The sequence below is a fragment of the Amycolatopsis sp. NPDC005003 genome, assembly GCF_053600695.1.
Window position 1 is genome coordinate 1 of the sequence record NZ_JBSGAI010000038.1, and the last position, 55,696, is coordinate 55,696.

Genomic DNA, 55,696 nt, shown 5'->3' on the forward strand with positions numbered 1-55,696 from the left:
AAGAATGGTTTACTTTTTTGTAATTTCGTTTTAGAACCCTAATTACCACTCACGACAGGTTGCGGCAGGGTGCTCAGTCTGGCTGAGGGGTTTCCCAGGACTTGTCCTCGACCGTCTGGACCATCGTCCGCAGGCCGTTGGTGATCGTGGTCAGCTTGCCGCCGCTGATCCGGGCGACCACCTCGGCCTCGGCCGCGTTGAACCGCGGGTAGAGGTCCTCCATCAGGGCCAGGCCCTCGTCGGTGAGCACCAGGTGCACCAGCCGCCGGTCGGCGGCGTCCACCTCGCGGCGCAGCAGCCCGCGGCCCTCCAGGGTCTTGGCGACGCCGGTCAGCGTGCCCTTGGAGATCGCCGCGACGGTCGCCGCGTGGCGGGTTTCGAGGCCGTCGAAGATCCACACGCACCACAGCACCACGAAGCCCGTCCAGCTCAGGTCGTGTTCGCGCAGCACCGCGTTGGTCAGGTGGTTGCGGACCGCGTTGGCCGCGCGGTACAGGCTGGACAGCGCCGCCGCGGCGGGCAGGTCGAGCGCCAGCTTGGCGATGTGCGCGGACATCGCCTTTTCGGTTTCCGCGAGGCTGTATCCGTCCGGCATGGGCCGATCGTACGGCCTCAAACGGATGGCAGCTCGGCCAGCCGCCGCCCGCCGTCCCAGGTCACGCCCACCTGGCGGTAGTAGCCGCCGAGGATCTCGTGGACCTCGAGCCGGGCGAGTTCCTCGGTGGGGGCGTCGAACAACCGCAGCTCGACGTCGCCGCGCCAGGCCTGGCCGCCCTCGAACGCACGGGCGCCGGATTCGATCAGCTCCGCGTGCGCGTCACCCTCGCCCCGGCCGATGCCGGGCAGGACGCGGTGGTGCGCCATCGGGTGCCCGTTCACGAACCCGTTCGTCGGCGACTCCCCGGTGAGGGTCAGGACGGCTTCGGCGAGCCGCCGGTCGCCGGCGGCCAGGGTCGCGCCGAACGCCGCGCCGGGGCCCAGCCGCGGCGCCGGGCCGAAGGGGTGCGGCCGGGTCTGCCAGATCGAGCCGAGCTTCTTCGGGTAGCCCTGGTGGATGCCCCGGGCGATCGCGAAGTCCTTGTCCACCCAGATGTAGACGCACCGCGAGTACGTCCGGCCCTCGAAGGCGCACCGGACCACCACGAACGCCTCCTTGTACTGGGCGCGCACCGGGTCCAGCAGCTCCTCCCGCGAGGCCGAGCACGACTGCCAGTCGGCCCAGATCAGCGCGACCGCGCCCGGGTCCTCGTCGGCGAGCGAGAGCGGTGCCGGCAGCAGCTCGGCGACGTGGGCGGGGTCGGTCCGGTACTCGACCGTGAGCAGGTCGCCCGAGTAGAACCAGGGCGGCGCGGGGATCAGCGACGCCTGCCCGCTCGCCGTGCGGGGGTAGAAGAAGCCGGCCACGTGCCCTCCTTGTTCGTTTGGATCCGCACGATACAACGTCGACTGACCGGGGGAAAGTCTTGTCAGCCGGCCGTGCCGGGGCTATCGTTCGGACTCAAACGAACCGGGAGGTGTCGTGGGTCACTTCGACGAGGACGCCCTGGCGGCCGCGGCCGCCACGCTGACCGAACGCGGCATCGACGTCGTCCGGCTGGGCTATCCCGACTTCATCGGCACCGAGCGCGGCCGCGACGTGCTGGTCGCGAACTTCGCCAGGACGCTCGGCGACGGCGTCGCGTTCTGCCGGACGGTGTACGGCACCAGCCCGATGGGGGACGTCGTCGAGCTCGGCGAGGGCGGCCTCGCCGACGGCCTGCCCGACGTCGTCGCGTTCCCCGACCTGGCCACCCTGGCGGACGTGCCCTGGGAGCCCGGTGTCGCGCACTGCCTCGCCGACGTCTTCAATCCGGACGGGACGCCGTCGCCGGAGAGCCCGCGGCAGGTGCTCAAGCAGGTCCTGGCCCGGTTCGCCGAGCTCGGCATGCGCCCGGTGGTCGGCCCCGAGCTGGAGTTCTACGTGCTGGAGCCGGATCCGGCCGGTGGCTGGCGCCGGTACGGCGAGGCCACCGGCAACGTCTACGTCTCCGGCAGCAAGGGCGACCCGGAGAACCTGCTGCTGCGCTCGCTGCGGTCCCTGGCGGGCTACGGGCTGGACGTGGTGACGGCCAACCACGAGTTCTGCAGCGGCCAGTTCGAGATCAACCTCTGGCACTCCGAGGCCCTCGACGCCGCCGACCGGGCCTTCCGGTTCAAGACCGCGGTCAAGGAGCTGGCCCGCCGCGAGGGCAAGCTGGCGACGTTCATGGCCAAGCCGTTCAACGACGAAGGCGGCTCGGGCTTCCACCTGCACTTCTCCACGGTGGACGCCGACGGCCGGCCGCTGTTCGACGACCCGGCGGGCGAGTACGGCCTCTCGAAGGTCGCCCACGCGGCCGTCGCCGGGATCCTCGCGCACGCACCCGCGCTGTCCGCGCTCGCCAACCCGACGGTCAACTCCGCCAAGCGGTTCGGCCCGGACACCCTCGCGCCGTGGCTGATCGACTGGGGCCTGGACAACCGCAGCGCGATGATCCGGATCCCGCCGGAACGCGGCCGGGCCGCCCGGCTGGAGCTGCGCCAAGGCGACGCCACGGCCAACCCGTACCTGGTGACCGCGGGGCTGCTCGCCGCCGCGTACCTGGGCATCCAGGACGGCCTGGCCGCGCCGGCACCCCTGGAGGGCTACGGCTACGACCCGGCGAAGGCCCCGAAGCTGCCCGCGGACCTCGGCGCGTCGCTCGACGCCATCGAGGCCGACACGGCGTTCGCGGAACTGCTCGGTCCCCGGTTCGTCACGGCCTTCCTCGCCTACAAGCGCAACGAGCTCGAGCGGTTCTCCCGGTACGTCACCGACTGGGAGTTCCGCGAGTACGCCTACCACCTGTAGAGGAGGGCCATGACCACCGCGCACCCCCTGACCGCCGCCCAGGTCGACCTCACCGACCTCGGCGTCTTCGAGCGCAACGAGGCCTGGCGCAGGTTCGACGTGCTCCGCCGGGAAGCGCCGGTCCACTGGAACCCGGAACCGGCACCGAACTCCGGGTTCTGGTCGCTCACCCGGCACGAGGACATCGTCGCCGTCGACCGGGACGCCGAGACGTTCACCTCCACCGGGTACGTCAACCTCGAAGAGGTCCGCGACGACGACCTGGCCGAGCTCCGGCGGTCCATGCTCGAATCCGACGGCGTCCGCCACCGCGCGCTGCGCAAGCTGCTGCAACGCGACTTCGGCGGCCAGACGCTGAAGAAGTACGAGGAGTTCCTGCGCGGGCTGACCGAGGCCACAGTGGACGCCGCGCTGCGCCGCGGCGAGTTCGACTTCGTCAAGGAGGTCAGCGCGGACTTCCCGATCCAGGTGCTGGCCCGGATGCTCGACGTGCCCGCGCGCGACACCGGGCGGCTGATCGCCTGGGGCAACCGGATCATCGGCAACACCGACCCCGACTACGCCGACGTCCTGCTGGGCGACGCCGAAAGCGACCGCTACAAGCACCTGCCGTTCCGCTCGCCCGCGTCGCTGGAGGTCTTCGAGTACGGGCGCGAGCTGGCCCGGCAGCGCCGCGGCGGCGACGGCGAGGACCTGGTCAGCAGCCTGGTCAACCGCACCCCGGTCGACGGCGAGCCGCTGACCGCCACGGAGTTCGACAACTACTTCCTGCTGCTGGTGGTCGCGGGCAACGAGACCACCCGGCACGCGATCAGCCACTCCATGCTGGCGCTGCTGGACAATCCCGACCAGCTGGCGCTGCTGCAGGCGGAGCCCGAGCGGATCCCGGTGGCGGTGGAGGAGATGCTGCGCTGGGCGAGCCCGGTCTACCACTTCCGCCGCACCGCGACCCGCGACGTCGAACTGCGTGGCCGGCACATCAAGGCGGGGGAGAAGGTGGTGATGTGGTTCGCCTCGGGCAACCGGGACGAGGACGTGTTCGCCGATCCCTACACCTTCGACGTCACGCGCAAGCCCAACGACCACGTCACCTTCGGCAAGGGCAGCCCGCACTTCTGCCTGGGCAACAACCTGGCCCGGATGGAGATCCGGCTGATGTTCGAGACCCTGCTGCCGCGCCTGCGCCGCATCGAGCGGGCCGGTGACGTCCGGCGGGTGCGCAGCAACTTCGTCAACGGCATCAAGCAGTTCCCCGTGCGGGTCGAGACCACCTGATGCGCGCGCTGTGCGTCTGCCACGACGCGCTGTCGGATCCCGGGTACGTCGGTGGCGCGCTGCGCGAACTCGGCTGGCAGGTCGACGAACTCGTCGTCGTGCCCGAGGACCGCCACCAGGCGCCGGACGTCGAACCGTCCTTTCCGGACAGTGCGGGCTACGACCTCCTGGTGCCGCTCGGCGCGCCGTGGAGTGCCGGGGTGGACGACACGCGGATCGGCCGCTGGCTCGCGCCGGAGCTGCGCTGGCTGGCCGACGCGGTGGCGGGCGGCGGCGCGGTGTTCGGCATCTGTTTCGGGGCGCAGGCGCTGGCCCGCGCCCTGGGCGGCACGGTCACGCGGTCGCCGTCGCCGGAGATCGGCTGGGTGGACGTCGAGTCCGACCGGCCGGACCTGGTGCCGTCCGGACCGTGGTTCCAGTGGCACTTCGACCGGTTCACCGTGCCGCCCGGGGCGGTCGAGGTCGCCCGCAACGCCGCGGCCCCGCAGGCCTACCGGATCGGGCGCAGCCTCGGCGTGCAGTTCCACCCCGAGGTGACCCCGGCCGGCATCCGGCGCTGGATCGCAGGCGGCGGCGCGGCCCAGGCGCGGCGGCTCGGGCGGCACCCGGCGGACCTCGCCGCGGACGCCGACCGGCTCGCCGCGGACGCGCGGCGCCGCGCCACGGCACTGGTTTCGGGCTACCTGGACGAAATCTTCGTCAGCTGACTGTTGCGATCCAAACGTTTGAACCCGTACGATTCCCGCGCCGGGGGCCGAGTCGAGGAGACACCCATGGTCGACCACGTCGTTTCGGAAAAACCGGCCACCGGCCACCGGCTCGGTGGTTCCCTCAAACTGGTGGACGCGATCGCCCAGTCCGTGGGCGTGATCGGGCCGGTGTTCTCGATCGCCTTCCTGGTGCCGCTGCTGGTCGGGCTGAACGCCTCCGGCAGCGGCGCGGGCGCCGCCGCGCCCCTCTCGGTGGCGATCGCCGCGGTCGGCGTGCTGGGCCTCGGCTGGATCGTTTCCGAGTACACGAAACGCATCCAGGCCGCCGGCTCCCTCTACGACTACGTCACCGACGGGCTCGGCAAGCGCGTCGGCGCCGCGGCCGGATTCCTCTACTACGCGGGCATTCTCGCGCTCGGTGCCGGGATCCTGGTGATGATCGGCGGCACGATCCACGACACCCTGCGGGCCGAGTTCGGCATCACGCCGCTGCCCGAAGCGGGCTGGGACCTGCTCCTGCTGATCGGCCTCTCGGTCGTGCTGTACCTCGGGGTCGCCCTGTCGACGCGGGCGCAGCTGGTCCTGGCGCTGGTTTCCTTCGCCGTCGTGCTCGTCTTCTTCGTCGTGGTGATCGCGAAGGTCGGCGGCGGCAACGACGTCGCCACCGCGTTCACGCCGAGCACGTCACCACAGGGCTTCGGCGGGGTGCTCTTCGGCGTCCTGTACGGCGTGCTGCTCTTCACCGGCTTCGAGACCGCGGCCAACCTCGGCGAAGAGACGGCGCACCCGAAGCGGGACATCCCGCGCGCGGTGCTCATCTCGGTCCTCACCGTGGCCGTCTTCTACGTCATCGGGTCCTACAGCCAGGTCGCCGGCTACCACTTCGACCTGGAGACGCTCGGCAAGAACGCGGGCGCGCCGCTGTTCGGGCTGGCCGGGCCGGTCGCCGACGGCGGGTTCGGGTCGGTGGTCGTCCGGCGGCTGCTGGAGCTGGTCGTCGTGCTCGACATGCTCGCGGTGCTGATCGGCTGCGCCGTGGCGGCGTCTCGCGGCATGTTCGCGCTCGCCCGCGACCGGCGGCTGCCCGCGGCACTGGGCAAGGTGAGCCACCGCGGCACCCCACTGGCCGCGGCCGTCGTCGTGGTGGCCGTGCACGCGGTGGTCCTCGTTCTCACCGCCGCCTGGGCCGGCCTGTTCGCCCAGGACGGGATGCCGCACTACGTGGCGATGTTCAGCTGGGGCTCGACCTTCGGCGGGTTCTCCCTCGCCGTGATCTACCTGCTGATGTCGGCGGGCGCGCTGCGGGGCCTGCGCGATCACCCGCGGCGGTGGGCGGTGTACCTCGCGGGCACGGTCGGCATCGTCGTCACCGGAGCCGCGATCTTCGGCGCGGTCTACAAGGTCGGCACGCCGATCATCTACGCGCCCTACGCGGCGGCCGTGGTTTTCGCCCTCGGACTGGTGGCGGCCTTCCGGCACCGGGCGGCGCGCGCATGACCACGCCCCGGATGCTGCTGATCCTCAGCGAGAACTGGACCCTGACCGCGGGCCGGGACCTGCCGACGCTGGTGCGGTGGGCCCGCGAGGCCGAGGACGCCGGCTTCGACGCGGTGATGATCAGCGAACACGTCGTGCTCGGGCCGGACGCCGCCGACCGCGGTGTCATGGGCAACCCGCGCGAGTACGCCCTGCCGGGCAACCAGGACCCCTTCACGCCGTGGCCGCATTCGCTGTCGCTGCTGTCCTCGATCGCCTCGGTGACTTCGCGGATCCGGCTGGTCGCCGGGGCGATCCTGGCGCCGCTGCGGCACCCGCTGCTGCTCGCGCGGGAGCTGGGCACCCTCGACCTGCTGAGCGAAGGGCGCCTGGTGGTGCAGCCGACGGTGAGCTGGAGCCGGGAGGAGTACGCCGCCCTCGGCGTGCCGTTCGGCCGGCGCGGCCGGATCCTCGACGAGCAGCTCGAGATCCTGGACCTGCTGTGGCGTTCGTCTCCGGCGTCGTACACGGGGGAGTTCTTCTCCTTCAAGGACGTCTACTTCGAGCCGAAGGCGTACCGGCCGGACGGCCCGCGGATGTGGTTCGGCGGCCGGCACCTGCACGACCGCCTCCTGGACCGGCTGGTGCGCTACGGGCACGGCTTCCACCCGCTCGGAGTACCGTCCACAGAGGACCTCTCCCGGCTGCGGGCGGCGTGCGGCGCGGACCTCGAGCTCGTCGGCGGGACGCGGGCGGTGTTCCCGGACGACGATTCGTGCGCCGACCTCGGCCGGGCGATGGCAGCCCTGCCCGAGCAGATCGAGCTGGGGTTCACGACGTTCTGCCTGAAGCCGTCCCAGTTCACCGACGACCCGGCCGCGGTCGGCCGGCTGTGCCGGGAGGTGGTGCGCCGGGCCGAGGCGATGGCCTGACGGCCCGTGCGCCGGCGGCGTCGTGCGACCATGCTGTGGTGGACAACCTGGCAGGCGCAAATCGACCGCGTGCGCCTGATCGCCGGGAACACGGGCCCCGGCTCCTGGCGCACGGTGGCCGAGTTCGCGCTCTAGCTCGACCGCATCAGGATGAAGTCGCCGTGACCGCCGTAGCCGAGGACGTCTTCCGCGTACTGTGTCCCGTCGAACGTCGGCAGCCACCAGCGGTTGCCGATCTTCACCAGCATCGGGTGCGGGATGTTGGTGCCGTACGGGGCGTTCAGCGTCCCCAGCTTGCGCAAGCCCAGGTCGTACACCGGGTATTCGCGGGCGTCGCCGTCGCTGGCGAACAGGTACCAGCGGCCGCCCACGCGCTGCAGGATCGTTCCCTCCGTCTGCTTCACCGACGTGTCGGCGCCCAGCAGCGTCAGCCCCTCGTCGTAGTCCGCGCCGCGCGGGGCCGCCGCCAGGGCCGGGTGGAACACGAACGCCGGTTGCTGGGCCGGGCTTTCGACGAACGCGATGTGCCAGCGGCCGTCGATCTTCGTCAGGGCCGGGTCCCACGAACTCACCGTCGTGGGCAGCGGGAGTGGCGTGGTCGGCAGGACGTGCACGCCCGAAAGCACGTCGGTGCGGGTGACCGCGTGGCGCACGTGGACGCCGTTGAACGAGAAGTCGCCCCAGGAGCTCATCAGCAGGATGAACCGGTCGCCGTCGAGGACGATCTGGCCCGCGTGGTCGCCGAGCACGACGCCGTCGCGCTCGAAGAACAGCGTTGCCACCTGCTCCAGCTTCGTCGGGTCCGCCAGGTCGAGGGTCCAGACCGCCCAGTGCGCCTGCTGGAAGAACCCCAGGCCGGCGTTGGTCATGGTCAGGTAGAGCTTGCCGTGGCGGATGTACGGCCGGCCGTCGGCGTACTGCACGACGTGCGGGTCGCGGACGCCCGCTTGGCCGTAGTACCCGGCCCGGACCCGGCCGAGCCGCGCCGGGCCGCGGCTGCCGTAGGCGTAGCCCAGCCGGGCCAGCACCGCCGGGTCGCGCAGGTCGATCCGGGCCCGGACCTGGTCGCGCTCGGTCAGCAGCGGCCGCCAGCCGTCGCCCCGGTCGGCCAGCACCGTGACCGCGTTTTCGTTGACCACCACGGCGAAGCCGAACGGCGCCCGCAGGTCCGCCGGCGCGGTCTTGACCACGGCGGTGCCCGCGGCCGTGGTGATCTCGATGCCCACCCGGCCCGCGGCGGCGTCGTAGGTGCCCAGCACCGAGACGCCGGCGCCGGCCAGCCCGGCGACGACGGGCGCGCGGTCGTCGAGCACCTGCACGGTCACCGTCCCGTACGGCGCCTTCGGCCGGATGCCGGTCTTGACGAGCGCGCCGGGCCGGGCGCGCGTGTCGAGCTGGACGAAGTTCGGCGCGATCAGGTCGAACGGCCGGAACTTTTCGGCGACGGAGAACTGCAGGTCCAGCGGGCTGGTGCCGCTGGCTTGGGCCGTACCGCCGAACAGGCTCGCGGTCACGCCGGTCACCCCCAGCGCGGTGAGGGCGCGCAGCACGTCACGTCGATCGAAGCCGGTCACCTTTGACCTCCGGGGTGGGGAGCGGGGACCCCAGTTTGCAACGTGGCATGCAACGTGGCAACCGTCGTGGGGTCATTCCTCGACGAGGGATTCGAGGAGGCCGCCCGCCAGTTCCTCGGCCGGGCGCGCCCAGTCGTGACGCAGGGTGCGGAACAGCGCCGCGGCGCGCGTGCCCGGCCAGTCGGCAGGCAGCAGCGCCGGCGGCAGCACCGGGTCGCGGCGGATCAGCAGGAGCCATTCCGCGCCCAGCCGGATCCGCCGGGACAGCTCGTCGCCGGGCTCACCCGGCGCGCCGCCGCTCCACCGGCGGAGGAACTGCTCGTAGCCGGCCGCGATCCGTGGCAGGTCCCAGGCTTCACGGGCGATGCGCGCCGGATCGGTCCACATGAACGGTTCCGCGCGGAACACCTCGGCGTGGTCGAGGAGGTCGAGTTCGGCCAGCGCCGGCGCGATGTCGGCCGCCGACGCCGAGACCCACAGCCCGCTGCGCAGCGGGCCGAACCCGAACCAGCCCAGCCGGGTGCGCAGCGCGTACCGGTCCGCGCGGCGGGTTTCCGGCACCGAGAACGTCAGCAGCGTCCACCGGCCGTCCCAGTGCCGCTCGACGACGTCGCCGTCGAGCTTGCGCTGGCCGTCGCGCAGCACCGCGGTGCCGTGCTCGGTGAGGCGCAGGAACGCCTGCCGGCCCCGGCGGACCGTGCGGAGCAGTTCCCGGCGGCTCATCCGGCTCAGCGTCGCCCGCGTGGCGTGCTCGCCGACGCCGAGACCGTCGAGCACGGCGATGACGCCGCCGGTCGACACGGCGATCCCGCGGTCCAGCACGTGGTCGCCGAACAGCGTCAGCAACAGGGCTTCCGGCCGCACGCCGGGCGCGCCTTCGTCCTCCGCCGAGCCGGCCGCTTCGAGCATGCGCCACCTCCTGCCCGCCGGATTCTTCGCCGTTTCCGCAGCGATCATCAATCGTTTGTCCGGCATTTCGAGCCTATCACCGAGTTCGAAAGTTTCGGTATCCCGGAATAGTCGATGAATTGTTGACGGTCGTCGTGGATCTGCCTAACCTCGTGCCCGAGGGGGATCGCCGACCGGAGGTCACCGATGAGTGGATTCAGAACGGCGTTCGTGACCATCGCCAGTGCGGTGCTGATGGCTGTCACCACGGCGGTGGTGCCCGCCCCGGCGTCGGCCGCGTCACTGGTGGAAGTGACCGGCTTCGGGAACAACCCGGGCGGGATGCGCATGCACATCTACGTGCCGGACACGCGGCCGGCCAATCCCGCGATCGTGGTCGCGATGCACGGGTGCGGCGGTTCGGGGCCCGGTTTCTACTCGGGGAGCGAATTCGCCTCGCTGGCCAACCGCTACGGGTTCCTCGTCATCTACCCGAGCGCCCAGCAGCAGGCCGGGTTCGGGAACTGCTTCGACACCTGGTCCGACGCGGCGAAGCGCCGGGGCGGCGGCAGCGACCCGGTTTCGATCGTGTCGATGGTGACCTACGCGCAGCAGCGTTACGGCGGCGACCCGAACCGCGTCTTCGCCACCGGCTCGTCGTCCGGCGGCATGATGACCAACGAAATGCTCGCCCTCTACCCGGACGTGTTCAAAGCCGGTGCGGCGTTCATGGGCGTCCCCTTCAACTGCTTCGCGAACGCCGCGGACTTCCCGCCGTGGTCGAGCAGGTGCACCGGCAGCGGCGGCGCGAACCGCACACCCCAGCAGTGGGGTGACGCGGTCCGCCAGGCCTACCCCGGCTACACCGGCGCCCGCCCGCGCGTCCAGCTGTGGCACGGCACCGCCGACACGCTCGTGCCGTACGCGCTGCTGCAGGAGGAAATCGAGCAGTGGACCAACGTGTTCGGCCTGAGCCAGACGCCGACGTCGTCGGACACCCCGCAGGGCGGCTGGAACCGCCGCCGCTACGGCGACAAGGTCGAGGCCTACAGCATCCAGGGTGCCGGGCACAGCCTGCCCTCGGCCGGGATGGCCGCCGCCGCGATCGCCTTCTTCGGGTTGAGCTGACCACGGTGGTCGATGCGCCGGCGAGGGTTCCTCGATCCTCGCCGGCGCCGACCGGACCGGCTCATCCGGGCCGTTCGGCGGACGGGAGCCGGACGACGACGTCCAGCCCGCCGGCCGGGCGGGCGGCGATGGTGAGCTCACCCCGGTGCGCGGCGACGATCGCGTCCACGATGGACAGTCCGAGGCCGGTGCCGCGGCCGGTGTGGATCCGGGTGCCGTCGCCGCGGACGAACGGCTCCCGGAGCTGGCCGACGGCCTCCGGCGCGATCGGCGCACCGCTGTTCCCGATGCGCAGGAACACCCGCCCGTCCCGGCTGCCCGTGGCGACCTCGACGTGGCCCCCGGAACGGTTGTGGCGGACCGCGTTGTCGACCAGGTTGCCGCACAGGCGTTCCAGCAGCACCGGCTCACCGCGGACCGGTGCGGGCCGCAGGTCGGCTCGCACGGTGAGGTCCACCCCGTCGAGGCTGTTCGCCACGACCTCGGCGAGGTCGACGCGGTGCCGGACGCCGACGCCCGCCTGGCTGCGGGCCAGCGCCAGCAGCCCGTCGAGGGTGCGCCGGCTCTGCTCGACGGCGGTCCGGATGTCGGCGGTCATCGCCAGCAGTTCTTCGGTGCCGGGCCGGCTGTCGAGGGTGACGTCGATGGCGGTGCGCATGGTGGTCAGCGGGGTGCGCAGCTCGTGGGCGGCGTTGGCGGTGAACATGCGCTGGCTCGCGAGCACCCGGTCGCGTTCGGCGACGCCGTCGCAGATGCGGTCCAGCATCCCGTTGACGGTCCTGGCCAGGGTGGCGAGTTCATCGGCGGGCTCGGCGACCGGCACCCGCTCGGACAGGTTCTCCGCCGAAAGGCGTCGTGCGGTGGCGGAGATCGTGCGGATGGGACGCAGGACCCGCCCGGCAACCAGCCACCCCACGACCGCCGCGAGCGCCGTCACCACCGCCAGCGCGATCGCGGCCTGGGTGACGAAGTCGGTGAGGGTGATCGCCTGGATCGAGGGCGGCAACGGCGGTATCGGCCCCGGCCCCGGCGCCGGGCCGAGCGTGAGGACCGAGACCCGGTGTCCGCCGGTCCCGCGCAGCAGCAGGTAGGTGAGCGTGGTCAGCAGGGCGCCGGCGGCGAGGACCAGCGCGGCGTAGAGGATCGTGAGCCGGCCGCGGGCGGTCACGGGACGATCCGGTAGCCGGCACTCGGCACGGTGACGATGGGCGAAGGGTCGCCGAGCTTGCGCCGCAACGTGCCGACGGTGATCCGGACCGCGTTGGTGAACGGGTCGGCGTGCTCGTCCCACACCTTGTCCAGCAACGTTTCCGCGCTCACCACCGTGCCGCCGGCGGCGAGCAGGTGCTCGAGCACGCCGAACTCCTTGGGCGTCAGGTGCAGGAACCGGCCGGCGCGCTCCGCGGTGCGCCGTGCGGGATCGAGCACCACCTCGCCGGCGCGCAGGACCGGCGGCGTCGCGGGCGCGCTGCGGCGGGACAGCGCCCGCACCCTGGCGACGAGTTCGGAAAACGCGAACGGCTTGCCGAGGTAGTCGTCGGCCCCGAGCGTCAGCCCCGCGACCCGGTCCTCGACCGTGCCGGACGCCGTCAGCATCAGGATCCGCGCCGCGCCGTGCCCGGCGAGCTCGCGGCACACCGTGTCCCCGTGCACGACGGGCAGATCCCGGTCCAGGACGACGACGTCGTAGGGCGTGGCCACACACTTGTCCAGCGCGGTGCGCCCGTCGAACGCGACGTCGACGGCGAACCCCTGCCTCCGCAGCCCGGCCGCGACGTACTTGGCCAACGGTTGCTCGTCCTCGACCAGCAGCACCCGCACCCGGGCAGTGTCCCGCGCGCGACATATGGATCACGTATGGGCCGGCGATCGGTCCTCGAGCGGCCGTGCCCGGTAGACCTCCGGCCATGACCACGACACGACGATCCGTACTGGGCATGCTCGGCGCGTCCGGTGCGTTGCTCGCCACCGGCGCCGTCGCCGGAGCGACTACCGGAGCCGGTGCCGGCCCCACCTCCGTGGACGTGCGCGCGTTCGACCGGTTCGTGCAGGAACAGGCGGCCATGGACGCGTTCTCCGGCAGCCTGCTGCTGGTCCACCGGGGACGGCCGGTGCTGGCCAGGTCCTACGGCCGGGCCAACGACGCCGCTGCCAACGGCCCGGACACCCTGTTCGCCATGGCCTCGGTGACGAAACTGTTCACAGCGGTGGCCATCGCCCAGCTCGTGCAGGCCGGCAAGCTCGGGTACACCAGCACGCTGGGCACTTTCCTGAGCGGGTTCCCCGCCGAGATCGCCGGCACGGTGGAAGTCCGCCACCTCCTCACCCACACCTCCGGCCTCGGCGACACCTTCACGATGCCCGGGTACCTGGCGGAAGCGCTCACCTGGACCGACGTCGACCAGGTGATGAACGGCACGACGGACTACATCCGGCGGACCTCGCCGGAGTTCGCACCGGGTGCGGGATCCCGCTACAGCAACGCCGGCTACCACCTGCTCGGCGCGATCGTGGCCCAGGTGTCCGGGAAGTCCTACTACGACTACGTGCGTGAGCACGTGTTCCGCCCGGCCGGCATGACCACCACGGAGTTCTGCACCAGGCCGCAGTGGCACACGGATCCCCGCATCGCCCACCCCTACGCGAGACAGCCGTCCGGCGGACGCGCCGACACGATCGACCAGCGGCTGTACGTCGGTACCCCCGCCGGTGACGCCTTCACGACGTGCGCCGACATGGCGCGCTTCGCCTCCGCGCTGCAGGGTGCGAAGCTGCTCGACCGCGCCTTCACGGGTATCACGCTGAGTGGCAAGGTGCCCCCTCCGTCGCAGCCCGGGCCGCCGCCCGGTGGGACGCCCGGGGTGCCGCCCGTCGCCTTCCAGTGCTACGGCCCGATGACGCTGCTGGTCGGCAACCAGTGGGTGACCGGCCACGGTGGCGGGGCCCCGGGCACGTCGACCGACTTCCAGATGTACCCCGACACCGAGTGGGTGACGGTGATCCTGAGCAACTACGACTACGAGGGCGGGCCCCCGCCGGTCGTGAAGAAAGCGCGCGACATCATCACCGCGCGACCCGTCATGAGGTGAGCACCTTCAGCGCGGCGGCGTGCACGCCGGGCGCGGCGGCGAGGTAACCGGTGCTCGTCAGGTCCCACGGGCCGCCGTCGAGGTCCGTGACGACGCCGCCGGCCTCCTGGACCAGCAGGACGCCGGCGGCGTGGGCCCGGACGTTGTCGAACTGCCAGTGCAGGTCCATCCGGCCCGCGGCGACCTGGGCGAGCTGGTGGGTCACCGGAACGGAGATCCGCACGTACAGCGCGGCCTCCGACATCGCGGCGAACGACCTGCCCATCTCCTCGAGGAACCGGTGGCCGGGCTGGGCCTGTCCGGTACCCGCGAGCGCGCCGTCCAGCGATGTCTTGGCGGAGACCCGCAGCGGCTCGCCGTCGAGGTGGGCGCCACCGCCTTCGGTGGCGGTGAACAGCTCGCCGAGCACCGGGAAGTACAGCACCGCCAGCACCGGACGGCCGTCGCGGACGAGGCTCACGCCGATGTTCCAGTCCGGCATGCCGTGCACGGCGTTGACGTTGCCGCCCATCGGGTCGACGAGCCACCACTCGCCCGCGGGCAGCGGCCCGGACCCGTGTTCGTCGTCGAGCCAGCGGGCCTCCGGCCGGATCGCGGCCAACGCCGGCCGGAGGACCTCGGCGACGGCGCAGTCGTTGTCGTGCAGGCTCTCGAGCAGTGCGGGCAGGCCGGGCTGCCGGGACGCGGGGGAGTAGCGCGTCAGCATCCGGGCCCCGGCGGCGCGGACGGCGGCGGTGGTGGCGGCGAGCAGGTCCTGGCTCATTGAGACTCCTGTGGTTGTCTTGCGTTCGTGCAACTCGACTTGAACTTGCTCACGGTGCTCGACGCGCTGCTCGAGGAGGGCAGCGTGATGGGCGCGGCCGAGCGGCTGCACCTGTCCTCACCCGCGGTCAGCCGCACCCTCGGCCGGCTCCGCGCGGTGACCGGCGACGACATCCTGGTCCGCGCCGGCCACACGATGGTGCCGACGCCGTACGCGGTGGCGATCCGCGAGGACGTGCACCGGCTGGTCCGGCGGGCCCGGGAGGTCCTGCAGCCGGCCCGGGAGCTCGACCTCGGCGAGCTGGACCGCACCTTCACGCTCCAGTGCCACGACGCGCTCGCCGCGTCGGTGGTGCCGGTGCTGGCCGTCCGGCTGCAGGAACGGGCGCCCGGCGTGCAGCTGCGGGTGCTGGCCGAGCACTCCGCCGACACCGACGACCTGCGGCACGGCCGCGTCGACGTCGAGCTGGGTGGGGCCCGGCCGCAGCAGCCCGAGTTCCGCTCCGAGGTGCTCGGCCACGACCACCTGGTGGTGGCGATGCGTCCCGGCCACCCGGCGGCCGGGGGGCTCGACCTGCGGGAGTTCGCCGCGCACCCGCACGTCCTGGTCTCCCGCCGCGGCCGCCTCACCGCGCCGATCGACGACGTGCTGGCCGCGGAAGGCCTGCGCCGCCGGGTGCTCGCCTCGGTGGCGACCCTGGCGACGGCACTGCAGCTGGCGGTGCGAACCGACGCGCTGGTCAGCTGCGCGGCGGTGCTCGGCCGGCCGCTGATCGACGCGTTCGGGCTGATCACCCGCCCGCTCCCGGCGGCGGCGTCGTCGACGGCGGCGGAGATCTGCTGCACGTGGCACCAGCGCTACGACTCCGACCCGGCCCACGCCTGGCTCCGCAGCCAGATCCGGACGGCCCTGGAGGAGATCACCACCGCCGGCTGACCCCGGCCCCGCTCGAGGCGCGGGGCGCTCACTCGGGGAGCGGCAGGGCGATCGTGCCCGGGAAGCGCGGTGTCTCGGCCTCGTCGAGCATCGCCGCGGCGACCGTGGCCCGGGTGATCACCGCCTTGAAGTCCAGCGGTGGCCCCGATTCCAGGCCGACCGTGCGGCGCCGCGGGCTTTCGGGGCCGTCGGTGAGCAGGCCCGCGTGGAAGACCGTGCCGCCGGCCGCCAGGATCGTCGCGTCGGCCTCGACCTTGTCGCCGAGCCGGTCGCCCAGCAGCTTCGCCAGCGCCCCGGCCGCTTCGCCGGCCACCCCGGCCGACTCGCCCGTGCCATACGCCCCGAGCCAGATGATCCGCGACGGCCCGGCCGCGACCACCGCCTTCGCGCCCGCCAGCAGCACCCCCGCCCGGTCCGTGCCGAGTCCGGAAAGGACGGTCGAGCCGGCGACCGCGAGGCTCGCCGGCTCCTCGACGTCGCCCGCCACCTTGTGCAGGCGGGCCGACGGGGGAACGTCGATGCGGCCGGGATCCCGGGCGATCGCGGTGACGGTGTGCCCGCGCCGCAAGGCTTCCCGGGTGAGTGCGAGTCCGGTGCGGCCGGACGCCGCGAGGACGGTGAGGTTCATACCGACCACGCTAGGGACGCCGCGAGTTAACTACAAATGCAAGTTAGGCAAGTGATGATTTACCGCGACGCAAGGGGCGGCCGCCGAGGAGTGCGGCCGCCCCCTGCCTCAGCGGCGGTCCGAGCCGGTGAGCGGCGCCGGCGTGTAGCGGAGGTAACGTCCCGGCGCACCGAGCTCGGCCGCGGCCGCGTTGAGGCGCTCCGGCCGGAGGTCGGGCCAGCGGCCGGTGTCGATGCGGGATTCCAGGGCGTGCAACGCCGCCAGGGTCTCCGTCGGCCGGAACGCGCAGTGCCCGGCCGCGCCGACGTAGGCCTGACGCAGCAACGGTTCCCGCCCCGCCGCGCGGACCCGCTGGGCGTACCAGTTCTCCTGCTCGACCGGGACCAGGTGGTCCGCCGTGGTGTGGATGGCCAGCGAGGGGACGCGCAGCCGCCCGGTCACGGTGGACGTGCGGGCGAGCGTGCCGACCGCCTGCCGGTCGGGCGTGACGTCCGCGTGGCGGGTCAGCTCGGCCAGGTCGGCGTCGAGGTCGAGGCCCGCGGTGCGGTACAGCGCCCGGACCTGCCGCGAGAGCGGGCTGCCGGAGAGCAGTGCGCGGTAGTCGACGCCGCGGTTGAACGCGCTGTTCCCGCCGGCCGCCAGTTCGACCTGGTAGCGGCCGGACACCACGAACCCGAGCACGAACTGCGCCAGGGCCTGCTGCTGTTGCTCTTCCTGGCCCGCGTAGTCGGCGGGCCCGGGCGGGGCGTCGCCGGTCAGCCACGGCGGCGTGTTCATCAACGCGGCGCCGAGGGCGATCCGCGCCCGGCCGGCCGCGGTGCCCTGCGCGTCGGTGACGATCTTCGTCAGCGCCGCACCCGCCGCGCTCGCTTCCTCGGCGCTCGCGTAGCGGACGAGCTTCACCGGCTGGGCCGGGGCCAGCAGGCGGGACAACGCGTATTCGCCGTCGAGCTGGTAGTTGTTCAGGTTCAGCGCACCCGCCACCAGGCCGCACGTGGTCAGCGCGCCGTCGAGCCGGCGGTTGCCGGACTCGGCTTCCAGGGCGCTGACCAGCCCGCCCATCGACGTGCCCCACGCGATGGTGCGGCGGGGCTCGCCGATCTTCCGCACGAGCTCGTCGAGCGAGGCGAACTGGTCGCGCGGGGCGGAGGCGAGCGCCCACCACGACGGTCCGCTGTAGGACGAGCCGATCAGCGCGTAGCCGGCCGCGAGCAGGGCCTGCCCGGTCGGCTCGTCCGGCGCGTTGCGTGCTTCCAGGGGGCCGAAGCCGTGGCTGTAGAGGATGACCGTTCCGTTCCAGGCGGACGGCACGTCCGCCACCCAGCTCGCGCCGTCGGGCAGCTGCCCGGTGTAGTGCGCGGGGGTGGCGGCCTGTGCCGTGCTGCCGGTGGTGAGGCCGAACGCGGTCAGTGTCGTCGCGAGGAGGGCGCCGACCCGGCGGAGCCACCGGTTCATCCGCGGTTTCCTTCGCGCTGGGCGACGGTGGCCGGGACGTCCGGCTCGGGGGCGAGGTCGCGGCGGTGGGTCTCCCGCAGCGCCAGCACGCAGACGGCGGACAGCAGGCAGAACGCGGCGATGGTCCACGACACCGGTGTGGTCGAACCGCCGCCGTTGGCGCGCTGGAGCTCGGCGAAGATCAGCGGGGCGAACCCGGCGCCGAGCCCGGCCAGCTGGTAGCCCAGCGACGCGCCGGTGTACCGGCTTTCGGTGTCGAAGAGCTCGGAGTACAGGGCGGCCAGCGGCCCGTACATCATCGGGTGGATCACGCCCTGGCCGATCACGAGCGCCAGCACCAGCAGGAACCCGCTGCCGCTGCGGACCATCGGGAAGAGCAGGAACCCGAACACCGCCATGGCGGCCGCCCCGGCCAGGACGACCGGGCGGCGCCCGATCCGGTCCGAAAGGGCCGACCACAACAGGATCCCGGCCACCGCGCAGGCCGAGGACAGGGTGAGCGCGTTGAGCACGTCCGGCCGCGCGTGCCCGTGCTGGACGCTGTAGGCGAGCACGAAGGTGGTCAGCGTGGCCTGGACGACGAACGCGGCGAGCCCGACGCCGACGCTCAAGGCCAGCACTCGCGGGTGGTCCCGCAGCACGGCGACGAGCGGCAGCCGGCGCCGTTCTTCCTTGCGGGCGGCCAGGAACGCGGGTGTCTCGTCGACGCGGGAGCGGACGAACAGGCCGATCGCGAGCAGCACGATGCTGAGCAGGAACGGGATCCGCCAGCCCCAGGCGAGGAAGTCGGCCTCGGAGGTGAGCCCGGCGGTGGCGGACATGACGAGCGTCGACACGACCATGCCGCTCGGCGCGCCGGCGTTGGTGAAGCCGGCCCACAGCCCGCGGCGCGTCTTCGCGTGCTCGGCGGACATCAGCACGGCGCCGCCCCACTCGCCGCCGACCGCGATGCCCTGGACGACGCGGAGCAGGACCAGGCCGATCGGGGCGGCCGGCCCGATCTGGGCGTAGCCGGGCAGCAGGCCGATGAGGAAGCTCGCGACCCCCATCAGGGTCATGGTCAGCACGAGCATCCGCTTGCGGCCCAACCGGTCCCCGAAGTGGCCGAAGATCAGGCCGCCGAGCGGGCGGGCGAGGTAGCCGGTGGTGAACGTGCCGAAGCTGGCCACCGTGGCCAGTGCCGGATCCAGGTCGGCGAAGAAGACCTTGCCGAAGACCACCGCGCTCGCCGTGGCGTAGAGGAGGAAGTCGTAGTACTCGATGAGGCTGCCGAGGAAGCTCGACGCGACCGCTCTGCGGAGCTGAGTGCTCATGGGGTTCACCCTCGTCGTCGGGGGCGGGGCACTGCGGAGGGCAGGTTCGTCCGGGTTCGGACGACGGGGGAGCGGGCCCCAACGTTAGTCAGGCGCATGACGGCCGTCAACATTCTGCACAACATCAAGTGCCGGGTGGCCGGGTTACGCTGGCGCCTGTGACGTCATCCGCCGAGACCGGCTCGGGGCCCCGCCCGAAGTCCGTCATGCTCACGTTCCTGGGCATCCACCTGCTCGGCCGGGCGAGCGCGATCTACTCGGGCAGCGTGATCGACGTGTTCGGCCGGGTCGGCGTCTCGGAGGAGGCGGTCCGCTCGACGCTGACCCGGATGGCGGGCACCGGGTTGCTGACCCGCCACCGCCACGGCCGGAAGGTCTACTTCGGACTCAGTGAGCGGCTCGCCGCGGTCCTCGAGGACGGCAGGCGGCGGATCTGGGAGACCGGCGCGGTCAACCGCGCCGAGGACGGCGGCTGGACCCTGGTCGGCTTTTCGCTCCCGGACACCCGCCGCGGCGACCGCCACGACCTGCGCCGCCAGCTGACCTGGGCGGGTTTCGGCCTGCTGCAGAACGGGTTGTGGGTCGCCCCGGGCGCCCGGGACGTCACGGCGATCGTCGAGCAGCTCGGCCTCGACGGGCACGTCACGGTCTTCACGGCGCACCCGGCGAAGCCGACCGAGGCGGCGGAGCTCGTCCGCAAAGCCTTCGACACGGCGACGATCGCCTCGCGCTACCACGACTTCATGGAGAAGTGGGACGGCGGCAGCCCGGCGTTCCCGGACGACCTGACGCGCCGGCTGATGCTGCATTCGGACTGGCTGCACGTCGTCCGCCGGGATCCGCACCTGCCGGCCGGGCACCTGCCACGGGACTGGCCGGCCATCGAGGCCGAGACGCTGTTCCGCAAGCTGGACGCGGACTTCCGCGAGGGCGCGGACCGGCTGGCCGGCGAGACGCTCGAACTGATGCCCACCTCCGGCTGACGGCCCCGGCTCAAGCGCCCCAATGTGGCATTGGGTGCGTCAGACGCACCGAACGCCACATTGGGGCGCATTGCAGCGGGCCCGGGGCGGGCGGTGGCCGTCCGCCCCGGGTGGTTCACCGGGTTACCGCTTGCAGGGGTTGCCCGCCGGGTGCGCGGCGGTGCCGTGCACGTCGGCCTGGGACTCCGCCAGCACGATCTTCGCCAGGGCGGTGTCCAGCGCGACCGCTTGCTGCTTCACGACGCCGTTCGCCACGGTCTGGCCGTTCAGCTTCAGCGAGCCGATGACCAGCGGGATGGTCAGCGGCGCCGAGCCCACCGTGACCGAGACGCCGTTGATCTTCAGCGAGGCGACGTTCGAGCTGCCGGTCAGCGCCGGGGCGAGGCCGCCCGGAGCCGGCTGGCAGGTCGCCGCCGCCTGGGACTGGATCACGCCCAGCTCGATGGTCAGCCCGACCGTGCTGACCACCGTCTTGTCGATCTTGGCCGACGCCTGCGCGTGGTCACCGGCCGCCGGGGCCGCCGACTGGTTGTCGGGGGCCAGGTCGGTCGAGGAGGTCAGCGCGTGCGTCTGCACCTTGATCAGGCCGGCGTTGAGCGTCGCGTCGAGGACGGTCTTGCTGTCGTCGGCGCAGGGCAGGTTCGCCGGGTTCGCCACGGCGGCGGTGATGCCGATGACGTTCGCGGCGGTGCCGGTGCAGGAGAAGACGCCGTCACGGTCGTCGTCCACGATCGTGCCGACCCCGGTCGGGTCGATCAGCCCGGCGCCCGACGGGGCCGAGAGCGTGACGGTGAACGTCTCGTCCGGCTCGTCGACGGTGTCCGGGTTGACCAGCACGGTCACCGGCTTCGACGTCTCGCCGGGCGCGAAGGTCACGTCACCGCTCGCCGCCTGGTAGTCCGCCGGCGCGGTCGCCGTGCCGTTCGCGGTGGCGTAGTGGACCGACACCGGGTTCGCACTGGCGCCACCGAGCAGCGACACGGTGAAGGTGGCGGGCACCGGCGCGCCGCCGGAGCCCTCGTTCACCGTGACGTCGTTGATGCTCAAGCCCAGCACGCGCACGGTCGTCGTCTCGACGTACCCGCGGGACATGCCGTCGACCTGGTAGTCGACCGTGCAGTGGTAGGTGCCGGGCGCGGCGTCGGCCTTGGCGGCGACGGTCTCGGTGAACGTCGCGACGTCCCCGCTGGCGACCTTGACGCTCGCCGGGGCGTTGGTGACCGTCAGCTGCGGGTCGCAGCCGGTGACCTTCGGCGCCACCGTGACCTCGATGGACTTGATGCCGTCGAGGATGGCCTTCGACACCTGGTCCGACGGCACGTTGTTCAGCAGCACGCCGCCGGTGGCCGTGGCGATGGCGCTGGCCTGGCCGTCGGCGTCCAGATTGCCGACGTTGACCGCGACCACGCGGACCTTCGCCGCCTTCAGCGCGTCGATGGTCTGGGCCAGGGTGTGCCCGCCGCTCGGGTCGTGCGACGGCGCGTCGCCGAACCAGGCGATGATGCGGGTGCCGTCCGGGCGGAAGGTGACCGCGCCGCTCGCCAGCTCGTAGAGGGCGTTGAGGTCGGCTTCCGGGAAGTCCCCGCCGCCGGAGGCCGACCACTGGTCGATCCCGGCCTGCACCGCGGCGGTGTTGCCGGTGATGCCCTGGTTGACCTTGAAGGGCACGGAGTCGGTGAAGTCCTTGTACTCGGCGACGCCGAACTGGGCGGTCGGCTGCGCGGAGAGCACGTCACCGGTGATGGCGCCGGCGTTCGTACGGACGTTGGCGATGGCGCCGCTCATGCTGCCGGTGGTGTCGGCGAGCAGCACGAGGTCGGGGTTCGGCGGCACGGCGGAGGTCGTGACGTGCTTGGTGACGTTCGCGCTCTGCCCGGGGGAGAGCGTGAGGTCGACGGTGGCCGGATCGACGCCGGGCGGCGCCGCGGCCGCCACCGCGACCGGGGTGAGCAAGGCACTGACCGTGGTCAGCGCGACGAACAAGGATCTCCGCGACATGACTTCCCTTCCGAAGGCCGGATTGCTGCGGGGTTGCCTCGGGAAGACGGAAACCGCCGGATTTCGTTAGCGGCACGGGAAAGCGTCACCCGGAGCGCCCTGTGTCAAGGCGCTCAACGGGGTACGGCCGGGAAATCGGGCTACGTAAAACACGGTTCGGCTGCGCCGGAATATCGAAGATCGCCGGCCGGGTTTCACTCTATCCGGCGACGCTCCGGCACGGCCGGTACCGGGTGATCTCCGGGACCGCGGCGGTTTTCGCAGTGCGGGGAGCGAATTTCCGCCCGGATGTCGTAATGCGAGATTGTTCAGCGGCCCGGTTGGCGCGTTTCACCGAGGTCGGCGAGGACGGCGCGAGCCGCCCGGGTGCCGGAAGCCAGCGCGCCTTGCAGCGAGCTCGTGTCCCGGTGGTCCCCGCACACGTACAAGCCGTCGCCCAGGCGCACCTCCCGCCGCAGCTGGTGCGGCGGCGGCATCGCCGGGAGCGCACGCGGGATCTCGTACCGGGCCACCAGCGGCCACCGGGTCGCGTCCGTGCGGTACATCCGGCCCAGCGCCCGGCGCACCTCCGGCTCGGGCAGCGCCGTCAGCGCCGACGCGCTCACCAGAGCCGCTCCCGCCGGGGCGTACGTGGGGCACACCTCGCTGACCACGCTCGTGTTGACCACCGGCCCGCCGCGGGCGTCGAGCACGATCACCGGTTCGCGCAGCGGTGACTGCGGTGGCGCGAAGTACCACGTCGTCCCGCTGTTCCAGCGCGGCTCCTCGACGCCGGCCAAGCGGGCGGCCGCGGCGCCGTCGGTCGCCACGACGACCGCGCGGGCCGTCCACACCGCACCGTCGGCCGTGCGGAGCCGGCCCGGGCGGACCTCTTCGACCGGCGTGCCCAGCCGGACCGCCGACGTCGGCAGCGTCCGGGCGAGCTGCCGCGGGAGCTCGCCCATGCCCAGCGCCGGCAGCGACGGTGCCGACCGCAGGAAACTGCGCCACACCAGCTGGAAGAACCGGGCCGAGGTGGTCAGCTCCGGCTCCAGGAACACCCCGGAGAGGAACGGCCGCAGCACGGTCTCCACGGCCCGGGCGGACACCCCCGCGCGGCGCAGTTCCTCGGCCGTCGTGCGGTCGGCGCGGTCGATGACCGCCTGGGCCGGTCCCGCCGAGACGCGGGCGGTCAGCGCGCCCAGCGCCGCCAGGTCCTTCGCCGACAGGTATCGCCGGGCGATGACGTCGCGCAGCGCCTTGGGCGTGTCGACCGGGTTGCCGAGCAGCGAGACGCGGTCGTCGTCGGCCACCCGGACCGCGCGCCAGAACCGGCCCAAGGCGAGGGCGTCCACGTCCACCAGCCGCCGGATCGCCGGGTAGGCCGGGTTGAGGATCTGGAACCCGCGGTCGAGCCGGAACCCGTCGGCGACGTCGGTCCGCACCCGGCCGCCGACGTCGTCGGAGGCCTCCAGCACCACGCACGGCACCCCGGCCCGGTGCAGCGTGACGGCGGCGGCCAGCCCGGCGAGCCCGGCGCCGGCGATGACGACTTCGGGCATCCGGCTCACCCGCCGGAGTACCGGGTCGACGCCAGCCGGTTCAGCAGGCCGATCCGGCCGCGGTTGGGCACCGACCGCACCGGGTGCCCGGCGAGTCCCCAGCCCCGCAGCAGCGTGTTGGCCGCGGCCCAGCCGGTGGTCGCCGCGCGTTCCATCAGCGCGACCGGGAGGTCGATCCGCACGCCGTCGCCGGCCAGCGCCATCCCCGGGTCCGGGGTCTCGACCGTCGGGCGGCGGGCGAAGTCGCCCAGCCCGAACAGCGGGCAGTCCTCGCGCCACAACGAGATCGACGCCGTCACGCGCGCGCCGAGGGTTTCGGGGTAGATCGCGTGCAGCCGGTCGTCCACGGCCTTCACCAGCGTCTCGCGGTCGTCGGTCGTGGCCGCGTACGCGTGCAGTTCGACCACCGAGCCGCCGGTGCGGGCCGCCCAGCGGCGGGCCTCGCCCTCGTAGCGGTCCAGCAGGCTGATGTTGTCCAGCGGCGGCACGCTCCCGGTGCCCAGGAACGGCGGCCGGGCGCTGTCCACCGGCCGGTCGAGCCAGAGCCGGCGGACCAGGAACGGCGGGGCCGTGCGCAACCCCGCCACCGCCGCCCGCCACCCGGGTGTGCCGAGGCTCGGGGACGCGGCGACGATCTCGCGCAGCCCTCGCACGTCGCAGGCGAGCACGACGGTGTCGAACTGCGCGGTGTCCTCGGCCGTCGTGACGGCGAACCCGCCGGGCGTGCGGTCGAGCGAGGCCACCCCGGTACCTGTCCGGATCGTCACCCGGCGGTCGGTCAGGTAGCCGGCCAGCGGGTCCCAGAGCGCCTGCGGGAACGGCTCGGTGGGCACGTCGAACACCAGGCCTTCGCTGGAACCCAGGAAGTACAGGTGGAACATGGTCGCCAGTTCCGCCGCGGACAGCTCACGGGGATCGGCGAAGAAGCTCCGCGAGAACACCTCGAACGCCAGGTGCTTGGCCGCCTCGGGGAAGTTGATGGCGTCGAGGAAGCTCGCCGCGTCGGTTTCGTCGAGCCGGTGGTAGGTCTCCGGGACGCTGACCGTCGCCAGCGGCAGGGCACCGCGGCCGTTGATGCGCACCAGGTCCTTCCGCGTGAACGTCGGGCTGCGCCAGGCGAACGCCAGCGCGTTCCACGGCGGGGTCCGAGGGAGGCCCGCGAAGGTGTCCGTCCGGCCGTGGGCGTCCAGCAGCGGGTAGTCGGCCAGCGGGGTCAGCCGGTCGAGCCGGGGATCGGTGCGCGTGAGCAGCGACCGCAGGTTGTAGTACTGGCGGAAGAAGGCGTGGAAGCCGCGGCTCATGGTGACGCCGGTGCCGTCCGGCAGCCGGTCCGCCCAGCCGCCGACCCGCCCGCCGAGGTGGTCGTCCCGCTCGAAGAGCGTCACGGTGACGCCGCGCTCGGCCAGCCCGGTGGCCGCGGTGAGGCCCGCGATGCCGCCGCCGACCACCGCCGCGGTCGGGCGGCGGCCGAGCAGCCCGGCGTCGGCCAGGCCGGGTGCGGCCGGGTGCGTCTCGATCCGGCGGTCGGTGCCGAGGGGGCGGGTCACGGGTGCTCCTGCGGGTTGGTGCCGAGGACGGTGTGGACGATGCCGTGCTGCCAGCCGGGCACCGTGCCGGTGCGGACGTCGGTGAAGCCGGCGTCGGTGAGCCGGCCGGCGAGCGCGGCGATCCCGTCGAACTCGAGGACGCTGCGGCGCAGGTGGCGGTAGAGGGTCGCGTCACCGGTGGTGACCTTCCCCAGCGGGATGATCACGCCCGCGCAGACGGCGTTCCACACCCACCGGGCGCGCCGCGAATCGCGCACGGAGTACTCGTGCACCGCGATCCGGCCGCCGGGTTTCAGCAGCCCGCGCAGCCGCCGCAGCTGCGTGGTCGGGTCGGTCAGGTTGCGCAGCAGGTACGCCGCCAGGATCGCGTCGAACGGGCCGGAAACGCCGTCGAGGTCCTCGACCGGCGTGTGGACGAACGTGACGCCGTCCGGCCAGTCCTTCGCCCTGGCCTGCGCGAGCATTTCCCCGGAGGCGTCGAATGCGGTGATCGCGGCGCCGGGCACGGCCGCCACCAGCGCGGCCGTCGACGCGCCGGTGCCGCAGCCGGCGTCCAGCAGCCGCAGGCCCGTCCCGTCCGGCGGCAGCTCCAGCCGCCGGGCCGAGAGCCGGAGGTGTTCGTGGTAGCCCGGGTTGGCGCCGACCAGCTTGTCGTACCACCGCGCTTCGGTGTCGAAAGCCGAGGGCACCGCGCCGCGGGGGAGCCCGTCCTTCGCCATGGCGTTCACGCGCGCTCCTCCCGGGGACCGGTTCGTTCCCACACCAGCAGCACCGCGGTCACCAGCGCGAAGCCGAAGAGGAAGTCTTCGACCGGGATGTCCCACGGGAAGCGCCAGCCGGTGATGTGCTGCGGGGCGTAGCGCACGATCGGGTCGGACAGCTTGGTCAGCCAGCCGTCCACCGGGATCTGGAACGCCGTCACGATGGCGATCGTGATCCAGTACGCGAGCCGCCGGAACAGGCCCGTGCGCAGCAGGAAGAGCTCGGCCAGCACGACCGCGGCCACGGCGGCGACCGCCGGCACGGTGTAGCCCCACGGGATCACCGGCGCGCCTCCTGCCGGACGAGCCGCCGCAGCACCGCGAGGGTGAGCTGGACGATCTCGTAGGTGAGCACCCCGCAGACGGGGATCACGACGAAGAACAGGATTTCCTCCAGTGGCACGGCGAAGGGCGCACGGATACCGGTGACGTGCTCGGGTGCGTAGTCCCAGACGCCGGCGGCGATCGCCAGCGCGTCCCAGACGAGGAACACCAGCGCGACCGGCAGCACCGCGCGCGCCAGCCGCCGGGGCTGCCGGTAGCCGCGCGCCCCGGCGAACTCCAGCGGGAGGGTGACCAGGACGCACGCGGCCAGCACGACGAGGTATTCGGCCTTGCCCACCTCAGCCCACCGCCGCCGGGAGCGCCGGCGCGGGGTGGCGCCGCCGGGCCCACTGCGTGCGCGCGACCGCCCCGCACGCCACCGCCAGCCGCTGCCCACGGGAAACCGCCGCGCGCCCGGCGAAGACGTCGTGGCCGGCGTCCTCGATGCGGTCGAGGATGCCCCCGTACAACCGCGCGGCGGTGGCCACGCACGGCCGGGAGATCGGGTGCAGCATGCCGATGCCCGGCCGGGCTTCGGCGTAGATGTCGCGGGTGACGGCGATCTGGTTGCGGATCGCCGCCCGCACGGGCTGGTCGGCCTTGCCTTCCTTGGCGCACCAGGCCAGCCGGTCGCGGTCGACGCCGTGCGCGGCCAGTTCGTCGGCCGGCAGGTAGACGCGGCCGCGGCCGAGGTCCTCGGCGACGTCACGCAGGAAGTTGGTGAGCTGGAAGGCTTTCCCGAGCGCGGCGGCCCTCGGCTCGGCCTCTTCGCGCGGGGCGACGGTGCCGAGCACCGGCAGCACCTGCAGCCCGATCACCTCGGCCGAGCCGTGCACGTACCTGTCGAGCTCTTCGCGGGTGGCGTAGCCGTCGACGCTGAGATCCATCCGCATCGAGGTGAAGAACGCCTCGAAGTACGCCTTGGCGAGCGTGTACCGGGCGGCGGTGTCGATCACCGCGGTGAGCAACGGGTCGTCGCTGGCACCGGCGTCGAGGTCGGTGAGGAAGCGCTTCTCGACCTCCTGCAGGCGGGCGTCGAGCGTCTCGGGGGTGGCGTCGTCCTCCGGTTCGTCGACGATGTCGTCGAGCCAGCGGGCGAAACCGTAGAGCGCGTGGATCGCGGGCCGCTGCGCCGGCGTGAGCAACCGGGTCGCCAGGAAGTACGTGCGGCCGTGCCGGGCGTTGAGCTCGCGGCACCAGGTGTAGGCCGCGCGCAGCGCCGGCTCGCGGATGCCGGCGGCGTCGAGTTCGCGTCGGGTCATCGGGTCCCTCCGGTGATCCGGTCGGCAGCCAGTCTGCCGGAGATGAGCACGGTCGGCACGCCGACGCCGGGCACGGTGGCGCCGCCGGCCAGGACGACGTTGTCGGTCCCGCGGGGGAGGTTCCGCGGCCGGAACGGCCCGGTCTGGCCGAAGGAGTGGGCGTAGCTGAACGGCGTGCCGGCGACCAGGCCGCGGGCCGCCCACTCGGCCGGGCCGATGACGTGGGTGAAGTCCGGGGTGAAGCCGGGCAGGAGCCGGGCCCGGGCGACGTCGAGCACCTCCTCGGCGTAGGCGTCGGTTTCGGCCGCCCAGTCCGCGGGGCCGCGGTCGAGGTTGGGCACCGGGGCGAGCACGGAGTAGAGCTCGCGGCCGGGCGGGGCGAGCCCGGGATCGGACGCGGTCGGCCGGGTGATCAGCAGCGACGGATCGCTCATCCGCCTGCCCTGGGTGATGAGCTCGTCGAAGGTCGAGCGCCAGCCGTGCCCGAAGGAGATCGTGTGGTGCGCGACGGTGTGGTGCTCGACGCCGGCGGGACCGCCGGTGTGCACGATCAACGCGGACGGCGCGGCCCGCAGCGCGACCGGCCGCCGCGGGCGGCGGCCGAGCAGCCGGTAGCTCTCGGGCAGTTCGGTGGTGAGGACGACGGCGTCGCACGGGTACCGCGACCCGGCGGTGGTGCGGACGGCGGTGACCCGGGATCCGGCGCGCTCGAGTTCGGCGACGGCGTCGCCGTACTCGAACTTGACCCCGGCGTCGGCCGCGACGCGGGCCAGCGCCCGCGGCAGGGCGGCGATGCCGCCGGGCGGGAAGTACACCCCGCCGACGGTGTCCATGTAGGAGATCACGGCGTACAGGGCCAGCGCGTGCATCGGGGATTCGCCCGCGTAGAGCGCCTGGAAGGTGAACACGCGTTTCAGGCGCTCGTCGCTCAGGAAGCGGCCGACCTGGCCGTCGAGCCGGCGGAAGCCGCCCAGCGCGACGAGCCGGGCCAGCTCGGGCCGCAGCATGCCGAGCGGGGAGTCGATGTTCGCGTCGATGAACCGGCCGAACTCGGCGCGGTAGAGCCGGGTGAGCCAGTCGCGCAGGCGGGTGTAGCCGTCGGCCTCGGCGGGCCCGGCGAACTCCCGGACGGCCTCGGCCATCGCGGCGCCGTCGGTGTGCACGGGCAGCGTGCTGCCGTCGGCGAACTGGGCGACGTAGGCGGGATCCAGCCGGGTGAGCGGCAGTTCGGTGCTGAAGTCGGCCCCGACGGCGGCGAAGGTGTCGGCGAGGATGGAGGGCATGGTCAGCACGGTGGGGCCGGTGTCGAGCCGGTAGCCGTCGCGGTCGACCCGCCCGGCCCGGCCGCCGGGCCCGGGATCGCGCTCGAGAACGGTGACTTCGCGGCCGCGCCCGGCGAGGTGGAGGGCGGCGGCGAGGCCGGAGAGGCCGGCGCCCACGACAACGACGCGGTGCACCGGCCCGGGAACGGTTTTCATCGGTCACGCTCCCTGTCTCGGAGGGCGGCGGGGGTGCTCGTCGCGGGCATTCGATCGGCTCGGTTCCGGATCGGCGGGCCGGTCCTCGGCTGCGCTCCTGGCCTCGGAGAGGCGGCGAGGGTGCTCGGCCGGCCCGTCATCGGTCGCGCTCCGTGCAGCGCGCCGCCAGTGCGGCGAGCAGGTCGCCCGCATGCCGCGGCACCACCGCCGGGTCGATCGCCGCCAGTGCCTTGTCCGCCCGCTCCCGGATCAGCTCGCCCATCCGCTCGCGCGCGCCGGTGGCCACGATCAGCTCCCGCCAGCGCGCCACCGCCTCGTCGTCCACCGTCTCCAGCCCGAGCAGCTCGGCGAACTCGGCCTGACGGCGGCGGTCGGCCATCGCCGCGGCCAGCACGACCACGCTGGACGCCTTGCGCTCGCGCAGGTCCTGGCCGTCCGGCTTGCCGGTGACCACCGGGTCGCCGAACACCCCCAGCAGGTCGTCGCGGAGCTGGAACGCCTCGCCCACCAGGCCGCCGAACTCGCCCAGCCCCGCCATCAGCTCCGGGCCGCAGCCGGCCAGCGCCGCGCCGAACTCCAGGGGCCGCCGGACCGTGTAGTTGCCGGACTTGCGGCGCAGCACGTCGAGCAGCGTGTCCCAGCTGGGCAGGGCCCGTGCGTCGTTCACCAGGTCGGCGAGCTGGCCGACGGCCAGTTCGGCCCGCATCGCGTCGTAGTGCGCCCAGCCCCGCGCCAGCTGCTCCGCCGCCAGCCCGCTTTCGCGCACCATCTGCTCGGACCACACCAGGAACAGGTCGCCGAACAGGATCGCGGCCGACTCGCCGAACCGCGGGGCCGAGCCCGCCCAGCCCTGCTCTTCGTGCCACCGGGCGAACCGGACGTGCAGCGCGGTGCGGCCCCGGCGCAGCGCCGAGCCGTCCATCACGTCGTCCTGCACGAGGGCGAAGCAGTGCAGCAGTTCGAGCGCGGCGGCCGCGCGGACCGCCGCGTCGGATTCCGGTTGGCCGCACCGCCAGCCCACGTACGCGAAAAGCGGGCGAAGGCATTTTCCGCCCGCGACGAACTCCGGCACCGCGGTTTCCGCAAGCGCCCCCTCGCTGCGTCCGGAAAAATGCTCTTTCGCTCGCTCGCTCACGAAAGCGTGCGCCTCGGTGAGGCAGCGGCGGCCCAGTGCGTCCAGCCACTCGGCGGGCGCACCGGGCCCTCGAGCGGCCACCCCCGTCGTCATGGTCGCGGTCATCCGGCGCCCTCCCACTGTCGGCCTATTCGATTCGCAACCGTTTCACATGTGGTGTAGCTTGTCCACTGGAACCGGGTGAACACCGGGCAACACCACCGAACCCGCCGGGTGCGCCGAGCGGTCGTCGAGCGGTGCGCGACAGGGTGGATCGGTGCTGCATCGGAAGTGACTTACCTGTGGACGGGACGGCGATGCCACACGCCGTCCCGGCGGGCCCGCCGTCCCACCCCTCGGCCGCGGGCCCCGCACCCGGCGGCGCCCCGCCCACAACCGGGCGTCGCCGGGTGTTCGTCGTGCATTTCCGTGCCTATTTTCTGACGATTCTCCGCCTTTTTCGACGAGGTCGGAGAAATCGAGGCCGAGTCGTCCGCAGCTGTCTCCTCCGGTCTATTCTGTTTCGGTGATGGTTTCGCGGACTGCCGCATTCACCCGGCTCCACCTCGCCCCGCCCGCGCTGACCGCCTGGCTCTGCGCCGCGGCGGCGGTGCTCTGCCAGATCCTGTACTCGGTGACCGACCCCGGCGGCCGCACGCCGCTCACCGTGCTCACGGTGCTGTGCTTCGCGGCGGCGTCGCTGGCCGACGCGTGGTCCCGCTGCGGTGCCCGGGCGGCGGTCACGCTGGCGGTCGTCGCCGGCGGCGGCGGGCTGCTGGCCGAGGTGACCGGCCTGCACACGGGGTTCCCGTTCGGGCGCTACGAATACACCGGCCTGCTCGGCTGGCCGGTCGCCGGCGTGCCGGGCATCGTCCCGCTGGCCTGGCTGATGATGGCGTGGCCCGCGCTGCTGGCCGGGCGCGCGCTGGCCGTGAAGCCGGCCGGCGTGGTCGCGGTGGCGGCGTGCGCGCTGGCGGCGTGGGACGTCTTCCTCGACCCGCAGATGGTGGACGAGGGCTACTGGACGTGGTCCTCGCCCGAGCCGTCGCTGCCGCTGGTGGCCGGCATCCCGCTGACGAACTTCGCGGGCTGGCTGCTGGTCGCCGTCCTCATCCAGGCCGCGCTGCACCGCTGGGTGCCCCGGCCGCCGGACCCGATCCCGGGCCCGGCCGCCGGACCGGCGCCGTCGCTGTACCTCTGGACGTGGTTTTCGTCGGTGTGGGCGCATTTCGCGTTCTTCGGACGGCCGTGGGTGGCCGTCGCCGGGGGCGTGCTCATGGGTGCGGTGGCCGTGCCGCTCGCGATCCGGCTGGGGAGGGGATTCCGGTGGGCGCGCGTTCCCGCGTGATCGTCCGGGCGGCCGCCGTGGCCGCCATCGCTTCGGCCGCGCACGCGGCGTACAACGCGCGGATCGTCCGGGCTCCGCGCGAGGGACCGGCCCGGTGCCGCGAAGCCGTGTCGATCCTGCTGCCGCTGCGAAACGAAGCCGGTCGCGTCACCCCGGCCCTGCGGTCCCTGCTGGCGCAGCGCGGCCTCGACGACGTCGAGATCCTGGTGCTGGACGACTGTTCCACCGACGGGACAGCGGACGTCGTCCGCCGCGTCGCCGGGCCGGGGGTCACGCTGCTGACCGGCACCGAACCGCCGCCGGGAACGCTGGGGAAGCCGCACGCGTGCCACCAGCTGGCCCAGCGGGCGCGGGGGAGCGTGCTGGTCTGCGTCGACGCGGACGTCGTGCTGGCCCCCGACGCCGTCGCGGCCGCGGTTTCCCTGCTGCGCGAAGCGGATCTCGACGCCGTGTCGCCGTTTCCGCGGCAGCGCGCCGAAGGGCTCGGGGCCCGGCTGGTGCAGCCGCTGCTGCAGTGGTCGTGGCTGGTGCTGCTGCCGTTGCGGCTCGCCGAGACGTCGCCGCGCCCGTCGCTGGCCGCGGCCAACGGCCAGTTCTTCGTCATCGACGCCGCGATGCTGCGCAAGTGCGGCGGGTTCGCGGCGGTCGCGGGCGAAGTGCTCGACGACATCGCGTTGATGCGCGCGGTGAAGCGCGCGGGCGGGCGCGGGGTGGTCGCCGACGGCAGCCGGGTCGCGGAGTGCCGGATGTACGCGACGTGGGCGGAACTGCGGGAGGGCTACACGAAGTCGCTGTGGTCGGCGACCGGCTCGGCTCCGGCGGCGGTGGCGGTCGCCGCGCTGTTTTCGGCGGTGTGGGTCCTCCCGGCGGTCGCGGCGCTGGGGGGTTCGCGGGCCGGGCTGGCCGGGTACGCGGCCGGGGTGGCCGGCCGGGTGGTGGCGGCCCGGCGCACCGGGGCACGCGTGTGGCCGGACAGCCTGGCCCACCCCGTGTCGGTGCTCGCCCTGGCCGGATTGATCGGGCGTTCGTGGTGGGCCAAGGCGACGGGCCGGCTGGCGTGGAAGGGGCGTCCGGTATGAGCGACGTCGTCGTGGTCGGTGGCGGGATGGGCGGCCTGGCCTCCGCGGCCCGGCTCGCGGTCGCCGGGCACCGGGTGACCGTGCTCGAACGCTCGGCGGCGTGCGGCGGCAAGCTCGGCACCTTCACCCGGGACGGTTTCACCTTCGACACCGGACCGTCGCTGCTCACCCTGCCTTCGGTCTACCGCGACCTCTTCAAGGCCACCGGCGCCGACCTGGACGAGCTCGTCGACATCGTCCCGGTCGACCCCGCCTGCCGCTACCGGTTCGCCGACGGCACCGAACTGGCCGTCCCCCACGACCGCGCCGCGGTGCCCGATGCGCTCGAAGCAGCTTTCGGCGGCGGTGCCGGCGAAGAGTGGCGCCGGCTCATGGCTGCCGCGGAGCGGCTCTGGGGCCTGGTCGGCGAGCCGGTGCTGCGCCGTCCGCTGACCGGCCCCGGCGACCTGCTCCGGCACGCGACGGGCGTCCGGGACCTGCTGGCGATCGCGCCGTGGCGCACGCTGCGGGGGATGGGACGCCGCCGGCTGAGCGACCCGCGCGCCCGGATGCTGCTGGACCGCTACGCGACCTACACCGGCTCGGACCCGCGGCGGCTGCCGTCCGTGCTGAGCGTCGTTCCGTTCGTGGAGCAGGAATTCGGCGCCTGGCACGTCCGGGGCGGCCTGCGCCGGCTGGGGGACGCCCTGGTCGACCGGCTCGTCGCGCTGGGCGTGGACGTGCGGACGGGCGCGGAGGTCACCGCGATCGAGACCGGCCCGGCCGGTGTCCGCGGGGTCCGGCTGGCGGACGGCGACCGGCTCGCGGCCTCGGTCGTCGTGGCCAACGCGGACGCGACGCACGTCTACGACGACCTGCTCGACGATCGCCGCGCCCGCCGGCCGCGGCGGGCCCTGCGGCGGACGCAGCCGTCGCTGGCGGGGTTCGTGCTGCTGCTCGCGTTGCGCGGCACGACCCCGGGGCTCGGCCATCACCGCGTGCTCTTCCCGGCCCGCTACGACGCCGAGTTCGACGCGATCTTCGGCCGCGCGCCCCGGCCGGTCGACGACCCGACGGTCTACCTCTGCGCGCCCGCCGACCCCCAGCTGCACCCGCCGGGCTGCGAAGCCTGGTTCGTGCTGGTGAACGCGCCCCGCCACGATCCGTCGGCCGGGGTCGACTGGACGCTGCCGGGGCGGGCCGAGGGCTACGCGGACCGGGTGCTCGAGGTCCTCGCCGCGCGTGGCCTGGACGTGCGCGACCGCCTGCTGTGGCGCGAAATCCGCACGCCGGCGGACCTGGAACGCGACACGGGCGCACCCGGCGGCGCGATCTACGGCTCCTCGTCGAACGGCCCACGGGCGGCACTGCTCCGCCCGGCGAACGCGACGCCGGTGCCGGGGTTGTACCTGGCGAGCGGGTCGGCGCACCCGGGGGGAGGGCTGCCGCTGGTGGCGATGTCGGCGGAGATCGTGGCGGGGCTGGTGGGGCCGGCCGGGCGACACGCACGGGAAGGCGAGCCGCGCCGATGAGGGAGAGGTCGCGCAGCCCACCTCTCCAGCGGTCCGGCGCACCGGAGACCCGCCGACCCGGATCCAGGCCGATGCCCGTCCGACCGGCGACCCGTGGTCAGCCTCGCTCCGCAGCCTTCCCGAACGCCCGCGCGACACCGACCCAGAGATGGGCCAAGCCGATGAGCGACAACCCCGCCCCCAGCACCGCGCACGTGGTCCCCCACGGCCAGCCCGTCCACGGCGTCCCCGACGGCGCCAGTGCCGCCCCCGTGACCGCCACCGCCGGCACGACCAGGCGGGTCGGGCGCTCCGCCACCGTGATCGCCCCGGCGCCGCGCATGCCCGCCGCCTGCGCGCGCGCCCGGACGTACTCGTGCAGCATGAGCAGCGCCGCCATCGCCGCGCACCAGCCCGCCGGCGCGCCCAGCACCAGCAGCACCGCCACGAAACACAGCTCCGTCACGCGGTCCGAAGCGGCGTCGAGGACCGCGCCCAGCGGCCGGGCCCGGCCGGTGCGCAACGCCACCGCGCCGTCCAAGCCGTCGAACACGCCGGTGGCCACGATCGCCGCCAGGGCGAGCCACAGCCCGTCACCCCCCGACGCGGCCAGCCACACCGCGGCCAGCGCGCTCAGCACCCCGCACCCGGTCAGCACGTCCGGGGGCACGCCGAGCACCGGACGGGCCAGCAGGTGGATCGCCCGCAGCCAGCCGACGGCGAGCGCGCTGCCCGACACGTCGTGCTCGTGCACCCGGGACCACCCGGCCACCCCGTCGTCCTCCTCGGCCACCGGCGCGTCGGCGTGAGCGCCCGGGAAGCGGCCCGCCGCGCGGCCGTCGTCCTGCGGCACTCCGGCCGGGAACTCCGCGGCCGGGACCTGTCGCTGTGGGCCGCGGGGGTCACGTTCTTCGCCGTGCTCGCCGTCGTCCCGCTGGCGCTCGTCGCCCTGCGGGGTGCCGCGTTCCTCGGGTCGCCGGAGTTCGTCCGGCACGGTGTCGCCCGCTGGGTCGACGCGCTGCCGCCCGGCCACGGCCCGGGACCGGCGCTCGAAGCCCTGGCCACGGCCGCGCTCGGCACGCCGTGGACCGCGCTGCTGGTCACCCTGCTGCCGGCCACCTTCTACGGCGAAGGCCTGCTGCGCGGCCTGGTCCAGGTCGCCGGGCAGCCCGCCGGGGCGCTCGTCGGCTGGCGCGGGCGGCTGATGTTCGTGCCGGTGCTCGTGCTGAGCCCGACCCTGGCGATCGCGCCACTGGCCAGTGCCGACACGGTGGCCGGCTTCTACGCGCGTGGCGGCTGGGCGATGTTCTGGGGCATCACGCTCTCGTTCCACATCGACTGGCTGATCATCGCGGTGGTGACCGCGATCGTGTTCGCCGGCAGTGCCCCGCGCGGCGTGCGTCGCGGGCCGCTGGTGGCCGGCGCGTTCGCCGTGGCCGCGGTGCTCGCGGGGTTCTTCCACGGGTTCCTCCTGTTCCTGGCCATCCCGCTGGACTGGAGCGTGCCGTTCGGCGGCCTCGCGGTGGTCGGTGCGGTGTCGGCGTTGATCCTGTGGCTCTACCTGCTGCACGTGCTGCTCCTGCTCGGGTACCGGCTGACCCTCAGCGCCGAGCGCACCCGGCTCGGGGCCGCCCGCGAAATCGATGCAAAAGTGAGCACGACTTCGGAGTGTTCCTGCAGGTCCAGCTAAGTCAGCGGCTTGAATGCGGACTGGTCCTCCCTAAAGCGTTGCATAAGCGATGCGAATGAGCCATCATCGGCCGTGCCGGCGCCGGACCGAAGGGCCGGCGCGCGTGAGGCAGTGGTGAGGGCGAGTGACGACCAGACCGGAACCGGAGGTCACCGACCGGGCCTCCTGGTGGACGACGGGACAGGTCGCCACCGCGCTCGGGGTGTCGCCCGTCGTCCTGCGCGCGTGGGACAGCCGGTACGGCCTCGGGCCCGCCCGCCGCGGGCCCGGCGGCCAGCGGCTCTACGGGCCGCGGGAGCTGCAGCGCCTGCGCCGGATGAGCGCACTGGTGAACCAGGGCGTCCGGGCCGGGACCGCGGCCGGCCTGGTCCTCTCCGAAGCACTCACCCCGGCGCAGTCCCGACTCCGGGCCGAGGAGATCGACGAAGCCGCCGCGGCCGTCGACCTCCCGGCGTTGACCGGGTTGCTCGACGAGGTGCTGGCCGGCCACGGCACCATCGCGGCCTGGGTGGACGTGCTGGCGCCCGTGCTGCGCCGGCAGGGGGAGCGGTGGCAGGCCGGGGAAAGCGCCTTCGCGGCCGAATGGGCGCTGGCCGGAGCGATCTCGGCGGCGCTCGAGCGCCACGTCGCGCGCGTGCCGCCACCCCCGCGCGAACGGCCGGTCCTGCTGGCCTGCTGCGCGGCCGAGCGGCACCCGCTGCCGCTCCAGGTGCTCGCCACCGTGCTGCGGGAAGCCCGCATCCCGGTGGTGTTCCTGGGCGAGATGGTCGCGCCGGACGTGGTCGTGCGCACCGCCGTCCGGCTCGAGCCGGTGCTGGTGCTGCTCTGGTCGATGACGCCGTACACCGCCGACGCCCCGCTGCTGGCCGAGCTCGCCCGCCGCAACCTGCCGGTGCGCGCGGCCGGGCCGGGCTGGTACCCCGTCGGCGGCCGGATCGGCCCGGTGCTCAACGGTCTGCGGGTCGCGCTGGCGGCGGTTTCCGCGCACGCCGGCCGGGTGTGGCCGTGACCGCGCCGCGGCACGGCCGGCGCGAGGCTTCCCATGCACCGGGCAAAATGTGATTTGAGTCACAAAGCTCCCTTCGGAGGGTGCTTCTTGGGTGCCGGGAGTGTCGGACCGGCGTCGGATGCCGTATCCGTTAAGGCGGACATGGCCGGTCGCAGGCTGTTCCGCCGGGTGTCGCCGGGAGGTGACCGCACCGGCGGACGTCCTGGCGTGTGGGAACGTGGTGTTGATGGACGTCGACGCGGTGAGTGGCCGGGACGGGCCCCGGGCCGGGGGTTCGTGGACCCCCGGCAAGGTCGCCGAACTGCTCGGCGTCTCGCCGGTGACGCTGCGCACCTGGGCCGCGCGCTACGGGGTCGGCCCGACGCTGCGTGACGACGGGCGGCACCGGCGCTACTCCGACGCCGACGTCCGGCGGCTGCAGTACATGCAGCGGCTCATCGACCGCGGCATGCGGGCCAGGGAGGCCGCCGCGGCGGCGTTCTCCCGCGTCGACGAAGCGGTTCCCGAGGTTTCGGTCGACCGGCACATCGAAGAGCTCGAGCGGGCCGCGGAGGGCCTCGAATTCGCGTCGCTGGCCGCGCTGCTCGACGAAACGCTGGACGCGCTCGGCCCCGCCGCGGCCTGGACCGACGTGCTCGTCCCGGTGTTGCGCCACCTCGGCGGCCGCTGGCTGCGTGGCGACGTCTGCTTCGAGTCCGAATGGGCGCTCACCGGCGAGATCTCCCTGGCGCTGCAGCGCTACAGCGCCGGGTTCGCGAACACCCCGCCCGGCCGGGTGGTGCTGCTCGCCTGCTGCCCGGAGGAGCGGCACAGCCTGCCGATGGAGGTGCTGCGGGCCGGCCTGGTCGAGGTCGGCATCCCGGCGGTCTACCTGGGTCAGATGGTGCCCGCGGAGACGACGATCGCCATCGCCTCCAAGCTCGACCCGGTCGTGGTGCTCCTCTGGTCGATGTCCGCCAACACCGTCGACGACCTGCTGGTCCAGCGGCTGCGGCGACGCGGCTTCGACGTCGCCACGGCGGGCCCCGGCTGGGAAAACCTGACCGAGCGGGACGTCCCGTGGGTCAACGACCTGGCCGCCGCGCTCGAACTGGCCACCGAACGCCTGAAGGCGTGAACCGGGGCCGGGGGTCCCGGTCAAAGCGTTGCGCAATCGCTCCAAATGCCCGAGGATGACTCGCGTGCCGGTCTCGACGGCCGGCCGTGGCAGGCGGGAGCGCGTCCGGTGGACCTCAAGCGGCAGCTGATCGAGCGCTGGCCGGCACGGTGGCCGGTGCAGCCGTTCCGGGAGCCCGCGTGGGCCCGGCAGGAGCCCACCTACGCCGAGTGCAGCCCCGCGCTGATCGAGGCCGCGGTGAAGCGGGCGGGCACCCGGCCGTCGGGCAACTGGTTCGTCTTCGCCGCCGCCCGGGAGATCCGCGCCGACCGGCCGTTCGGGACGCGCGTCGGCGGCCGGGAGCTGGTGGCCTGGCGCGGGCCCGACGGCGGCCTGCTCGTCGGCCCGGGCGCGTGCCCCCACCTCGGCGCGCCGCTCGACCAGGCACGCGTGCACTGCGGCGAGCTGGTCTGCCGGTGGCACGGCCTGCGCGTCGGCGCGGACCGGCCCGGCTGGACGGCCCTTCCGGCCCACGACGACGGCGTGCTGGCCTGGGTCCGCCTCGACCGCGTCGGCGGCGAGCAGCCGACGGACCGGCCGATCGTGCCGGTCCGCCCGGCCGGGACCACGGTCGACGCCGTGGCGACGCTGGCCGGGGTCTGCGAGCCCGAAGACGTCGTCGCCAACCGCCTCGATCCCTGGCACGGCGCCTGGTTCCACCCGTATTCGTTCGCCCGGCTGCGCGTGCTGTCGGCTCCGCGGGGCGTCGACGTCGCGGACGCCGAGGACAAGTTCGTCGTCGAGGTGACGTTCCGGCTGGCGGGCAGGATCGGCGTCCCGGTGGTCGCCGAGTTCACCAGCCCGGGCCCCCGGACGGTGCTGATGACCATTGTGGACGGTGAGGGCGCGGGCAGCGTGGTGGAAACCCACGCCACCCCGCTCGGCCCCGGCCCGGACGGCCGCCCCCGCACGGCGGTGATCGAGGCGACGATCGCCGCGTCCGCACGGCCGGGCTTCGCCAGGGCGGCCCGCATGGCGCCGGCGTTGCGGCCGCTCATGCGGCGCGCCGCCGCCCGGTTGTGGCGGGACGATCTCGCGTACGCCGAGCGGCGTTACGCGCTGCGAGGGGAGCACCACTGACTCGACGGCGTCGCCTACCGGATCCGGTCGGTGCAGCGCACCGCCAGCAGGGACAGCGCCGCCCGGGGCTCCGCCGGGATGACCAGCCGGTCGAGGGTCTCGTGGGCGGTCGCCACCCGGTCGGTGATCAGCTGTTCGAGCCGCTCCCGCGCGCCGGTCGCCTCGATCACGGCCTGCCACCGGCGCACGGCTTCGTCGTCGACGGCCCGCAGGCGGTCGAGGTCCGCCAGTTCGCGGCGCTGGGCCGGGGTGGCGAGTTCGCGGGCGAGCACGACGACGCTGGTGGCCTTGTGCTCGCGCAGGTCGTCGCCGACCGGTTTGCCGGTGACCGCCGGGTCGCCGAAGACGCCGAGCAGGTCGTCGCGGAACTGGAAGGCCTCGCCGATGTGCGTGCCGTAGCTGCCGAGCAGGGCCGACACCGCCGGGCGCAGTCGGCCAGCGCCGCCCCGAATTCGAGCGGGCGCCGGACGGTGTAGTTGCCGGACTTGCGGCGCAGCACGTCGAGCACCGACGTCCAGCTGGGCACCGAGCGCGCGTCGTTGACGAGGTCGCCGAGCTGGCCGACGGCGAGCTCGGCGCGCATGGCGTCGTACACCGGCCAGCCGCGGGCCAGCTCGGCGGCGCCCAGGCCCGATTCGCGCAGGAGCTGTTCGGACCACACGAGGAACAGGTCGCCGGAGAGCACCGCCGCCGACTCGCCGAACCGGGCGGGCGAGCCGTGCCAGCCTTGCCCGTGGTGCCAGGTGGCGAACTGGGTGTGCAGGGTGGGAGCGCCGCGCCGCAACGGCGAGCCGTCCATGACGTCGTCCTGCGCCAGCGCGAAGCAGTGCAGCAGTTCGAGGCTGGAGGCGGCTCGCAGGGCGGCGTCGGAGCCGGGACGTCCGCAGCGCCAGCCGACGAAGGCGAAGGCGGAGCGCAGGAACTTGCCGCCGGACACGTACGACGGCAGGGCGGTGGCGGCCAGGGCACCTTCGGGCCGGCCGGTGAAGAGTTCGGCGCAGCGGGCTTCGACGAAGTCGAGTGCGGCTTCACGGCTCCGGGCCCGGACGTCGGCGAGCCAGCGCGCGGGCGACACCTCGGGGGCGGCGGTGGTCGTTCTCATGGTCATCCCTCTCGCCCGGCGGTGGACGACCGCCCGCACCCTGAGTGGGCGGCGACCGGGCGCCCTGGTCCGAAGGTATCAGGATCCTTATAGTGTGGGCAAGGGTCGCACGCCGTGGTTGCCGTTCAACGTCGCCGTCCGGTGGCCGGGATCGCCGCCGCGAGCGCGGCCGCCCCCGCGGCGAGGAACGCGGCCACCAGGAACGCCCGGCCGAACCCGGCCGCTTCGGCGGCCGCCGCCGGGGTCCCCGACGCCGCCAGCGCCGCCGAACGACCGTGCGCGACCCAGGCGAGCGCGGCCAGGCCCAGCGCGGCCCCGATCTGCCGGAACGTGCTCAGCAGTCCCGCGGCCAGCCCGGTGTCCCCGTCGGCCGCCGCGCCCGTCGCGAGCGCGGCGAGCGGGCCGAACGACAGGCCCAGCCCGAACGTCACCAGCATCCCGGGCGGCACCACCCCGGTCAGCGGGGCGCTGCCGGCGTCCACAGTGGAGTACCACCCCAGCCCGGCGACGACGAACACCGTGCCCGCCAGCACGATCCGCTTCGGCGCGATCCGGTCCGGCAACCGGCCGGCGGTCCGCGCGCCGGCGATGATGCACGCCGCCTGGGGGAGGAAGGCGAGTCCCGTGTGCCACGCGTCGAGCCCCGCCACCCGCTGCAGGAACAACGCGCCGAAGTACCACGTCGTGAACGCGACGCAGCCGAGGACCGCCATGGTCAGGTTGATCGTCAGCCCCGGGCGGCGGAGCAGGGTGCCGGGTGGGACCAGCGGCGCCGCGGCCGTCCGCTCGGTGTGGACGAACGCCGCGAACAGCGCGATCGCCAGTGCGAAGGGCAGGTAGGCGACGCCGCCGTCCTGCAGCCGGGTGGCGCCGTAGACGAGCGAGACCAGCGCGCCGGTGGCCAGCGCGGCGCCCACGACGTCGAGGCGTGGCCGCTCCCGGGCGCCGCCGGTGCGCGCGAGGAACACCACCGCGATGACGCCGATCGCCACCGCGATCGGGACGTTGATCAGGAAGATCCACCGCCAGCCCGCCCACCGCACCAGCGCGCCGCCCAGCAGGCCACCCGCCGCGCCGCCGACCGCGCCGACCGCCGACCACGTCCCCAGCGCACTGCGCCGGGCCCGCTCGCCGGTGAACGTGGTCGTCACGATGGCCAGCGTCGCCGGGGACAGCACCGCGCCGCCGAGGCCCTGCAGGATGCGGGCCGCCACCAGCCAGCCGGGCCCGGGTGCCGCACCCGCGAGCAGGCTCGCCGCGCCGAACACGGCGACGCCGGCCAGGAACACGCGCCGGTGCCCGAACAGATCCGCACAGCGGCCGCCCAGCAGGAGGCAGCCGCCGAAGGCGAGGCTGTAGCCGTTGGCCACCCAGGTCAGGCCACCGTCGGAGAAGCCGAGCGCGTCCTGGACGGCCGGCAGGGCCACGTTCACGACCGAGACGTCGAGCACCGTCATGAACTGGGCGAGGCAGGCCGCCAGCAGGATCAGGGCACCAGCGTGCCGACCACCTTGCTCAGCAGCTGGACCAGGGTCCGCTGCTCGGCGGCCGTCAGGCCCATCGCCGCCGGGGTGTTCACCTCCAGCACCGCCTTGGTCGCCTTCCGGACCAGCCGGCGGCCGGCGTCGGTGATGTGCACCGGGATCGGGTGGCCGCGGCCCGGGCGCTCGCCGCGCACGATCAGGCCCAGTGCCTCCAGCGGGAGCAGGGCCTCGCCCATGCTCTGCGGCGTCACCAGGCATCGGCGTGCCAGCGCGCCCTGCGCGATCCCGGGGCTGTTGTCGATCTGCACGAGGATCCCGAACTGGGCCGGGGAAAGCTCGGCGGGGGCGAGTGCCTGTGCCATCCGCGGGACGAAGGCGAGGTAGGCGCGGATGATGTTCCACCCGGCCAGGCCGTCGATGTCGCTGTCGGTCCACACCGGCGCCTTGCCGGTGCGGACCGGATGTTCTGCGTTGGGCACGGCATCACGATATCGTAGCCCCTATCCATAAGGAACCTTACTGTTTCGGAGGGCCGGGGATGACCGGACGCAGCCACGTGATCGTCGCCGGCGCCGGCATCGGCGGGCTTTGCCTGGCGCACGGCCTGCGCCGGCACGGGATCGACGTCACCGTCTACGAACGCGACGCCGATCCCGACGAGCGGTGGGCGGGCTACCGCCTGCACCTCACCGGGCCGGCCAACCGCGCGCTGCACGCCTGCCTGCCACTGGAGACCTACCTGGCGATCCTCGACAGCGCGTCCCGGCCGCTGGACGCCTTCCGCATCCTCGACGAAAACCTCGACGAGCTGCTGGTGTCGCCGACCACGGCCGACCCGGCGCTGCTGGTGGACGACGACACGCTGATCGGCCGCCGCCCGCTGCGGCGGCTGCTCCTGCGCGGCCTCGAAGACGTGGTCCGGTGGGGCCGGGCCGTCGAGCGGTACCGGCCGCTGCCGGGCAACCGCGTCGCCGTCGACCTCGCGGACGGCACGACCGACGAGGGCACCCTGCTGGTCGGCGCGGACGGCCGGGCGTCGGCGGTGCGCCGTCAGCTGCTGCCCCAGGCCGAACCACAGCCGTGGGACGTCGCCTGCGTCGCCGGGACGACCCCGCTCGAGGCCGCCGTCGCCGCGGGTGTTCCGGCGGCGATGGTCGACGGGGCCGGGTTCGCGATCGGCCCGGCCGGGCACAACATGTTCTTCTCCGGCCACGACCCGGCCGGGCGCAGCCGCCCCGACCTCCCGCCCGGCGGCCCGCCCGAGCCGGACGACGCCTACGTCCTCTGGTCCGTGGGTGCGCCGTCGGCCGAGTGGCCGGAGGATCCCCGCACGAGCGAAGGCAACCTCGGGGAGGCGGCGCAGGGGATGGTGGCGGGCTGGCACCCGGCCGTCGCCCGGCTGGTCGCGGCCGCGGATCCGCATTCGTTGTCCCCCTTGACCTTCTGGGTGGCGCCGGAGATCGAGCCATGGCAGACGCAGGCGACCGTGACCCTCCTCGGCGACGCCGTGCACGTGATGCCCCCGACCGGCGGGATCGGCGCGAGCACGGCGTTGTGCGACGCGGCCGCGCTGGCCGAGACGCTGGCGCTGTGCGAGCAGGGCCTCGGCCGTCCGGTGCCGGCGCTCGCCGCGTACGAACGCGAAATGCTCGAGCGGGGCCGGGAAGCGATCCGCGCGTCGGTGGCGAACCTCCAGTGGGCGCAACGGCTCGACGGCCCGGTGTCGTTCCGGCTGGGCAAGTTCGGCCTGAAGTCCGCCGGCGGGATCCGCTCGCTGCTGCGGACCCTCGCCGGCCGGGGCGACGCCGGGTGAGCGTCAGATCATGTACTGCATCGAGTGGTCGCCCAGGTAGCAGACGCGGGCCATCCGGCGCTCGGTGACCAGCCCGAACGCCAGGTGCGCCCCGGCGGCGTGCACGTCCCGCCACAGCCGCTGCAGCGGGTGCTCGTCGCGCAGGGCCGCCGCTCCGGCCAGCCGGTACGCGCCGTCGACGACCCGCTCCGCGACGCGCTGGGAATGCTGGACCGCCCCGGCGAACCGCGCGCGGGTCTCCGGGCGGGCCGAGCCCGCCGTCGTGACCTCGTCCCACACCCGGGCCGCGGCCTCGTGGAGCAGGCACCGGGCGGCCAGGCGTTCGTTGTCCAGCCGCCAGAACTCCACCTGGGCGGCGGTGTCCGCGAGATCGGCCTCGGGCAGCGCGCGGAACTCCTCGACCGCGCGCCTGGCCAGGCCGACCGAGAACCCGCCCATCATCATCATAAGGAAGGCGAAGTACGACAGCCGGTACAGCGGCCCCTCGTGCTCGCCCGGCTCGAAGAACGGGCTGAACGTCATCGAGTGCGGCACCTCGACGCCGCGGATCTCGACGTCGTCGCTGCCCGAACCCCGCAGTCCCAGCACGTGCCAGGTGTCGAGCACCCGGACCTCGCTCGCCGGCAGCACCGCGAAGCGCACGACGTCCTCACCCCACTGCGGGGAGTCGACGCCGGGTTCCTTCTTGGCGAAGGCCGCGATGAACCAGTCGGCGTGCCGGCACCCGGAGTTGATCGCCCACCGGCCGTCGAGCCGGTAGACCGGGCCGTCCTCGCCGTCGGCTTCGGTCGCGGGCAGGATCGTGCCCTCGCCCATCGGCGCCAGCGCGCAGGCGATCAGCGGGTCCGGGCGCTCGGCCACCACCCGGCGGCCCAGCTCGGCCGAGCCCCAGCCGAGGAACCCGGACGCCTGGCCGATCATCAGCGTCCAGCCCACCGACGGGTCGGCCCACGAGATCTCCTCGACGACCGAGAGCACGGTGGCCGGGTCGGTCTCCGAACCACCGAGCACGCGCGGCAGCGTCAGCGAAAAGAGGCCCGCTTCGCGCAGCGCCTCCACCGCGGCCCGGCTCGGCGTCCGCGCTCGTTCGGTCGCCGCTTCGCCGCCGATCAGGTCCCGGGCGATCCGGCGGGCCTCGCCGACGAGCTGCTCGGGGGTGCGCACCGTTTCCGTTGCGGTCATGACGCCTTCCTCGGTTCGTCGGTGAACAGCCGGTCCAGGTCGGGTTCGAGCGCGGCCCGCTCGGCGAGCAGCCGCGCGGGCCGGTCGAACCACGGGTGCGCGCCGAGGGCGGCGAGGTGGGCGAAGGTTTCCTGCATGGGGTTGCCGTCGTAGAGGGCGCTCGCCCCGGTCAGGGTCATCACCTGCGTGGTGGCGGCGCGCGCGGCGTCCAGCGCGCCGATGCCGGTGACGACCAGCCGGGCCTGCGTGGCGGGGTCGGTGGCCGGCTTCGCCGTCCGGGCGGTGAGCAGGGCCGCGGCGCCGTCGAGCAGCGCTTCGGCCGAGAGCAGGATCGACAGCACCATCGGGTCGTCGATCGTCTTGACCGCGGCCCAGCCACGGGCGCTGCTCGCGGCCTTGCGCAGGAAGGCGTCGCGGAACCGCCCGGCGACGCCGAGCGCGTGCGCGCCCGCCGCCACCACCGCGAGGACGCTGGGCGGCAGGGACAGGAGGCCGTCGCCGGGCGCGGCGGAGTCGTCGACGACCGTCGCGGCGCGGGCGCCGTCCCGCAGGCGCACCAGGTGCCCGCCCCAGACGTCCATCGACGGCGCGAGCGACACCGGCTCGGTGGTCACCTGGTCGCCCGCGTAGGCGGTCCAGGTCGCGGTGCCGTCGTCCGACCGCCCGGCCAGCACGACGTGCCCGCCCGGGCCGACCGGCCGGTCCACCGTCCATTCCGGACGGTCCGAAGCGGTGCCTGCCGGCCAGCCCAGTGCGGCATCGCGGGGGATCGCGTCGTCCCGGATGGACAGTGACCGGGTGACCAGTGCGGTCACGCCCAGCCAGCCGGCCCGCGGGTCGAGGTGGCCACGGGCGGCGATGTCGACGAGGTTCATGCGGGTTCCTTCCGGGCGGCGGTGAGTTCGGCCAGGAGGCCGGGCACGACCTGCTCGGGGCCGGGCAGGCCGGCGATCTCGTCGGCGACGTCCCGCGCCGTCTTCGCCGGGCGCGGGTCGTGGAGGACGTGGTCGAGCGCGTCGTCGAGCACACCGGCGTCACCGGCCTCCGGCACGGCGAACACGCCCGCGCCGCGGCGGGTGACCGCGTCGCCGTTGAACGCGTGGTCCGCTTCGCGCGAGACGATCACTTGCGGGACGCCGCGGGCGAGCGCGGCCAGGGTCGAGCCCGCGCCGCCGTGGTGGACCAGGACGTCGCAGCCGGGGAGCACGGCCTCCAGGGGCAGCCAGCCGTGGGCGAGCACCGAGCCGGGGTCCGTGCCGGGCGGGAGGTCGCCGGCCACCAGCACGTCGAGGTCGTGCCGGGCCAAGGTCCGCAGCAGGAGCGGGGCGAGCTCGCCGTGTTCGGCGGTCGTGCCCAGGGTGACCAGCGCGCGGCGGCGGCCCGGCCGCGCGGCGAACCCGGCCGGGTCGAGCACCCGGGCGCCGCTGTAGGGCCGGTAGCCGAGCACCAGCCCGGTCGGCCCGCCCGGGTACATGCTCGGCGGGCACACGTCGAGGGCTTCGTCGGGGTCGGCCAGCCCGGCGACGCCGTGCCGGCGGCAGGCGCCGGCCAGGTGCGGGACCATCCGGTCCTGGGTCCGGGCGACGCCGGTGAGCTGGAACCCGTGCTCCACCGACGGCACGCCGAGGACCGCGGCCACCAGCGGGCCGACCGGCTGCAACGCGGTGTGCACGACGACGTCCGGCCGCCACGCCCGGCCGAGCGCGACGGCCGCGTCGGCGACCCGGTCGGCCAGCGCCGCGAACAGCTGCATCGCGAGGTCGAACCGTTCGGCCTCCGGGGCACCGGGCATCCGGCGCAGGAACGAACCCCGGATCGCCGCCAGTTCGTCGGTGCCGCCGGGCAGCAGGTCGACGGCCGGGAGCCCGGCAGACACCGCCCCGGCCACGGCGGGCCCGGTCGCGCCGACCAGCACCGTCGCGCCGGCGCAGCGCGCGGCCCAGAGGCTCGGCACCATCGGGAACAGGTGCCCGAGGCCCGAGGAGGTGAAGGCGAGAACGCGGGTCACGGCTTCCTCCTCAGCACGGTGACGTGGAAGGGCAGCCCGGGCACCTGCCGCGTCACCTCGATCTCCAGGCCGGCCGCCGCGTACATCCGTTCGTGCGCCGCGGTGGTGTGCACCTCGCCGGCCTCGGTCCAGGCCAGCATCAGGACGGAGAACAGGTGCGGCTCCGGGTCCTCGGCCGGGGCGTCGCCCGCGACGAACCCGACGACGCCGATCCGGCCGCCCGGCGCGAGCTGGGCCGCCGCGTGCGCCAGCAGGTCCGCGGACCGCTGCTCGGAGAAGTGGTGCAGCACGTTGGTGACCAGCACGAGATCGTGCCCCGGGCCGAGGTCGAGCTCGAACATGTCGCCGGGGACGAACCGGGCGCGGTCGGCGAGGCCCTGGTCCTGCGCGTGCTGCCGGGTGATGGCCAGGACGTTCGGCCAGTCGACGCAGGTGACGGTCGAGCCGGGCAGCCGTCGGGTGAGGGTGAATCCGTAGATCCCGTGCCCGCAGGCCAGGTCCAGGATGCGCGGGGCCTCCCGGCCCGCCGACCACGGCTCCAGCAACTCGGCCAGCAGCTCGGCGGTGGGCACGGTGACCGGCCCGACCGACCGGGCGAAGGTCTCCCAGTAGTGGTAGCCGGGCGTCTCGGCGTTGACGTCCCGGACCGATCCGCCCTGCCGGACGGCGCCGGCGAGGTCGCGCATCGCGTCCCATTCCTCGTCGCTGGCGACGACGTCGACCATGCCGCCGTAGAAGCCCGGCTCGCCGGTCACCAGCAGGGATTTCGCGCCTTCGTCCAAGGTGTACGGTCCGTCGGCGCCGCCGTGCACCAGCCCGAGCGCGGTCAAGGCGTTCAGCAGCAGCCGGATCCCGCGCGGCTCGGCGCCGGTCGCTTCGGCGACCTCGGCGGCGGTGGTGTGGCCGGCGCCGAGCGCGTCGAACACGCCGACCCGCAGGCCGGCCCGCAGCAGGCTGGTTTCCTTGTAGACCCGCATCATGCGGTACAGCCGCTCCCGGGTCACCGGCGCGGCTTCGAGCGTGGTCATGGGCGTTCCTCCGGGTCGGCGGGCGGGCTGGTGCGGACCTGGCGCATGCCGGTCATCGAGACGGTGCGGCCGAGCGCTTTGAGCGCCTTCGCGAGTTCCTCGTGCGCTTCACCGGCGGAGAAGGCCTGGAAGTCTTCCGGCGTGTCCCATTCGCTGACCACGAAGTAGCGGCCGGGTTCGCGGGTGTGGGCGTTGAGGGACTGGGCGAGGATCCCGGGTGCCCGGCCGGCGGTGGCGGCCATGCGGTCCCACGCGGCGAAGAAGTCGGCCGGCGGGGTGTCGCCGATGTCGATTTCCAGCAGGACGCGGAACACGCCGGTTTCGGTGGTGGTCATGCCGGCCTCCGCCAGTCGTAGAACGGCTCGGCCTGGGCCTGGGCCATCGAGGGTTCGTCGGGCCGGTAGGGCAGCAGCAGCCCGGCGAGCTCGCTGTCGATGGTGCGGAAGCGCTCGTCGCGCACGGCGGTGTAGAGCCGCTGCTGGAAGCCGTCCTCGCCTTCGATGAGGTGGAAGTAGAGGTCGTGGAAGCCGAACAGGGTCCGCCGGGTCGCGCCGATCTGCGCGGGCAGCTCGGTGCGGTCGTGCTCGGCGAACAGCTCGGTGATCCGGTCGCGGTCGGCGGGGTTCCACCGGCGGACCATCAGGGCGCGGTGCACGGGTTCTCCTTTCCGGTCTCCGCGGCGGGAGACGTGGTGGCCGGGCCGAGCCGGACCGGCAGCGTGCGCAGGCCGCGGACCAGCGAGCCCCGGCTCCAGACGAGGTCTGCTTCGGCCAGTTCGGCCCGGGGGTGGCGGTCGAGCACCGCCGTGACGCCTTCGGCCAGTTCGATCCGGGCCAGCGCGGCCCCCAGGCAGAAGTGCGGGCCGGCCCCGAAGGCGAGGTGCGACGGCGGCGTCGCGGCGAACCGGTCCAGGCGCAGCTCGTCCGGGGTGTCGAACGCGGCGGGGTCGCGGTTGGCGGCGTTGAGCGCCGGGATGACGAGGTCGCCCGCTTCGACGGTGACCCCGGAGAGGTCCACTGTGGACGTCGCGACCCGGGGGAAGCCGCCGACCGAGCCGAGGGAGATCGCGCGCAGCAGCTCTTCGACGGCGTGGCCGACCTTGACCGGGTCGCCACGCAGGGCGGCGGCCGCGGCGGGGTCGGAGAGCAGCAGCATCAGCGAGCTGGCGAGGTGGTTGCTGGTGGTTTCGTGCCCGGCGACGAGGATGGCCATGGCCAGCGGGACGAGTTCGCGCGGGCTCGCGTCCTGCGCGGCCAGGTGCGAGAGCAGGTCGTCTTCGGGGTGGGCGGCCCGGCGGCCGAGGAGCTCGCCGAAGTAGGCGGCGAGTTCCCCGCGGGCGCGACCGACCTCCGGCGCGGACCCGGGCGCGGTGGAGAGGAACGCCTGCGCCCAGACGAAGAACCGGTCGTGGTCGCCTTCGGGGATGCCGAGCAGCGCCCCGATGACGCCGGTGGACAGCGGCCGGGTGTAGCCGGCCACGAGATCGGCCGGATCGTCTTGCGCGCAGACGTCGAGCAAGGCCCGTGCCCGGGCGGCGATCCGGGGGCGCAGGGCGGCCATCCGGCGGGCCGAGAAGGCGCCGCTGACGAGGGCGCGCACCCGCGTGTGGTCCGGCGGGTCGAGCGCGAGCAGCGACCCGGCGGGCGGGGACAGGCCCGCGGTGGGGGCACCGGCGGCTTCGGCGGCGGCCGCGCGGGAGAAGCGCGGGTCGGTGTGCACGGTCCGGACGTCGGCCATGGTCGTCGCGAGCCAGGCCCAGCGGCCTTCGCCCAGGAAGACGGGCACGGGCGCGCGCGTGGCCCGGGCGGTGGCGTAACCGGGATCGGGGTCGACCCCGTCGCGGGCGGCGAAGGGGTAGGCGGTCGCGGGCTGCGATGGGCGGGTTTCGGTGGTCATGACGGCTCCTGGTGGCTTTCGCCGGGAAACCCCGGGCCGGCGGCGGCCGGGCACCCGGCCCGCATCTGTCGTGACCGGGCCCGGATCTCGTGTGACTGTGCCTGGGTCTCGTGTGGCTGGGGCCGGATCTCGTGTGATTGGAAGCGGATCTCGCGTGACTGGAGGGGCATCACTCGTGATTGGACGGGCATCACGATCGGGCCGGGTCTGCTCGGAGGACGGTCCAGCGGCCGGTTTCGGGCTCGCCGGTCAGGCGGAAACCGGTGTCGGCGAACAGGTCCCGCCATTGGGCGGCCGTGCGTTCGCGGCCGCCGAAGAGGACCAGCATGTCGATGTCGAGGACCTTGCCGTGGTCGAAGCCGTTGCCCGGCGACACCACCTGCTCGACCACGAACAGCGGGGCCGTCCGGTCGCCGATCGCCGAGCGGACGCGGCGCAGCAGCGCCTCCGCCTGCGCGTCCGGCCAGTTGTGCAGCACCGCCTTGAGGACGTACGCGTCGGCGTCGGACGGCAGCGGGTCGCCGAAGAAGTCGCCCGGGCGCAGCTCCACCCGGTCGTCGACGCCCTCGGCGGACAGCACCGGGCCGGCGTCCGCCAGCACGCTGGGCCGGTCCACCAGGATGCCGCTGGTCTCCGGCGCCCGGCGCAGGGCCGCGCCGAGGAAGTGCCCGTGCCCGCCGCCGAGGTCGGCGATGCGGGAGAACCGCTCGGGCTCGATCCGCGCCAGGTGCCGCTCGGTCTCCCAGCGGCCCAGCTCGGTCATCATCGCGTCGAAGAACTGCTCGTCGTCCGGGTGGTCGCGCAGGTAGCCCCAGAAGTCCGTGCCCAGCACCGGCACCGTGGCCGGCCGCCCGGTGCGCAGCGTGTGCAGCAGCGCCCCGTACGGCTCGGTGAAGAACCGCTTGCGGCCGTAGGCGATCAACGGCCGCAGGCTGTACGGCACGTCGGCGCGCATCGGCACCGCCAGCGGGGTCCCGTCGAACACCCCGGGCTCGGTCTCGGTGAACACGCCGAAGGACGCGGCCATCCGCAGCACGCGGTACAGCGCGTCCGGGTCGGCGCCGCACTTCTCGGCCAGCTCGCCGACCGGCCGCGGTCCCTCGGCGAGGATCTCGGCGACACCGAGCTCGGCCAGCGCCCCGACGACGTGGGCGAGCCGGAGCCCGCAGGTGAGGATGGTCAGCCGCTCGCGGTGGGCGTCGGCGCTCCCGGGACCGGCGCCGGCGCGGGCCTCGATCACGGACTTGATGTGCCGCAGCTGCTCCGCGGAGGTCCGGTCGAGCCGTTCGGTCATCGCGGCGTCGTCGAAGGGCAGGCCGGGCCGGACCGCGAACTCCTGCCGCCAGCGCAGTTCCACGCCGCCGTCGACGTCGCGGTAGTCCCAGCGCAGCCGCATGTACTCGAACGGGCCGGTCTCGACGCGGTGCGCGGTCACCGTGCGGGCGTCGCGGTCCGGGAACCGCTCGGAGACCCAGGTCCACACGGAACCGTCCGGGTCGGGCACGGTGGTCAGCCGGAACCGCACCGAGGCGGGCGTCTCCTCGAGGATCTCGGCCTTCGCGTATTCGGTGAACAGCGTGGGCCAGGACGCGACGTCGTTGGTCAGGTCCCAGACGGTGGCGAACGGGGCGTCGATGACGACGCGGTTGTCGGTCGTGGCCGGCACGGGTGGGCTCCCTCTCGGTCGGTGGTGGTCAGGACGGGTGGCCGACGCGCGGCGGCGGCGCGTCGGGGTGCGGGACGGGCGCGGTGTCGACGTGCCCTTCGGCCGGGCTCGGCGCGAGCGGGCCGAGGAAGAGCACGACGCGGGCGGGCACCGGGCCGTGCTGGCGCATGACATGCCGCGCGCCCCGCCGGACGAAGCTCGCGTCCCCCGCGGCCAGCTCGACGGCGTGGCCGTCCACTTCGAGCGTCACGGCGCCCTCGACGACGAGCAGGTGCTCGTCGGACCACGGGTGGTAGTGCTCGCTGACGGCCTCGCCGACGTCCAGCACCGCTTCGGCCAGGAAACCGGCGCGGGTGCCGGCGGAGGTGGGGGTCAGCAGCGGGCGGATGTGACCGCCCTGGCGGCGGCCGGCCGGGACGTCCGCGGTGCGGATCCGGACGGGCGGGACGGGTTCGGGCACGGGTTCCTCCTGGGGTGTCGGGTCACGGGCGGACGAGCCGCAGGCCGGGGCGGGCGGCGAGCGCGGCCCGCACCACCCCGTCGAGGCCGTCTTCGAGGCGGACCACCGGGCGCCAGCCGGTGATGTCCACAAAGGACGACGGGTCGACGTCGACGTCCGCGAAGTCGCCCGGCGACGCGTAATCGGGTGGCGGCACGCGCTGGAGCGGCACGGCTGGCGTGCCGGTCCGGCGCGCGACCGTGGCGGCGATCAGCCGCAGCACGTCGCCGAGCGGGACGGCCTGCCCGGACCCGACCGGCCACGCACGGCCGTCGAGTGCTTCGGCGTGGCACACCGAAAGCCACAGGGCCGCCGCGACGTCGTCGACGTGCACCAGGTCCCGGCGCACCGACCCGTCGTGCCACAGCGTCAGCGGCTGCCCGGCGACCGCCCGCGCGGCCATCGCGGCGACCACGCCGGTGCCGGGCGAGCCGGCGCCCGCGCCGTACACCGTGGGCAGCCGCAGGACGACCCCGCGCACCGCCCCGGCCGCCGCGGCGCCGAGCAGGGCGTCTTCGACGGCCTGCTTCTGCCGGTCGTAACCGCCGCGGCTCGGCGAGGGGACGGTGCCGGCGGTCACCACCGTGACCGCGCGGCCGCCGACGACGTCGAGCAGGTCGAGCATCGGCTGCACGGTCGTCCGGTGCCCCTCGGGGTCGTCGTCGGCGACCCGCCAGGACCGGTCGTCGCTCATCCGCGCCACCAGGTGGACCACGACGTCGGCGTCGTGCGCCACGGCGGCCAGCTCGTCCTTGCGCGTGACGTCCGCGCGGACGACCCCGGGCACCGGGCGACGGCCCACCGCCCGGGTCCGGACACCGAGCGCGGCCAGCCGCGCCACCAGCGACGAGCCCAGGTACCCCGTGCCGCCCAGCACCACGACCAGCGGGTCGCGGGCGGTCACAGGATCCGCCGCAGCGCTTCGATCACGTCGTCCTGGCGGCGCTTGTCCAGGGAGGCGTACATCGGCAGCGAGAAGATTTCCGTGGCGAGCCGTTCGGTGACCGGCAGCGAGCCCCGCTCGTAGCCGAGGTGCGCGAACCCGCTCATGGTGTGCACCGGCCAGCGGTAGCTGACGTTCAGCTCGATGTCCTGCTTCGCCAGCTCGGCGAGGATCTCGTCGCGGCGCGGGTGGCGGACGACGTAGAGGTAGTAGACGTGCTCGTTGCCCGGGGTCACGGCCGGCAACGCCAGTTCGGTGTCCCCGAGTCCTTCGGCGTACCGGGCGGCGATCTCCCGGCGGGCGGCGACGTAGGAGTCGAGGCGGCGCAGCTTGCGCCGCAGGATCTCCGCCTGGACCGCGTCGAGCCGGGAGTTGTGCCCCGGCGTCCGGACGACGTAGTAGCGCTCGGCCATGCCGTAGTAGCGCAGCCGGCGCAGCGCCTCGTCGGTCGCGGCGTCCCGGGTGATCGTCGCGCCGCCGTCGCCGTAGGCGCCCAGGACCTTGGTGGGGTAGAAGGAGAACGCGGCCGCGTCGCCCATCGTCCCGGCGAGCCGGTCGTGCCGCCGTGCGCCGTGCGCCTGCGCGCAGTCCTCCAGCACCCGCAGGCCGTGCCGGGCGGCGACCGCGGTGACCGCGGCCATGTCCACGCACTGGCCGTAGAGGTGCACCGGGACGATCGCGCGGGTCCGCTCGGTGATCGCGGCCTCCAGCAGCGTGGTGTCCATCAGCTGGTCCTCGGCGCGGACGTCGACGAACCGCGGCACCGCGCCGGTCCCGTCGATCGCGACCACGGTCGGCGCGGCGGTGTTGGCCACCGTGATCACTTCGTCGCCCGGGCCGACGCCGAGTGCTTCCAGGCCGAGCTTGAGCGCGTTGGTGCCGTTGTCGACGCCGACGCAGTGGGCGACCCCGTGGTAGCCGGCGAATTCCGCTTCGAACCCCTCGACGCTCGGCCCGAGCACCAGCTGCCCCGAGCCGAAGACGGTCTCGACCGCGTCGAGGATGTCTTCGCGCTCGGTGGCGTATTCGCTCAGGTAGTCCCAAACCCGGATCGTCATGCGGTCTCCTCAACCGGTCGGGGGAGGCGGCCGCCGAGGGCCGCTTCGAGGGCGGTGCTGGTGGGGTGGTCCGGCAGCAGGCCGGCGGCTTCGAGCTCGGCGAGCGTCGGCGCGTCGCGGTCGCGGGCGGACAGGACCGGGGCTTCGCGCCCGAGCGGCCGCGGCAGCCGCAGGCCGATCCGGGGATCGTGGACCGACAGGGCGAGCTCGTCTTCCGGGACGTAGGTACCGGAGAGCAGGTAGGTCATGGTGGCGTCGTCGGACAGCGCGGCGAAGGCGTGCCCGACCCCGACGGGCAGGTAGACGGCCCGGCCGTGTTCGGCGTCGAGGCGCAGCACGTCCCAGACGCCGAACGTCGGCGAGCCGGTGCGCAGGTCCACGACGTAGTCGAGGACGCTGCCGTGCACGCACGAGACGTACTTGGCGACGCCGGGCGGCGTGCGCGTGAAGTGGATGCCGCGCACCACGCCCGCCCGCGACCGGCTCGTGCTCACCTGGGCGAGCGGGAAGAGCGGCCGTCCGGCGAACGCGCGGTGGTCGTATTCGTCGTAGGCGGTGCGGAACAGCCCGCGGCCGTCGCGGTACGTGGGCGGGGTGAACGTCCAGGCCCCGGCGACGGCGAGCGCGCGCCGGGTCCCGGGTGCGTCCGCGCTGGACGCGTCGACCGGCAGGGACAACGGGACTCCCGGGGGATGGGCGGGTCAGCTGACCCGGACGTCGGGCACGTAGGTGATCCAGCGGCCGCCGTGCTCCCGGAAGTCCGTTTCCCTGGCCATGATTTCCGCGGCGTGGTTCCAGGCGAACAGCAGCGCGTAGTCCGGGTAGGGCGCGTCGAACGCCGACGCCGGGGAGACCGGGATGTGCGTGCCCGGGGTGACCCGGCCCTGCTTCTCGGGGGTCGTGTCGTAGACGGTGGCGATCAGGTCGGGGCCGATGCCGCAGAAGTTCGTCACCGTGGCGCTCTTGGCGGTGGCGCCGTAGGCCGCGATCGTGTGCCCCTCCGTGCGCAGCCGGGTGAGGAGGGCGACCAGCTCCCGGGCGTTGTGCCGGACGGCGTCGGCGAACCCGGCCAGGGTGGCGGGGTCGTGCAGCCGTCGTTGCTCCTCTTCGGCGACGAGCTCGGCGACCGCGCCGCTCGCGGGCCGCTTTCCCGCGCGCGCCAACGTGTAGCGGACTTCGCCGCCGTGCACGGCGAGGCGTTCGACGTCGACGAGCGCCAGCCCGTGGCGGCGGGCCAGCTCGGCGACCGTGGTGGCGCTGAAGAGGAAGTAGTGTTCGTCGTAGATCTGGTCGAACGACGTCGTCGCGACGACGTCCCCGAGGTAGGGGTCTTCGAAGACGAAGATCCCGTCGTCGGTGAGCAGCTCGCCGACGCCGTCGAACACCGAGCCGATGTACGGGATGTGGCAGAGGGTGTTGGCCGCGTAGATGACGTCGGCCGGCCCGTGCTCGGCGGCGACGGCGGCCGCGGTCTCCTTCTCGAAGTAGGCGGTGAGCACCCGCACCCCGCGTTCCTCGGCGGTCCGGGCGATCCCACCGGAGGGTTCCACGCCGAGGTGCCGCACCCCGGCTTCGGCGATCGTCCCCAGCATGACGCCGTCGTTGCACCCCAGTTCCACGACGAACGGGTCGGCCTCACCGGCGAGTTCGGTGGCGAGCAGGTGCTTCGCCCAGTCCGAAAAGTGCGCGCGCATCACCGACGATCCCGATGAGCGGTACGGGTAGTGTTCGCCGAACATCCGCTCGCGCGGGACTTCTTCGAGCAGCTGCACCATCGCGCAGCCCGCGCACCGCCCGAGCCGCAGCCGGTGGAAGAACTCCTCGCCGGGGTCCGGGGGTGCGGGCGGGAAGACGTCGGACAACGGCTGGCTGCCGAGATCGAGCACGAGCTCGACGGAACTGCCGCAGACCCGGCACTGGGACATCGGGTTACCCCCTCGGGAAGTCGGATGCCGGGCAGCCTGGGGACGGCGGCTCGAGAAGTTCTCGAAGATCTCGACGATCGCTCGACGGCCGGCCGCGCAACCGCTGGAGCCGCACGTCACCGGCGCCGAGCACGGCCGGAGGGGTGACAGACCGGATCAACCGGACGGTGCCGGCGCCACTCAGTGGCAATTCGTC

General features: G+C 73.8%; 53 protein-coding genes and 2 pseudogenes. 17 read left to right on the plus strand and 38 right to left on the minus strand.

All coding sequences use genetic code 11. The features are described 5' to 3' along the window. Nucleotides 1-73: 73 nt before the first annotated feature. Both ACWED2_RS34755 and ACWED2_RS34760 read right to left on the minus strand, forming a co-directional pair. Nucleotides 74-595, minus strand: coding sequence for a MarR family winged helix-turn-helix transcriptional regulator (locus ACWED2_RS34755; protein WP_449694750.1), 522 nt, complete (start codon nt 593-595; stop codon nt 74-76). A 17-nt stretch (nt 596-612) separates the two neighbouring features. After that, nucleotides 613-1,404, minus strand: coding sequence for an acetoacetate decarboxylase family protein (locus ACWED2_RS34760; protein ID WP_449694751.1), 792 nt, complete (start codon nt 1,402-1,404; stop codon nt 613-615). Between the two features lie 115 nt (nt 1,405-1,519). Here ACWED2_RS34760 and ACWED2_RS34765 point away from each other — a divergent pair, with 115 nt between their 5' ends. The 5 genes from ACWED2_RS34765 to ACWED2_RS34785 all read left to right on the plus strand — a co-directional run bounded on the left by ACWED2_RS34765 (nt 1,520) and on the right by ACWED2_RS34785 (nt 7,262). Beyond that, nucleotides 1,520-2,869 carry a glutamine synthetase family protein gene (locus ACWED2_RS34765; protein WP_449694752.1) on the plus strand — a complete coding sequence of 450 codons (1,350 nt, stop codon included), beginning with the start codon at nt 1,520-1,522 and terminating at the stop codon, nt 2,867-2,869. A 9-nt stretch (nt 2,870-2,878) separates the two neighbouring features. Continuing rightward, nucleotides 2,879-4,144 (plus strand): cytochrome P450, encoded by a 1,266-nt coding sequence (locus ACWED2_RS34770; RefSeq protein ID WP_449694753.1) that lies wholly within the window; start codon nt 2,879-2,881, stop codon nt 4,142-4,144. Then, nucleotides 4,144-4,851 (plus strand): type 1 glutamine amidotransferase, encoded by a 708-nt coding sequence (locus ACWED2_RS34775; RefSeq protein WP_449694754.1) that lies wholly within the window; start codon nt 4,144-4,146, stop codon nt 4,849-4,851. Before ACWED2_RS34770 ends, ACWED2_RS34775 begins: the two co-directional genes overlap by 1 nt. Nucleotides 4,852-4,917: 66 nt before the next feature. Continuing rightward, complete coding sequence (locus tag ACWED2_RS34780) at nt 4,918-6,351, plus strand: APC family permease (protein ID WP_449694755.1); 1,434 nt, start codon at nt 4,918-4,920, stop codon at nt 6,349-6,351. Beyond that, nucleotides 6,348-7,262: a TIGR03619 family F420-dependent LLM class oxidoreductase gene (locus ACWED2_RS34785; protein WP_449694756.1), complete on the plus strand. Its 915-nt coding sequence runs from the start codon at nt 6,348-6,350 to the stop codon at nt 7,260-7,262. Before ACWED2_RS34780 ends, ACWED2_RS34785 begins: the two co-directional genes overlap by 4 nt. A gap of 131 nt (nt 7,263-7,393) precedes the next feature. On the opposite strand, the gene ACWED2_RS34790 is transcribed toward ACWED2_RS34785, so the two are convergent. Beyond that, nucleotides 7,394-8,836 (minus strand): hypothetical protein, encoded by a 1,443-nt coding sequence (locus tag ACWED2_RS34790; RefSeq protein WP_449694757.1) that lies wholly within the window; start codon nt 8,834-8,836, stop codon nt 7,394-7,396. A gap of 72 nt (nt 8,837-8,908) precedes the next feature. Continuing rightward, nucleotides 8,909-9,745, minus strand: coding sequence for a PaaX family transcriptional regulator (locus ACWED2_RS34795; RefSeq protein WP_449694758.1), 837 nt, complete (start codon nt 9,743-9,745; stop codon nt 8,909-8,911). Nucleotides 9,746-9,931: 186 nt separating this feature from the next. Between ACWED2_RS34795 and ACWED2_RS34800 the strand changes: the two genes are divergently transcribed. Continuing rightward, the gene (locus tag ACWED2_RS34800; RefSeq protein WP_449694759.1) at nt 9,932-10,852 is read left to right on the plus strand and encodes an extracellular catalytic domain type 1 short-chain-length polyhydroxyalkanoate depolymerase; all 921 of its coding nucleotides are present in this window, start codon (nt 9,932-9,934) and stop codon (nt 10,850-10,852) included. Between the two features lie 61 nt (nt 10,853-10,913). Here ACWED2_RS34800 and ACWED2_RS34805 read toward each other — a convergent pair whose 3' ends face one another. Next, nucleotides 10,914-12,020: a sensor histidine kinase gene (locus tag ACWED2_RS34805; RefSeq protein WP_449694760.1), complete on the minus strand. Its 1,107-nt coding sequence runs from the start codon at nt 12,018-12,020 to the stop codon at nt 10,914-10,916. Then, entirely contained in the window at nt 12,017-12,673 is a 657-nt protein-coding gene (locus ACWED2_RS34810; RefSeq protein ID WP_449694761.1) for a response regulator transcription factor, read from the minus strand. Before ACWED2_RS34810 ends, ACWED2_RS34805 begins: the two co-directional genes overlap by 4 nt. An 86-nt stretch (nt 12,674-12,759) precedes the next feature. On the opposite strand from ACWED2_RS34810, the gene ACWED2_RS34815 reads away from it, so the two are divergent. Beyond that, a complete protein-coding gene (locus tag ACWED2_RS34815; RefSeq protein WP_449694762.1) occupies nt 12,760-13,941 on the plus strand; it encodes a serine hydrolase domain-containing protein in 1,182 nt (393 codons plus the stop codon). Here the strand turns inward: ACWED2_RS34815 and ACWED2_RS34820 are convergent. After that, nucleotides 13,931-14,704 (minus strand): inositol monophosphatase family protein, encoded by a 774-nt coding sequence (locus ACWED2_RS34820; protein WP_449694763.1) that lies wholly within the window; start codon nt 14,702-14,704, stop codon nt 13,931-13,933. The two genes, ACWED2_RS34815 and ACWED2_RS34820, sit on opposite strands and share 11 nt — an antisense overlap. A gap of 27 nt (nt 14,705-14,731) precedes the next feature. Here ACWED2_RS34820 and ACWED2_RS34825 point away from each other — a divergent pair, with 27 nt between their 5' ends. Next, nucleotides 14,732-15,640, plus strand: a complete 909-nt coding sequence (locus ACWED2_RS34825; RefSeq protein WP_449694764.1) for a LysR family transcriptional regulator — start codon at nt 14,732-14,734, stop codon at nt 15,638-15,640. Between the two features lie 28 nt (nt 15,641-15,668). Here the strand turns inward: ACWED2_RS34825 and ACWED2_RS34830 are convergent, their stop codons facing one another. From ACWED2_RS34830 to ACWED2_RS34840, 3 genes are all read right to left on the minus strand, one after another. After that, entirely contained in the window at nt 15,669-16,268 is a 600-nt protein-coding gene (locus tag ACWED2_RS34830; RefSeq protein ID WP_449694765.1) for an NAD(P)-dependent oxidoreductase, read from the minus strand. Between the two features lie 108 nt (nt 16,269-16,376). Next, entirely contained in the window at nt 16,377-17,723 is a 1,347-nt protein-coding gene (locus ACWED2_RS34835) for an alpha/beta hydrolase (RefSeq protein WP_449694766.1), read from the minus strand. After that, nucleotides 17,720-19,036, minus strand: a complete 1,317-nt coding sequence (locus ACWED2_RS34840; RefSeq protein ID WP_449694767.1) for an MFS transporter — start codon at nt 19,034-19,036, stop codon at nt 17,720-17,722. Before ACWED2_RS34840 ends, ACWED2_RS34835 begins: the two co-directional genes overlap by 4 nt. Before the next feature lie 158 nt (nt 19,037-19,194). Here ACWED2_RS34840 and ACWED2_RS34845 point away from each other — a divergent pair, with 158 nt between their 5' ends. Then, nucleotides 19,195-20,019: a PaaX family transcriptional regulator gene (locus ACWED2_RS34845; RefSeq protein ID WP_449694768.1), complete on the plus strand. Its 825-nt coding sequence runs from the start codon at nt 19,195-19,197 to the stop codon at nt 20,017-20,019. A 123-nt stretch (nt 20,020-20,142) separates the two neighbouring features. Here the strand turns inward: ACWED2_RS34845 and ACWED2_RS34850 are convergent, their stop codons facing one another. The 9 genes from ACWED2_RS34850 to ACWED2_RS34890 form a co-directional block, all read right to left on the minus strand. After that, the gene (locus ACWED2_RS34850; protein WP_449694769.1) at nt 20,143-22,017 is read right to left on the minus strand and encodes a Calx-beta domain-containing protein; all 1,875 of its coding nucleotides are present in this window, start codon (nt 22,015-22,017) and stop codon (nt 20,143-20,145) included. 308 nt (nt 22,018-22,325) lie between these two features. Continuing rightward, nucleotides 22,326-23,567: an NAD(P)/FAD-dependent oxidoreductase gene (locus tag ACWED2_RS34855; protein WP_449694770.1), complete on the minus strand. Its 1,242-nt coding sequence runs from the start codon at nt 23,565-23,567 to the stop codon at nt 22,326-22,328. Beyond that, nucleotides 23,564-25,105 (minus strand): FAD-dependent oxidoreductase, encoded by a 1,542-nt coding sequence (locus ACWED2_RS34860; RefSeq protein WP_449694771.1) that lies wholly within the window; start codon nt 25,103-25,105, stop codon nt 23,564-23,566. The genes ACWED2_RS34855 and ACWED2_RS34860 overlap by 4 nt, the downstream gene beginning before the upstream one ends. Beyond that, nucleotides 25,102-25,833, minus strand: coding sequence for a class I SAM-dependent methyltransferase (locus tag ACWED2_RS34865; RefSeq protein WP_449694772.1), 732 nt, complete (start codon nt 25,831-25,833; stop codon nt 25,102-25,104). The genes ACWED2_RS34860 and ACWED2_RS34865 overlap by 4 nt, the downstream gene beginning before the upstream one ends. Beyond that, on the minus strand, nt 25,830-26,150 hold the full coding sequence (locus ACWED2_RS34870; protein ID WP_449694773.1) for a lycopene cyclase domain-containing protein: 321 nt from the start codon (nt 26,148-26,150) through the stop codon (nt 25,830-25,832). Before ACWED2_RS34870 ends, ACWED2_RS34865 begins: the two co-directional genes overlap by 4 nt. Continuing rightward, nucleotides 26,147-26,488 carry a lycopene cyclase domain-containing protein gene (locus tag ACWED2_RS34875; RefSeq protein WP_449694774.1) on the minus strand — a complete coding sequence of 114 codons (342 nt, stop codon included), beginning with the start codon at nt 26,486-26,488 and terminating at the stop codon, nt 26,147-26,149. Before ACWED2_RS34875 ends, ACWED2_RS34870 begins: the two co-directional genes overlap by 4 nt. Nucleotide 26,489: 1 nt before the next feature. Beyond that, a complete protein-coding gene (locus ACWED2_RS34880; protein ID WP_449694775.1) occupies nt 26,490-27,452 on the minus strand; it encodes a phytoene/squalene synthase family protein in 963 nt (320 codons plus the stop codon). Then, nucleotides 27,449-28,930, minus strand: coding sequence for a phytoene desaturase family protein (gene crtI / locus ACWED2_RS34885; protein ID WP_449694776.1), 1,482 nt, complete (start codon nt 28,928-28,930; stop codon nt 27,449-27,451). Before crtI ends, ACWED2_RS34880 begins: the two co-directional genes overlap by 4 nt. A gap of 136 nt (nt 28,931-29,066) precedes the next feature. Next, complete coding sequence (locus tag ACWED2_RS34890; protein ID WP_449694777.1) at nt 29,067-30,170, minus strand: polyprenyl synthetase family protein; 1,104 nt, start codon at nt 30,168-30,170, stop codon at nt 29,067-29,069. Between the two features lie 403 nt (nt 30,171-30,573). Here ACWED2_RS34890 and ACWED2_RS34895 point away from each other — a divergent pair, with 403 nt between their 5' ends. Genes ACWED2_RS34895 through ACWED2_RS34905 form a run of 3 tightly spaced genes read left to right on the plus strand, consistent with a single transcriptional unit; the run spans nt 30,574 to nt 33,982 of the window. After that, on the plus strand, nt 30,574-31,392 hold the full coding sequence (locus ACWED2_RS34895; RefSeq protein WP_449694778.1) for a carotenoid biosynthesis protein: 819 nt from the start codon (nt 30,574-30,576) through the stop codon (nt 31,390-31,392). Then, a complete protein-coding gene (locus tag ACWED2_RS34900) occupies nt 31,371-32,471 on the plus strand; it encodes a glycosyltransferase (protein WP_449694779.1) in 1,101 nt (366 codons plus the stop codon). Before ACWED2_RS34895 ends, ACWED2_RS34900 begins: the two co-directional genes overlap by 22 nt. Further along, a complete protein-coding gene (locus ACWED2_RS34905) occupies nt 32,468-33,982 on the plus strand; it encodes a phytoene desaturase family protein (RefSeq protein ID WP_449694780.1) in 1,515 nt (504 codons plus the stop codon). Before ACWED2_RS34900 ends, ACWED2_RS34905 begins: the two co-directional genes overlap by 4 nt. Nucleotides 33,983-34,079: 97 nt before the next feature. Here the strand turns inward: ACWED2_RS34905 and ACWED2_RS34910 are convergent, their stop codons facing one another. After that, nucleotides 34,080-34,754, minus strand: a complete 675-nt coding sequence (locus ACWED2_RS34910; protein ID WP_449694781.1) for a CDP-alcohol phosphatidyltransferase family protein — start codon at nt 34,752-34,754, stop codon at nt 34,080-34,082. Nucleotides 34,755-34,766: 12 nt separating this feature from the next. On the opposite strand from ACWED2_RS34910, the gene ACWED2_RS34915 reads away from it, so the two are divergent. The 4 genes from ACWED2_RS34915 to ACWED2_RS34930 all read left to right on the plus strand — a co-directional run bounded on the left by ACWED2_RS34915 (nt 34,767) and on the right by ACWED2_RS34930 (nt 38,896). Continuing rightward, nucleotides 34,767-35,651 (plus strand): YhjD/YihY/BrkB family envelope integrity protein, encoded by an 885-nt coding sequence (locus tag ACWED2_RS34915; RefSeq protein ID WP_449694782.1) that lies wholly within the window; start codon nt 34,767-34,769, stop codon nt 35,649-35,651. Between the two features lie 124 nt (nt 35,652-35,775). Next, the gene (locus ACWED2_RS34920; RefSeq protein ID WP_449694783.1) at nt 35,776-36,660 is read left to right on the plus strand and encodes a MerR family transcriptional regulator; all 885 of its coding nucleotides are present in this window, start codon (nt 35,776-35,778) and stop codon (nt 36,658-36,660) included. A gap of 226 nt (nt 36,661-36,886) precedes the next feature. Next, nucleotides 36,887-37,777 carry a MerR family transcriptional regulator gene (locus ACWED2_RS34925; RefSeq protein ID WP_449694842.1) on the plus strand — a complete coding sequence of 297 codons (891 nt, stop codon included), beginning with the start codon at nt 36,887-36,889 and terminating at the stop codon, nt 37,775-37,777. Nucleotides 37,778-37,885: 108 nt separating this feature from the next. Further along, nucleotides 37,886-38,896 (plus strand): DUF5914 domain-containing protein, encoded by a 1,011-nt coding sequence (locus ACWED2_RS34930; protein WP_449694843.1) that lies wholly within the window; start codon nt 37,886-37,888, stop codon nt 38,894-38,896. 14 nt (nt 38,897-38,910) lie between these two features. On the opposite strand, the gene ACWED2_RS34935 is transcribed toward ACWED2_RS34930, so the two are convergent. The 5 genes and pseudogenes from ACWED2_RS34935 to ACWED2_RS34955 form a co-directional block, all read right to left on the minus strand. Next, nucleotides 38,911-39,066 carry a hypothetical protein gene (locus ACWED2_RS34935; protein WP_449694848.1) on the minus strand — a complete coding sequence of 52 codons (156 nt, stop codon included), beginning with the start codon at nt 39,064-39,066 and terminating at the stop codon, nt 38,911-38,913. Nucleotides 39,067-39,144: 78 nt separating this feature from the next. Then, nucleotides 39,145-39,315, minus strand: a pseudogene (locus ACWED2_RS34940) (polyprenyl synthetase family protein); the annotation flags it as partial. Nucleotides 39,316-39,380: 65 nt separating this feature from the next. Beyond that, nucleotides 39,381-40,004: pseudogene (locus ACWED2_RS34945) on the minus strand (polyprenyl synthetase family protein); the annotation flags it as partial. A 119-nt stretch (nt 40,005-40,123) separates the two neighbouring features. Further along, nucleotides 40,124-41,488, minus strand: a complete 1,365-nt coding sequence (locus tag ACWED2_RS34950; protein WP_449694844.1) for an MFS transporter — start codon at nt 41,486-41,488, stop codon at nt 40,124-40,126. Beyond that, entirely contained in the window at nt 41,485-41,961 is a 477-nt protein-coding gene (locus ACWED2_RS34955) for a MarR family winged helix-turn-helix transcriptional regulator (protein WP_449694784.1), read from the minus strand. Before ACWED2_RS34955 ends, ACWED2_RS34950 begins: the two co-directional genes overlap by 4 nt. 59 nt (nt 41,962-42,020) lie before the next feature. On the opposite strand from ACWED2_RS34955, the gene ACWED2_RS34960 reads away from it, so the two are divergent. Then, entirely contained in the window at nt 42,021-43,295 is a 1,275-nt protein-coding gene (locus tag ACWED2_RS34960) for an FAD-dependent oxidoreductase (RefSeq protein ID WP_449694785.1), read from the plus strand. 3 nt (nt 43,296-43,298) lie between these two features. On the opposite strand, the gene ACWED2_RS34965 is transcribed toward ACWED2_RS34960, so the two are convergent. The 13 genes from ACWED2_RS34965 to ACWED2_RS35025 form a co-directional block, all read right to left on the minus strand. Then, nucleotides 43,299-44,477, minus strand: coding sequence for an acyl-CoA dehydrogenase family protein (locus ACWED2_RS34965; RefSeq protein WP_449694786.1), 1,179 nt, complete (start codon nt 44,475-44,477; stop codon nt 43,299-43,301). Next, nucleotides 44,474-45,352: a hypothetical protein gene (locus ACWED2_RS34970; protein ID WP_449694787.1), complete on the minus strand. Its 879-nt coding sequence runs from the start codon at nt 45,350-45,352 to the stop codon at nt 44,474-44,476. Before ACWED2_RS34970 ends, ACWED2_RS34965 begins: the two co-directional genes overlap by 4 nt. Next, complete coding sequence (locus ACWED2_RS34975; RefSeq protein ID WP_449694788.1) at nt 45,349-46,485, minus strand: glycosyltransferase; 1,137 nt, start codon at nt 46,483-46,485, stop codon at nt 45,349-45,351. The genes ACWED2_RS34970 and ACWED2_RS34975 overlap by 4 nt, the downstream gene beginning before the upstream one ends. Further along, nucleotides 46,482-47,513 (minus strand): class I SAM-dependent methyltransferase, encoded by a 1,032-nt coding sequence (locus ACWED2_RS34980; RefSeq protein ID WP_449694789.1) that lies wholly within the window; start codon nt 47,511-47,513, stop codon nt 46,482-46,484. The genes ACWED2_RS34975 and ACWED2_RS34980 overlap by 4 nt, the downstream gene beginning before the upstream one ends. Then, a complete protein-coding gene (locus ACWED2_RS34985; RefSeq protein WP_449694790.1) occupies nt 47,510-47,848 on the minus strand; it encodes an antibiotic biosynthesis monooxygenase family protein in 339 nt (112 codons plus the stop codon). Before ACWED2_RS34985 ends, ACWED2_RS34980 begins: the two co-directional genes overlap by 4 nt. Further along, a complete protein-coding gene (locus tag ACWED2_RS34990) occupies nt 47,845-48,168 on the minus strand; it encodes a TcmI family type II polyketide cyclase (RefSeq protein WP_449694791.1) in 324 nt (107 codons plus the stop codon). Before ACWED2_RS34990 ends, ACWED2_RS34985 begins: the two co-directional genes overlap by 4 nt. Further along, nucleotides 48,153-49,409: a cytochrome P450 gene (locus tag ACWED2_RS34995; protein WP_449694792.1), complete on the minus strand. Its 1,257-nt coding sequence runs from the start codon at nt 49,407-49,409 to the stop codon at nt 48,153-48,155. Before ACWED2_RS34995 ends, ACWED2_RS34990 begins: the two co-directional genes overlap by 16 nt. A gap of 190 nt (nt 49,410-49,599) precedes the next feature. Beyond that, nucleotides 49,600-51,075 (minus strand): methyltransferase, encoded by a 1,476-nt coding sequence (locus ACWED2_RS35000; protein WP_449694793.1) that lies wholly within the window; start codon nt 51,073-51,075, stop codon nt 49,600-49,602. 28 nt (nt 51,076-51,103) lie between these two features. Beyond that, the gene (locus ACWED2_RS35005) at nt 51,104-51,535 is read right to left on the minus strand and encodes a cupin domain-containing protein (RefSeq protein WP_449694794.1); all 432 of its coding nucleotides are present in this window, start codon (nt 51,533-51,535) and stop codon (nt 51,104-51,106) included. A 22-nt stretch (nt 51,536-51,557) separates the two neighbouring features. Next, on the minus strand, nt 51,558-52,478 hold the full coding sequence (locus tag ACWED2_RS35010; protein WP_449694795.1) for an NAD-dependent epimerase/dehydratase family protein: 921 nt from the start codon (nt 52,476-52,478) through the stop codon (nt 51,558-51,560). Then, a complete protein-coding gene (locus tag ACWED2_RS35015; protein WP_449694796.1) occupies nt 52,475-53,575 on the minus strand; it encodes a DegT/DnrJ/EryC1/StrS family aminotransferase in 1,101 nt (366 codons plus the stop codon). The genes ACWED2_RS35010 and ACWED2_RS35015 overlap by 4 nt, the downstream gene beginning before the upstream one ends. Continuing rightward, nucleotides 53,572-54,252: a dTDP-4-dehydrorhamnose 3,5-epimerase family protein gene (locus ACWED2_RS35020; RefSeq protein WP_449694797.1), complete on the minus strand. Its 681-nt coding sequence runs from the start codon at nt 54,250-54,252 to the stop codon at nt 53,572-53,574. The genes ACWED2_RS35015 and ACWED2_RS35020 overlap by 4 nt, the downstream gene beginning before the upstream one ends. Before the next feature lie 24 nt (nt 54,253-54,276). After that, on the minus strand, nt 54,277-55,500 hold the full coding sequence (locus ACWED2_RS35025; RefSeq protein WP_449694798.1) for a methyltransferase domain-containing protein: 1,224 nt from the start codon (nt 55,498-55,500) through the stop codon (nt 54,277-54,279). Nucleotides 55,501-55,696: the final 196 nt, after the last annotated feature.

What these genes read in the sequence shown, in the direction of transcription:
- ACWED2_RS34905 (WP_449694780.1), top strand. Translation starts at nt 32,468, where the DNA reads ATGAGCGACGTCGTCGTGGTCGGTGGCGGGATGGGCGGCCTGGCCTCC.
- ACWED2_RS34795 (WP_449694758.1), bottom strand. Translation starts at nt 9,745, where the DNA reads ATGCTCGAAGCGGCCGGCTCGGCGGAGGACGAAGGCGCGCCCGGCGTG.
- ACWED2_RS34960 (WP_449694785.1), top strand. Translation starts at nt 42,021, where the DNA reads ATGACCGGACGCAGCCACGTGATCGTCGCCGGCGCCGGCATCGGCGGG.
- ACWED2_RS34890 (WP_449694777.1), bottom strand. Translation starts at nt 30,170, where the DNA reads ATGACCGCGACCATGACGACGGGGGTGGCCGCTCGAGGGCCCGGTGCG.
- ACWED2_RS34980 (WP_449694789.1), bottom strand. Translation starts at nt 47,513, where the DNA reads ATGACCACGCTCGAAGCCGCGCCGGTGACCCGGGAGCGGCTGTACCGC.
- ACWED2_RS35015 (WP_449694796.1), bottom strand. Translation starts at nt 53,575, where the DNA reads ATGACGATCCGGGTTTGGGACTACCTGAGCGAATACGCCACCGAGCGC.
- ACWED2_RS34985 (WP_449694790.1), bottom strand. Translation starts at nt 47,848, where the DNA reads ATGACCACCACCGAAACCGGCGTGTTCCGCGTCCTGCTGGAAATCGAC.
- ACWED2_RS34880 (WP_449694775.1), bottom strand. Translation starts at nt 27,452, where the DNA reads ATGACCCGACGCGAACTCGACGCCGCCGGCATCCGCGAGCCGGCGCTG.
- ACWED2_RS34965 (WP_449694786.1), bottom strand. Translation starts at nt 44,477, where the DNA reads ATGACCGCAACGGAAACGGTGCGCACCCCCGAGCAGCTCGTCGGCGAG.
- ACWED2_RS34800 (WP_449694759.1), top strand. Translation starts at nt 9,932, where the DNA reads ATGAGTGGATTCAGAACGGCGTTCGTGACCATCGCCAGTGCGGTGCTG.
- ACWED2_RS34835 (WP_449694766.1), bottom strand. Translation starts at nt 17,723, where the DNA reads ATGAACCGGTGGCTCCGCCGGGTCGGCGCCCTCCTCGCGACGACACTG.
- ACWED2_RS34830 (WP_449694765.1), bottom strand. Translation starts at nt 16,268, where the DNA reads ATGAACCTCACCGTCCTCGCGGCGTCCGGCCGCACCGGACTCGCACTC.
- ACWED2_RS34995 (WP_449694792.1), bottom strand. Translation starts at nt 49,409, where the DNA reads ATGACCACCGAAACCCGCCCATCGCAGCCCGCGACCGCCTACCCCTTC.
- ACWED2_RS34850 (WP_449694769.1), bottom strand. Translation starts at nt 22,017, where the DNA reads ATGTCGCGGAGATCCTTGTTCGTCGCGCTGACCACGGTCAGTGCCTTG.
- ACWED2_RS35025 (WP_449694798.1), bottom strand. Translation starts at nt 55,500, where the DNA reads ATGTCCCAGTGCCGGGTCTGCGGCAGTTCCGTCGAGCTCGTGCTCGAT.
- ACWED2_RS34840 (WP_449694767.1), bottom strand. Translation starts at nt 19,036, where the DNA reads ATGAGCACTCAGCTCCGCAGAGCGGTCGCGTCGAGCTTCCTCGGCAGC.
- ACWED2_RS34925 (WP_449694842.1), top strand. Translation starts at nt 36,887, where the DNA reads ATGGACGTCGACGCGGTGAGTGGCCGGGACGGGCCCCGGGCCGGGGGT.
- ACWED2_RS34820 (WP_449694763.1), bottom strand. Translation starts at nt 14,704, where the DNA reads ATGAGCCAGGACCTGCTCGCCGCCACCACCGCCGCCGTCCGCGCCGCC.
- ACWED2_RS34815 (WP_449694762.1), top strand. Translation starts at nt 12,760, where the DNA reads ATGACCACGACACGACGATCCGTACTGGGCATGCTCGGCGCGTCCGGT.
- ACWED2_RS34755 (WP_449694750.1), bottom strand. Translation starts at nt 595, where the DNA reads ATGCCGGACGGATACAGCCTCGCGGAAACCGAAAAGGCGATGTCCGCG.
- ACWED2_RS34770 (WP_449694753.1), top strand. Translation starts at nt 2,879, where the DNA reads ATGACCACCGCGCACCCCCTGACCGCCGCCCAGGTCGACCTCACCGAC.
- crtI (WP_449694776.1), bottom strand. Translation starts at nt 28,930, where the DNA reads ATGAAAACCGTTCCCGGGCCGGTGCACCGCGTCGTTGTCGTGGGCGCC.
- ACWED2_RS34780 (WP_449694755.1), top strand. Translation starts at nt 4,918, where the DNA reads ATGGTCGACCACGTCGTTTCGGAAAAACCGGCCACCGGCCACCGGCTC.
- ACWED2_RS34775 (WP_449694754.1), top strand. Translation starts at nt 4,144, where the DNA reads ATGCGCGCGCTGTGCGTCTGCCACGACGCGCTGTCGGATCCCGGGTAC.
- ACWED2_RS34970 (WP_449694787.1), bottom strand. Translation starts at nt 45,352, where the DNA reads ATGAACCTCGTCGACATCGCCGCCCGTGGCCACCTCGACCCGCGGGCC.
- ACWED2_RS34785 (WP_449694756.1), top strand. Translation starts at nt 6,348, where the DNA reads ATGACCACGCCCCGGATGCTGCTGATCCTCAGCGAGAACTGGACCCTG.
- ACWED2_RS34895 (WP_449694778.1), top strand. Translation starts at nt 30,574, where the DNA reads ATGGTTTCGCGGACTGCCGCATTCACCCGGCTCCACCTCGCCCCGCCC.